This window comes from Streptomyces marokkonensis, assembly GCF_008312835.1.
Taxonomy (GTDB): domain Bacteria; phylum Actinomycetota; class Actinomycetes; order Streptomycetales; family Streptomycetaceae; genus Streptomyces; species Streptomyces marokkonensis_A.
The window spans coordinates 223,467-264,573 of record NZ_VSKS01000011.1 but is presented as its reverse complement, the minus strand read 5'-3'; the positions used below and the strand labels follow the sequence as shown (position 1 = coordinate 264,573).

The window sequence follows — 41,107 nt, the reverse complement described above, 5'->3', positions numbered from 1 at the left end:
GGTGGTCATAGCGTAGGGGAAACGCCCGGTTACATTCCGAACCCGGAAGCTAAGCCTTACAGCGCCGATGGTACTGCAGGGGGGACCCTGTGGGAGAGTAGGACGCCGCCGAACAAATAGTGAGCTCTGGCTCTCGGGCATACAGCCCGAGAGCCAGAGCTTTTTTGCGTTGAGGTAAGGTCAGGGAGCATCGTCGACACGTTTCCCACAGGAGGATCCCGGGTGGAGGTCCAGGAGACGCGGGTCCAGACAGACCGCGTCCTCACCATCCCGAACATGCTCAGCATGGCGCGGCTCGTTGGCGTACCCCTGTTCCTGTGGCTGATCCTCAGGCCGGAGTTCGGCGGTCCGAAGAGCGACGGGTGGGCGCTCCTGGTCCTGGCGTTCAGCGGGGTCAGCGACTACCTGGACGGCAAGCTCGCGCGGCGATGGAACCAGATCAGCAGCCTGGGCCGGCTGCTCGACCCCGCCGCCGACCGGCTCTACATCCTCTCGACTCTCGTCGGCCTCACCTGGCGCGAGATTCTCCCGCTCTGGCTCACCGCGATACTGCTGGCCCGTGAGCTTGTCCTGCTCGTGATGGTGGGCATCCTCAGGCGGCACGGCTATCCGCCGCCGCAGGTGAACTTCCTGGGGAAGGCCGCCACGTTCAACCTGATGTATGCCTTCCCACTGCTCCTGCTCAGTGACGGAACTGGCTGGATCTCGTCACTCGCTGCTATTTTCGGCTGGGCGTTCGCCGGATGGGGTACAACCCTGTATTGGTGGGCAGGAGTGCTTTACGTGGTCCAAGTCCGCCGCCTTGTCCGTGCGGACGCCGTGGCCGATTGACCTCGCTGATTGTGCGCGCATTGTGGCGCGCTGGCTCGCAGTGGAAAAGTGCGGGACAACTCTGGCGGGGGAAGTCGGCCCGACCGTCGTCTCTTCGAGGAGGACGCTTCCGACATGAAGGCCGTCGTGATGGCCGGAGGCGAAGGCACCCGCCTTCGCCCCATGACCTCTAGCATGCCCAAGCCGCTCCTGCCGGTGGCCAACCGGCCGATCATGGAGCACGTTCTGAGGCTGCTCAAAAGGCATGGGCTCAACGAAACCGTTGTGACTGTCCAGTTCCTTGCGTCACTCGTCAAGAACTACTTCGGTGACGGCGAAGAGCTCGGCATGGAGCTCACCTATGCCAACGAGGAGAAGCCGCTCGGTACCGCCGGGAGCGTCAAGAACGCCGAGGAGGCGCTCAAGGACGATGCCTTTCTCGTCATCTCCGGCGATGCCCTTACCGACTTCGACCTCACCGAGCTGATCAATTTCCACAAGGAAAAGGGAGCCCTGGTCACGGTCTGCCTGACCCGCGTGCCCAATCCGCTGGAATTCGGCATCACCATCGTGGACGAGGAAGGCAAGGTCGAGCGCTTCCTTGAGAAGCCGACCTGGGGGCAGGTCTTCTCCGACACGGTGAACACCGGTATCTACGTCATGGAGCCCGAGGTCTTCGACTACGTCGAGGCCGACGTTCCCGTCGACTGGTCCGGTGACGTCTTCCCGCAGCTGATGAAGGAGGGCAAGCCCGTCTACGGCTATGTCGCCGAGGGCTACTGGGAGGACGTCGGCACGCACGAGAGCTATGTGAAGGCGCAGGCCGACGTCCTGGAGGGCAAGGTCGACGTCGACATCGACGGCTTCGAGATCTCCCCGGGCGTGTGGGTCGCCGAGGGCGCCGAGGTCCACCCCGATGCCGTGCTGCGCGGGCCGCTGTACATCGGCGACTACGCCAAGGTCGAGGCCGGCGCGGAGATCCGTGAGCACACGGTCGTCGGGTCCAACGTCGTCGTGAAGAGCGGCGCCTTCCTGCACAAGGCCGTCGTCCACGACAACGTGTACGTCGGGCCGCACAGCAACCTGCGGGGCTGCGTCGTCGGCAAGAACACCGACATCATGCGGGCCGCGCGGATCGAGGACGGCGCCGTCATCGGTGACGAGTGCCTGATCGGTGAGGAATCGATCGTCCAGGGCAATGTGCGGGTGTACCCGTTCAAGACCATCGAGGCCGGTGCCTTCGTCAACACCTCGGTCATCTGGGAGTCCAGGGGACAGGCCCATCTCTTCGGGGCCCGTGGCGTGTCCGGCATCCTGAACGTCGAGATCACGCCGGAACTGGCGGTGCGGCTGGCCGGCGCGTACGCGACCACGCTGAAGAAGGGCTCGACCGTCACCACGGCCCGCGACCACTCCCGAGGTGCCCGTGCGCTGAAGCGGGCGGTCATCTCCGCGCTGCAGGCCAGCGCCATCGACGTCCGGGACCTGGAGAACGTACCGCTGCCCGTGGCGCGGCAGCAGACCGCACGGGGCAGCGCGGGCGGCATCATGATCCGTACCACGCCCGGAGTGCCGGACTCCGTCGACATCATGTTCTTCGACGGTCAGGGCGCCGACCTGTCGCAGGGCAGTCAGCGGAAGCTGGACCGGGTGTTCGCGCGGCAGGAGTACCGGCGTGCCTTCCCGGGTGAGATCGGAGATCTGCACTTCCCGTCGAGCGTCTTCGACTCGTACACGGGGTCCCTGCTGCGCAACGTCGACATCACCGGCATCGCGGAGTCCGGTCTCAAGGTGGTCGTGGACGCGTCCAACGGCAGCGCCGGCCTGGTGCTGCCGAGCCTGCTCGGCAAGCTGGGCGTCGACTCGCTGACCATCAATCCCGGTCTCGACGAGTCCAGGCCGACGGAGACGGCCGACGTGCGGCGCGCGGGGCTGGTCCGGCTCGGGGAGATCGTGGCGTCCTCCGGTGCCGCGTTCGGCGTGCGGTTCGACCCCGTCGGTGAGCGGCTGTCCCTGGTCGACGAGAAGGGGCGGATCGTCGAGGACGACCGGGCGCTGCTCGTGATGCTCGACCTCATCGCCTCCGAACGGCGCAGTGGCAGGGTCGCGCTGCCGGTGACCACCACGAGGATCGCCGAACAGGTGGCGGCCTACCACGGCACGCAGGTCGAGTGGACGACCACGTCGCCCGACGACCTCACCCGCGTGGGCGGCGAGGAAGGGACGATCTTCGGCGGAGACGGCAAGGGCGGCTTCATCGTCCCCGAGTTCAGCAGTGTCTACGACGGCACCGCGGCCTTCGTGCGGCTCATCGGACTGGTGGCGCGCACCCAGCTCACGCTCAGCCAGATCGACGCGCGCATTCCGCGGGCGCACGTGCTCAAGCGGGACCTGGCGACCCCGTGGGCCGTCAAGGGCCTGGTGATGCGGCGGGTCGTCGAGGCGGCCGGAGACCGCTTCGTGGACACCACCGACGGCGTGCGTGTGGTGGAGACCGACGGCCGCTGGGTGATGGTCCTGCCCGACCCCGCCGAGGCGGTCACCCATCTGTGGGCCGAGGGCCCCGACGACGCCTCCGCGCAGGCGCTGCTCGACGAGTGGTCGGCCGTCGTGGACAGCGCGGGACGGTAGAACGAGCGGTACGTGTGCGTGCCGGACAAGTGTCCCCAACGGGGCCTGTCCGGCACGCCGGTAGGGCCGTTCGGAGGTAGTGGCCGCGGCGTGCGACGATGTGCGGCATGCCGCAGCAACCCCCCGTTCGGAGCACACCCGCGCGGCCCGCGCGCCCGGACGCCTCCATGTCGTTGATCACCAACGTCATGGACCACAGCCTCGACGACGGATACGCCGAGGCCGCCGCGCGCAAGAAGGCCGACGGGAGCGGTGGCCTGCCGAAGACCCTCAGGGCGAAACTGGGTCTCGCCGTCGGCCTGGTGCTGGCCGCGCTGATCGTGACCGTCGGTGCCGCGCAGGCGCGGGTCGCGGCTCCCGTCGTCGCCAAGGAGCGCGAAGAGCTGATCGACCGGATCGATCAGGAGACCGAGGCCGCGGACCGGCTTGAGGACAGTGTCGACGAGCTGCGCGCGGACGTGGGCGCACGGCAGCGCGAGGCGCTCCGCAACAGTGGCGGGAACGACCGGTCCGCGCTGATGGGCATTCTGTCGGGCGCCACCGCGGTGCACGGGCCCGGTGTGCGGCTCGTGGTCGACGACGCCAAGGACGCGACCGCGGGCGGTGACGGCGACGCCCGGTCGACCTCGGGGTTCTCCGACACCGGGCGGGTCCGCGACCGTGACATGCAGCGGGTGGTCAACGGTCTGTGGGAGTCGGGGGCCGAGGCCGTCTCGATCAACGGACAGCGGCTCACCGCCCTGTCGGCGATCAGGGCCGCGGGAGACGCGATACTGGTCGACAACAGACCTCTGGTGCCGCCGTACACGGTGCTGGCGGTGGGGGACGGCGGCCGGCTGAGCGACCGCTTCCAGAACAGCGCGGACGGGCTGTATCTGCACGCCCTTCAGGAGAACTACGGCATCCGGACGGCCATCTCCGTGGAGGAGGACGTCCGGCTGCCCGCCGCACCGAGCGTGATCGTACGTACCGCACAGCCGATAACCGAGAAGGGCACATCGTGATCGCCGTACTGGGCCTCGTCGTGGGAGTCGTGGCCGGACTGTTGGTCCGGCCCGAGGTTCCGGCGGTCGTCGAGCCTTACCTGCCGATCGCCGTCGTCGCGGCGCTCGACGCCGTGTTCGGAGGGCTCCGGGCCATGCTCGACGGCATCTTCGACGACAAGGTCTTCGTGGTGTCGTTCCTGTCGAACGTCGTCGTCGCCGCACTGATCGTGTTCCTCGGCGACAAGCTCGGCGTGGGGGCCCAGCTGTCCACGGGTGTCGTGGTCGTCCTCGGTATCCGCATCTTCTCCAACGCCGCGGCGATCCGCCGGCATGTGTTCCGGGCGTGAGGCCGATGAGTCAGCACGAGCACGACGAGTCGACGCGCCCGGCGGTGTCCCCGCCCAGGACCGCTCCCGAGTCTCCGACACCGGCCGGCCTGCGCCGGGAACTGCCCGCGGAGGTGCCCGCCCCCGCGACGTCGCGGGAGGACGCTCCGCAGGAGCCGGGCAGTCCGGCGCTGACCGGACGGCAGCGGCTGGTGAAGGGGCTGTGGCCGCCGCGGGTGACCCGGGCGCAACTCATCGTCGCCCTGCTGCTGTTCGGTCTCGGCTTCGGCCTGGCCGTGCAGGTGGCCTCCACCAGCGACACCGACAGCGCGCTGCGCGGGGCACGCCAGGAAGATCTTGTGCGCATCCTCGATGAACTCGACAACCGCACAGAACGTCTTGAGGACGAGAAGCAGGGACTCGAGAAGCAGCGCGACGAGCTGGAGAACAGCTCCGACCAGGCGGAAGAGGCCCGGAAACAGACGATCGAGAAGGAACGGCAGCTCGGCGTCCTGGCGGGCACCGTGGCCGCGCAGGGGCCCGGGATCACGATGACCATCGAGGACACGAAGGGGACGGTCGAGGCGAACATGCTGCTCGACGCCGTCCAGGAGCTGCGCGCGGCCGGTGCCGAGGCGATCCAGGTGAACGGTGTGCGGGTGGTGGCGGGCACCTATCTGACGGATTCGGGGAACGGGGTCGGCGTGGACGGGAACAAGATCACCGCGCCCTATCGTTTCAAGGTCATCGGCAAGCCGCAGGATCTCGAGCCGGCGCTCAACATCCCCGGAGGCGTGGTGCAGACTCTCGAGAAGGAACAGGCCACCGTTACCGTGGAGCGGTCGACCAAGATCGTCGTGGATGCCTTGCGGGCGGCGAAGCGGCCTGACTACGCTCGGTCGTCCTCCCAGTGAACCGGGGGTGCATGGGGGGAGTCCGGCGAGGGCATGAGGTTGCGGGGGGTCGGCGCACCGAATGGGTGGTGCGTGGTGGAAACTGTCTGGCGGAGGCGGACGTTGTGAAGATGTCCGGGTCGGCCAATGTGTTCAGTCAGGGTTCGTCCTGCCCCACGGGCGGGTCTGTTTCGGTCAAGGGGAATCGCCCGTGAAGTTGTTTGCGAAGTTGTTCGGCAAGAGCGCGCGGCGAGAGGGCAGCGACAACGCGACCGCTCGTCACCGCGCACAGCCTGACGCGGAAGGTCAGCGTCCGCTGTTCCGGGACCAGGTGGGTCAGGGCGCGCCGTCCGTTGACCCCGCGCAGTCGGGCGGCATAGGTTTCGGGCAGCCGTCGACCTCAGGTACGGGTGGTGGGTACTCCGACCCGTACGCGTCCCAAGCCCCCGGTGGGCAGCCGCGGCAGGAGGATCCGTCCATGTCGGCCCTGATCTGTACGAGGTGCGGTAACCGCAACGCGGAGAACAGCCGCTTCTGCTCCAACTGCGGCGCTCCGCTCAGGCCCGGAGTGGCCCCGGAGCGCCCCTCGGAGACGACGTCCACGATTTCGATCTCCGGTCTCGAGGCCTACGACGCCGAGGCCACCGGCCAGACGCCGATGCCGACGCTCTCGCCCGAGGCGCAGGCGGCGGTCGACGCGCTGCCGATGGGCTCCGCGCTCCTGGTCGTGCGCCGCGGGCCGAACTCGGGCAGCCGCTTCCTGCTGGACGGCGACCTGACCACGGCCGGGCGTCACCCGCAGAGCGACATCTTCCTGGACGACGTGACGGTCTCCCGTCGGCACGTGGAGTTCCGCCGCAGCCCGGACGGTTCGTTCACCGTGGCCGACGTCGGCAGCCTGAACGGCACCTATGTCAACCGTGAGCGGATCGACCAGGTCGCCCTGTCCAACGGCGACGAGGTGCAGATCGGCAAGTACCGGCTGGTCTTCTACGCGAGCCAGCGGGGCTACTGACCTGCCCGGGTCCGTCCGGGGAACTTCAGGGAAGGTCCATGCTTCAGACACCGAGCGGCGGTGCCGGTAACGGCGCCGCCGCGGCGGACACCGGGCTGATGAGCATCGGCGCGGTGCTGAACGTGCTGCGCGAGGAGTTTCCCGAGGTCACCATTTCCAAGATCCGCTTCCTGGAGTCGGAGGGGCTGATCGAACCGCAGCGGACCCCGTCCGGGTACCGCAAGTTCAGCGCCGGGGACGTCGAGCGTCTCGGTCATGTGCTGAGGATGCAGCGGGACCACTACCTGCCGCTCAAGGTGATCCGTGAGCACTTGGCGGCCATGGAGCGCGGAGAGGCCGTCCAGCTGCCGGCGCTGAGCCGTCCGGGTGACGGTGAGGTCGCTCGGGAATTGGCCGCCGACGGGCCCACGGCGGCCCGCGTCGGGCGCGCTCAGCTGCTCGCGGCCGCGGGCGTCGAGGAAGCCGAGCTCGCCGAGTGGGAGTCGTACGGGCTGCTCTCCCCGGTCGAGGACGGGGTGTACGACGCCGAGGCGGTGACCGTCGCCGGGCTCATCACCGAGCTGGGGCGCTTCGGGATCGAGCCACGTCATCTGAGGGCGATGAAGGCCGCCGCCGACCGGGAGGCCGGCCTGGTGGACCAGGTCGTCGCCCCGTTGCGGCGCCACCGCAACCCGCAGACCAGGGCGCACGCCGCGGCCCGTACGAAGGAGCTGGCCGGGCTCACGGCGGGACTGCACGCGGCGCTGGTGCGGTCGGCGCTAGGTGTTCGGCTGCCCTGAGGGGAGGGGCGGCGGGCCGGATCGGCCACCCGTTCCCTGCCCGACTACCCAAACGTCCCGGGCACGGCCTAGGGTTGCTGTGTGAACGAGCTCGATGTCGTAGGTGTCCGGGTCGAAATGCCCTCCAACCAACCGATCGTGCTGTTGCGTGAAGTGGGCGGCGACCGCTACCTCCCCATCTGGATCGGACCGGGGGAGGCGACGGCCATCGCCTTCGCCCAGCAGGGCATGGCACCCGCACGGCCGCTGACCCACGACCTGTTCAAGGACGTGCTGGAAGCCGTCGGACAGGAGCTCACGGAAGTCCGCATCACCGACCTGCGCGAGGGCGTCTTCTACGCGGAGCTGGTCTTCGCCAGCGGGGTTGAGGTGAGTGCCCGTCCCTCCGACGCCATAGCGCTGGCACTGCGCACGGGTACGCCGATCTACGGCAGCGACACGGTGCTCGACGACGCCGGAATCGCCATCCCGGACGAGCAGGAGGACGAGGTGGAGAAGTTCCGCGAGTTCCTCGACCAGATCTCGCCGGAGGACTTCGGAACCAGCAACCAGTGAGTGCCTGCGGTCGCCACCGCGTCAGTCGGCCGCAACGGTCCCGGCGGAAGGCATTCGGCTAGCCTTTCCCCGAGATTGGGCACGGTAAACCACTCTTAGGGTGATTATCACTCGGCGTGCCGAGTGTGGCGATCGTTGACGCACCCTTGGTGACTGCCTACCGTCGAGGAGGCAGGTCAAGGACGGAGGTCGGCGTGAGAAGCAGCGGCGACGGTACGGCTGGGGGTGCCCCCGAACCCGGTTTCGGGGCGAGCGGGCCGTATCCTCCCCAGAGCTCGCGGCTCCGCGCGGGAGGGGCGTATCCGGTGCAGGGCAGCGCGATCGATCACGTTCCGCAGCGGCCGACGGCCGTGGCGAGCGGTGGAGGAGCGGCGGCCATGGCGTCCGAGGAGATCGGTTACCGGGGGCCCACGGCCTGCGCCGCCGCCGGCATCACCTACCGGCAGCTCGACTACTGGGCCCGTACCGGGCTGGTCGAGCCCAGCGTGCGACCGGCCCACGGGTCGGGGACGCAGCGGCTGTACAGCTTCCGCGACGTCGTCGTACTGAAGATCGTGAAGCGGTTCCTGGACACGGGCGTCTCCCTGCAGAACATCCGCACCGCCGTGCAGCATCTGCGCGAGCGCGGCTTCAGCGACCTGGAGCGCATGACGCTGATGAGCGACGGAGCCATGGTCTACGAGTGCACCTCGCCCGACGAGGTGCACGCCCTGCTCCAGGGCGGCCAGGGAGTCTTCGGCATCGCGGTGGGCGTGGTGTGGCGGGACGTCGAGAGCGCGCTGTCGCAGTTGCACGGGGAGCGCGTCGAGACCGGGGAGACCCTGGTCGGCCACAACCCGATGGACGAGCTGGCGCGTCGGCGCAACAGGGCCGTCTGAGGCCTGCCAGGCGGTTCCGGGCCCTCTGAGGAGGGCGTTGTCAGTGGCGTAGGGCAGCATCGGACATGTGAGATCCGCGCCCACGATCCTGCATCTCGACATGGATGCCTTCTTCGCCTCGGTGGAGCAGGCGTCGAAGCCGAGTCTGCGCGGGAAGGCCGTCGTCGTGGGCGGGCTCGGGCCGCGCGGTGTGGTCGCCACCGCCTCGTACGAGGCCCGGGTGTTCGGCGTCCACTCGGCGATGCCCATGGCCCAGGCCCGGCGGCTGGCGCCGAACGCCGCGTATCTGGTGCCGCGGTTCGCTCTCTACCGGTCGATCAGCGAGCAGGTGATGGGGCTGCTGCGGGCCCTGTCGCCCCTGGTGGAGCCGCTCAGCCTGGACGAGGCGTTCGTGGACCTGGAGGCCGGCGGCACCGCCTGGGACGAGCGGTCGGCCCGCCTGGCCGGGACGAAGCTCCGCGCGGACATACGGGCGGTCACGGGGCTCACCGGATCGGTGGGACTGGCGGCCTCCAAGATGCTGGCGAAGATCGCGTCGGAGCAGGCGAAACCGGACGGGCTGGTGCTGATCGAGCCGGGGACGGAGCGGGCGCTGCTGGGACCGCTGACGGTCCGGACCCTGCCGGGCGTGGGCCCGGCGACCGGGGACCACCTGCGCCGGGCCGGGATCCACACGGTCGGCGAGCTCGCCGAGGCGGGGGAGGACGAGCTCGTACGGCTGCTGGGCCGGGCCCACGGGCACGCGCTGTTCGCGATGGCGCTGGCGCGCGACGAGCGGCCGGTGGTGGCCGAGCGGGAGACCAAGTCGGTGTCGGTCGAGGACACGTACGACGTGGACATCCACGACCGGGGGCGGGTCGGGACGGAGGTGCAGCGGCTCGCCGACCGGTGTGTGCGCAGACTGCGCGGGGCGGGGCTGTCCGGGCGGACCATCGTGCTGAAGGTACGGCGGTACGACTTCTCCACGCTGACCCGGTCGGAGACCCTGCGCGGGCCCACCGACGATCCGGCCGTGGTGCGGGAGGCCGCGGCACGGCTGCTGGACTCGGTCGACACCACGGGCGGGGTGCGGCTGCTCGGGGTGGGCGTCAGCGGACTGGCCGACTACACGCAGGAGGACCTGTTCGCGCAGGCGGCGGGCGGTGGCACGGAGGAACCGGCCGGTGAGGAGCCCGAGGCCGTGCCCGCGGCGGAGAGCCCGGCGCCCGCCGAGCGGCGCTGGCCGGCGGGACACGACGTACGGCACGCCGTACACGGACACGGGTGGGTGCAGGGCAGCGGACTGGGCCGGGTCACGGTGCGCTTCGAGACCCCCGGCTCGGAGCCCGGCCGGGTGAAGACCTTCCGCGTCGACGACCCGGCCCTGGAACCGGCGGAGCCGCTGCCGCTGGTGTCACGGGGACCGGAGGAGAGCGAGGGCGTGCGGGCCGGCGGAGGGACGGGGCCGCAGAGCGGGTGAGAAGGGCGGGTCAGACCTGCTTGTCCTTCCCCGCGAGCCTGCCGAAGTCGCGGTCCGGCAGGGCAGGAGGGGCGGCGATGTCCAGACCGTAGTGGTGGTAGAGCTGGAGCTCCTGCTCGGGGGAGAGGTGGCGGCCCACGCCGAAGTCGGGGGCGTCCTTGATCAGGGCGCGTTCGAACGGCACGTGGAGGGCGCCGTCGATCAGTTCGCTGGGCTCCAGGGGGACGAAGGCGTCCCTGCTGAACAGACCGGTGCGTATCGCCGCCCATTCCGGTACGCCGGTGGCGTCGTCGAGGTACACCTCGTCGATCGTGCCGATCCGGGTTCCGTTGCGGTCGAAGGCCTTGCGGCCGATCAGGTGGCGCGGATCGATGTCGGTCTGCACGGGCCCTCCACTGGTCGCAAACTCATCCGTAAGCACTACAAAACGGCACAATCGACCGTGCGGCCACTCGAGGCCCCGGCGTGGTGCTCGCTGGTACGCTGGCAATCGGCCGCTGACCCCGTGCGGGAGAGTCCTCCAGGCACCATCGGAGGCGCCGAAGGAGCAAATCCTCCCCGGAATCTCTCAGGCACACGTACCGCACGGACGAGGTCACTCTGGAAAGCAGGGCGGGTGTCGACGGCTTCCGCTCTCACCGACGGTGAAAGCCGGATCCCCTCGGGCGGTCCGGTGAAGCTCTCAGGTTGAGATGACAGAGGGGGAGGCCGTCCGGGCACCTGCGCCGTGGTGCCCCTCGAAGGTCGTCGGACCAGGAGGCCTCCTCAATGACCGCCCCTCGCACTCCGCTCTCCGAGCTCGAACAGGGAATCCCCTTCGAACAGCGCCACATAGGCCCCGACCACGAGGCCCGGGCCAAGATGCTCGCCCAGGTGGGGTACGGCTCGCTGGACGAGCTGACGGCCGCCGCCGTGCCGGATGTCATCAAGAACGCCGACGCGCTGGACCTTCCGGGTGCGCGGAGCGAGGCCGAGGTACTGGCCGAGCTGCGGTCGCTGGCCGACCGCAACAAGGTGCTCGGCTCCATGATCGGGCTCGGGTACTACGGCACCTTCACCCCGCCGGTCATCCTGCGCAATGTGATGGAGAACCCCGCCTGGTACACGGCCTACACGCCGTATCAGCCGGAGATCTCCCAGGGCCGGCTCGAGGCGCTGCTGAACTTCCAGACCGTGGTCGCCGAGCTCACCGGCCTGCCGACCTCCGGCGCCTCCCTGCTCGACGAGGGCACCGCCGCCGCCGAGGCGATGGCGCTGTCGCGGCGCATGGGCAAGAACAAGAAGGGCCTGTTCCTGGTCGACGCGGACGCCCTTCCGCAGACGATCGCCGTGATCGAGACCCGCGCCGAGCCGACCGGCGTCGAGGTCGTCGTCGCCGACCTGAGCGACGGCATCCCCGCCGAGCTCGCCGAGCGCGAGATCAACGGCGTACTGATTCAGTACCCGGGCGCCTCCGGCGCCGTACGCGACATCAAGCCGGTGATCGACCAGGCGCACGGGCTCGGCGCGCTCGTCACCGTCGCCGCCGACCTGCTCGCCCTCACCCTGCTGAGGTCGCCCGGGGAGCTGGGCGCGGACATCGCGGTCGGCACCACGCAGCGCTTCGGTGTGCCGATGGGCTTCGGCGGACCGCACGCCGGATACATGGCCGTGCAGGAGAAGATGGCGCGCAGCCTGCCCGGGCGCCTCGTCGGCGTCTCCGTCGACGCGGACGGGCACAAGGCCTACCGCCTCGCCCTCCAGACCCGTGAGCAGCACATCCGCCGCGAGAAGGCCACCAGCAACATCTGCACCGCCCAGGTGCTGCTCGCCGTCATGGCCGGCATGTACGCCGTCCACCACGGACCGGAGGGGCTGAGGATCATCGCCCGGCGCACCCACCGGTACGCCACGATCCTCGCCGAGGGTCTGCGGGCCGGCGGAGCGGAGATCGTGCACGGCTCGTACTTCGACACGCTGACCGTGCGCGTCGCCGGGCGGGCCGCCGAGGTCGTCGCCGCCGCCCGCGACAACGGCGTCAACCTGCGTCTCGTCGACGCCGACCACGTCTCGGTCGCCTGTGACGAGACCACCACCAGGGCGCACCTCGCCGCCGTGTGGAGCGCCTTCGGCGTCGAGGGCGACATCGAGGCCCTGGACACGGCGGCGCGGGACACGCTGCCGGACGCCCTGCTGCGCAACGACGAGTACCTGACGCACCCCGTCTTCCAGCAGCACCGCTCCGAGACCGCGATGCTGCGCTACCTGCGCCGGCTCGCCGACCGCGACTACGCGCTGGACCGCGGCATGATCCCGCTGGGCTCCTGCACCATGAAGCTCAACGCGACCACCGAGATGGAGCCGGTCACCTGGCCCGAGTTCGGGCAGCTGCACCCCTTCGTGCCCGCCGAGCAGGCGCAGGGCTACCTCACGCTCATCCACGAGCTGGAGGAACGTCTCGCCGAGGTCACCGGCTACGACAAGGTGTCGCTGCAGCCCAACGCCGGTTCCCAGGGCGAGTTGGCCGGTCTGCTCGCCGTGCGCGGCTACCACCGCGCCAACGGCGACGAGCAGCGCACCGTCTGCCTGATCCCGTCCTCCGCGCACGGCACCAACGCCGCCAGCGCCGTGATGGCCGGAATGAAGGTCGTCGTGGTCAAGACGTCGGACGACGGCGAGATCGACGTCGCGGACCTGCGGGCGAAGATCGGGCAGTACCGCGACGAGCTCGCGGTGCTGATGATCACGTACCCCTCGACGCACGGTGTGTTCGAGGAGCACGTCGCCGACATCTGCGCGGAGGTGCACGAGGCCGGCGGCCAGGTGTACGTGGACGGCGCCAACCTCAACGCCCTGGTCGGTCTGGCCAAGCCGGGCCACTTCGGCGGCGACGTCTCCCACCTGAACCTGCACAAGACCTTCTGCATCCCGCACGGCGGCGGCGGCCCCGGCGTCGGACCGGTCGGCGTGCGGGCGCATCTCGCCCCGTACCTGCCGAACCACCCGCTCCAGCCCGAGGCCGGGCCGGAGACGGGCGTGGGGCCCATCTCGGCGGCGCCCTGGGGCTCCGCGGGCATCCTGCCCATCTCCTGGGCGTACGTCCGCCTCATGGGCGGTGAGGGGCTCAAGCGGGCCACGCAGGTGGCCGTGCTCAGCGCCAACTACATCGCCAAGCGCCTCGAGCCGCACTACCCCGTCCTCTACACCGGTCCCGGCGGGCTGGTCGCGCACGAGTGCATCATCGACCTGCGCCCGCTGACCAAGGCGACCGGCGTGAGCGTGGACGACGTGGCCAAGCGCCTGATCGACTACGGCTTCCACGCGCCGACGATGTCGTTCCCGGTGGCCGGCACGCTGATGATCGAGCCCACCGAGTCCGAGGACCTGGCCGAGCTCGACCGGTTCTGCGACACGATGATCGCGATCCGTGCGGAGATTGAGAAGGTCGGCTCCGGCGAGTGGCCCGCGGACGACAACCCGCTGCGCAACGCCCCGCACACCGCCGCCGCCCTCGGCGGGGAGTGGGACCACGCGTACGCCCGCGAGGAGGCGGTCTTCCCGGCGGGGGTGAGCGCCGCCGACAAGTACTGGCCGCCGGTGCGCCGCATCGACCAGGCCTTCGGCGACCGGAACCTGGTCTGCTCCTGCCCGCCGCTGGACGCGTACGAGGACTGACGCACCGAGGAGGGCTCCGCTCGGCTGGAGCGGGGCCCTCCGGCGTGCCTGGACCGGCCCTCAGGCCGGGTACGCGTGCGTCTGCGTCGCCTTGACCGCCGCCCAGACCGGTGCGCCCGGACGCAGGTCGAGTTCGGCCGCGGCGACCGTGGTCAGGTCGGCGGCGAGGGACAGTTCGCCGGTGAGCTCCGCGCGGATCTGGTCCCCGTGGGTCTCGAGGCCGGCGACCGCGCAGCGCCAGAGGTTGCGGGCGCTGGAGCCCGTGGGCCGGTCCCGGTACAGGGTGACGGCGCCGGGCGGGAAGGCCACGAACGCCGGCCCGGAGAGGTCCTCCGTGGTGCTGACGGCGGGACCCGCGTCGAGCCGCACCGTGTGGCCGTCGGCCTGCCCGCGGTAGAGGTTGAGGCCGACCAGCTGGGCGATGTACCCGGTGCGCGGGTGGCGGGCGATGTCGGACGGCGTGCCCTCCTGCACGATCCGGCCCCGCTCCACGACCACCAGGCGGTCGGCCAGCACCATGGCGTCCAGCGGGTCGTGCGTGACCAGGACCGCCACGGCCTCGAAGGCGGCCAGATGACGGCGCAGCTGTGCCCGCACCTCCAGCCTGGTACGGGCGTCCAGGGCGGCGAGCGGTTCGTCCAGGAGCAGCAGCCGGGGGTGGGTGGCCAGGGCGCGGGCGAGTGCCACTCGCTGGGCCTGACCGCCGGACAGGTGCCGGGGCCTGGTGCCGGCGTGCTCGGCCAGCCCCATGCGGTCCAGCCACGCGGCGGCCCGGGCCCGTGCCTCCGCCTTCCCGGCGCCCCGGCAGCGGGGCCCGAAGGCCACGTTGTCCAGGGCGGTCAGATGCGGGAAGAGCAGGTAGTCCTGGAAGACGACACCCACAGGACGGGACTCCGGCGGCGTGCGGTGCAGTTCCGCGCCGTCCAGGCGCAGATGGCCCGCGGTGAGGGGGGCCAGGCCCGCCAGGGCACGCAGGGCGGTGGTCTTGCCGGCCCCGTTCGGCCCGAGCAGGGCGACGACGTCGCCGGGCGCGGCGGTCAGCGCGACGTCCAGGCGGAAGGTGCCGCGGTCCACGACGAGCCGGGCGTCCAGTCCCTCGGGGGCGGGCCCGGGCACGGCGCCCGCCGGGCCGGGCAGGGTCTCGGGAATCTTCGGCATGGGTCAGACGGTCCTCATCCAGTGGTCCCGGAGCCCCGCGAGTACGGCGATGGACACCGCCAGCAGGACGAGGCTGAGCGCGATCGCGGCCGCCGGGTCGTTCTGCAGGGCCAGGTAGACCGCCAGCGGCATGGTCTGGGTGCGGCCGGGGAAGTTGCCGGCGAAGGTGATCGTCGCGCCGAACTCGCCGAGGGCCCTGGCCCAGGCCAGGACGGCACCGGCGGCGATTCCCGGGGCGATCAGGGGCAGGGTGACGCGGCGGAACGCGGTGAACCGGGACGCGCCCAGCGTGGCGGCCGCCTCCTCGAAGCGCGGGTCCGCGGCCCGCAGCGTGCCCTCGACGCTGATGACGAGGAACGGCATCGCCACGAACGTCTCCGCGAGGACGACGCCCGCGGTGGTGAACGGCAGGGTGACGCCGAACCACGCGTCCAGCCACTGGCCCACGACGCCGTTGCGCCCCAGCGCGAGCAACAGGGCGACACCGCCCACCACCGGGGGCAGCACCAGCGGGAGCGTCACCAGGGCGCGGACCAGGCCCCGGCCGGGGAAGTCCGTCCGGGCCAGCAGCCAGGCCAGCGGGACGCCGACGACCAGGCTCAGGGCGGTCGCCGCCGTGGCGCAGAACAGTGACAGGCGCAGCGCCTGCCACACCTCGGGGCTGGCCAGCTGTTCGGGGAGGCTGCGCCAGGGAGCCCGGAGGAGGAGGGCCAGCAGAGGTACCAGGAGGAACGCCAGGCCCACGAGGGCGGGCACGAGGAGGGCGAGCGGGACACCGCGGCCCGGCGAGCGGGGGCGGGCCTTCGGGGGAGCTTCCCGGCCGGTGGTCATGGCTTCAGGAACCCCGCCTCGCCCAGCACCTTCCGGCCCTCCTCCGACCTCACCAGCTCCACGAACGCCTTCGCCGCCGAGGGGTTCGGGGCGTTCTCGAGCCGGGCGATCGGATAGTCGTTGACGGCCTCGGCGGACTCCGGGAACTCCACGCCCTCCACCTTGTCACCGGCCGCGCGCACATCCGTGCGGTACACGACGGCGGCGTCCGCCTCCTTGAGTTCGACCTTCGTCAGCGCGCTCCTGACGTCCTGCTCGTAGGAGGCGGGTGTCAGCCCGACGCCCGCGGCCGTGAGCGCGGTCCGCGCGGCGGCGCCGCAGGGCACCGTCCTGTCGCACAGCACGACTTTCAGGCCCGGGGCGGTCAGGTCCCGCAGGGAGTCGATCCGGTGCGGGTTGCCCGGCTCGGTGGCGATCTGCAGCCGGTTGCGGACGAAGGTGCCCGGACTGCCCGCCGTGTGACCCTCGTCCGTGACGAGCCGCATCGTCCTGGCGCTGGCCGCCGCGAACACGTCGGCGGGGGCGCCGTTGTTGATGCCGGCCGCCAGGGAGTCGCTGCCGCTGAAGTTGAAGGTGACCCGGGCCCCCGGGTGCTTCCTCTCGAACCGCTCGCCCAGCTCCGTGAAGCCCTCCTTCAGCGAGGCGGCCGCGAAGACGGTGACCGTGCCGCTCACGTCCTCTCCGCCCGAGCCGGAGGAGGAGCCGGAGCCGGACGGCGAACAGGCGCTCAGCGTGAGCAGCGCGATGGCCCCGAGGCCTGCGGCCCGGTGTGACCGGTGGGCGGAACGGGGCATCGCTGACTCCCTCGACAGGTCGGCGGAAGCGCCCGCACGGCCCTTCCGGTACGCCGATCATACTGACGCGTCTGCGAGGCAGTTGTCCCCTGTCTCATCGCACAAGCGAGGAAAAGCGGCGTGCAGGCACGCATGTGCGTTCTCGCAGGCGCGCCCTTCCGCTCAGGTGCGGTCGATATGCACGTTTGTCGACTTCACCCGTGCGGTGGCCTCCACGCCGACTTCCAGGCCCAGTTCCTCGACGGCCTCGCGGGTGAGCAGGGAGACGAGGCGGTGCGGGCCGGCCTGGATCTCGACCTGGGCGGCGACGTCGCCGAGCTTGATCGCCGTGACGATGCCGGGGAAGGCGTTGCGCGCGGAGGTGTACGGGGTGTCCTCCTCGGTGGTGCCCGCCCTGGCGAGTTCGACGGAGAAGGCGGCGAGGTCCCGCCCGTCGACGAGCCGCCGTCCGCCCTCGTCGCGGTGCGTGGTGAGGCGCCCCGCGTCCGCCCAGCGGCGGGCGGTGTCCGGGCTCACGCCGAGCAGCCTCGCTGCCTGGCCGATCGTGTAGGACTCCATGACCGTCACGATAGGGCGCGGTCCGGCGAGCGGCGGGCCGGCGCCGAGGCGGGAGGCGCCGGTCACCCCGCTCCGTGTCCGGGACTACGGTGAGTGATGTGCCCCGGACACGCGTCGGGGCCGGCTCGCGGGGAGTCCCGCGGTCCGGCCCCTGTCCGCCCGGTGGCGCCAGGCCCCGCTCAGGCGGTGGTCAGGCTGGCGCCCCGGGGACGCTGCGGGGCGATGATCCTGCCGTCGGGCAGGAGCTCGCCGGTGTCCTCGAAGAGCACGACACCGTTGCACAGCAGGCTCCAGCCCTGCTCCGGGTGGTGCGCCACGAGACGGGCGGATTCCCGGTCGGCGGAGTCGGCTGAGGGGCACGGTGGCTGGTGCTGGCACATGGGTGGGTTCTCTCGCTCTGTGGTGACCTGTGAGTCGGCTGTCGATTCAGTTCCGCGGCGTGAAGCCTCGTTCATGACCGCCCCCCGTTGTGATAAGTCGGTCGGAAACCAGTGTTGCCCCACGGACGACGATCCGCAGGGATTTCGCGGCACCGCTCCTCACAGGTTGATGACGCATCACCCGCGCGGACGGTTCATCCCAACTGCACTGTCACTTCGGGTGGTTCGCCGTGGCCGAATGGGGCTAGTCCGCATGCGCGCACCCCGTCGTCCGGAGTGGCCGGACGACGGGGTACGCGATGCCGGAACGTCAGGCGGGTGAGCCGAGCAGCCGGGTCGGGGTCACCCGGTGCGTCAGCACCGGAAGCAGTTCGGTGACCCGGTGCGGGCGGTGGGCCGCGATGCCGGGCGGTGCCGGCGCGAGCGGGACGAGCAGGTCGGTGGCGGCGGGCCGGCCGCCGGCCCCGTCCGCGGTGGGATCGCCGTGCAGCCACAGCGCCAGCATGTAGAGGCCGGGCACCGACAGCAGCCGCGGCTGGTACGGCTGGGTCATGGCCTCGGCCTGGCGCAGGGCGAGCTCGGTGGACGGGATGTACGGGCCCTCGAAGAAGCGGGAGAAGGTCCATCCGTCCGCGGTGAGCACGGTGTCCGCGGCGGCCACCGCGCGGTCGCCGGTGCGGATCAGGAAACGCCACCCGGCCAGCCGTGTCGCGGTTCCGCCCTCGGCGGTGACCCGGTCCAGGACGTGCACGGGGAGGGGAAGCTCGGGCGAGGCGGGTCCCCGCGCGCCGAGCAGGGAGGGAGTTCGCGCCTCACGCACCGCGGTCGGTGAGGAGAGCGCGGTCAGGACGGAACGCAGTGCGGGCGCGGGAGCCGGGGGGACATGCAGCGGCATGGTGGGTCGCCTCTCATTCGAAGGCACAGTGGCGCGAGGGCGGGGCAGGGCGTGGCGGACGGCGCTGTCAGCTCGCGAAGGTCAGAGAGGCAGGGACCGGGGTCCGAACGCGGGAGACGGGGATGAGGACTGCCGCACGCCGTCTTCCGGCTGGATCGATCGACCGTGGGCGCCCACCTTCTGCCTTGTGGGCAAAGTTTATACGACGCGTGTTCAGGCTTTGTTTCGGCTAGCTGTTTTCGGCCGCGCGAGCAAGGGTACTTCTGGCCGGAGAAACGCGAAAATCATCCCGATTCCAGACAGGGTGCACGCCGGTGACCTCGGATAACGACCGTCAAGCGGTCGGCCCATTCGCGTCGGCGTTTTTCACGAGTTCGTATCCGACCCGCACCATGCGTTCTGTGCCATGCCCCGTGAATGTGCCACTGGTCTTCATCGACCAGACTAGCGGCCGACAGTCGGGTCCGGGGCGTTATCGATCGCATCCGCGGGGCATCCTCCTGTGTGGACCGGGACCCCGGCGGCCGTTCTTCGGTCCGCCCATCCGAGGAGGGACGCTTCGATGGGGGAGAAGGTCGTGGCAGGTCAGTTCGACCTGTCCGATCGCCAGCGCTACCGCGAGAAGCTCCGCAGCTGCCTGACGGGCTTGGAGCGACTCCTGGCGGAGAAGCGGTTCGACCGCCCCAAGAACCTGATGGGGCTGGAGATCGAATTGAATCTCGCGGGCGCCGACGGCATGCCGAAAATGTTGAATGCGCAAGTCCTCGAACGGATCGCCAGCAGGGACTTCCAGACGGAACTCGCGATGTTCAATCTGGAAGTGAACATCGCGCCCCACCGATTGAGCGGGCGGGTATTCGACCGGCTCGACGAGGAGCTGCGCACCTCGCTCGCGTATGCCGACCGGAAAGCCGCCGAGGTGGACGCGGGCATCGTGATGATCGGCATCCTGCCGACTCTGGACCGGGACGACCTCGTCTCCTCGAACCTTTCCGATGTCGACCGCTACGCATTGCTCAACGACCAGATCGTGGCCGCGCGCGGTGAGGACTTCACCCTCGACATCGACGGTGTGGAGCGGCTCAGCTGCACCTCGAAGTCGATCGCCCCCGAGGCCGCCTGCACCTCGGTGCAGCTGCACCTCCAGGTCACCCCGGAACGCTTCGCGGGAGTGTGGAACGCGGCCCAGGCCGTCGCCGCGGCGCAGATCGCCGTCGGCGCCAACTCGCCGTTCCTGTTCGGGCGTGAACTGTGGCGCGAGTCGCGGCCCCCGCTGTTCCAGCAGTCCACCGACACCCGACCGCCCGAGCTGCAGGCCCAGGGCGTGCGGCCGCGCACCTGGTTCGGGGAGCGGTGGGTGACCTCGGCGTTCGACCTCTTCGAGGAGAACCTGCGCTACTACCCGGCCCTGCTGCCGATCTGCGACGACGAGGACCCGCTCGAGGTCCTTGACCGGGGCGGCATCCCCACGCTCGCCGAACTCGTCCTGCACAACGGCACCGTCTACCGCTGGAACCGGCCCGTGTACGGCATCGCCGACGGCGTCCCCCACCTGCGGGTGGAGAACCGCGTGCTGCCCGCCGGCCCCACCATCACGGACGTCATCGCCAACGCGGCCTTCTACTACGGAGTGGTCCGCGCCCTCGCGGAGGACAGCCGACCGGTGTGGACCCGCCTGCCCTTCGAGGCCGCCGCCGCGAACTTCGACGCCGCCTGCAGGCACGGCATCGACGCCCGCCTCACCTGGCCCCGGCGCGGTCGCCTGGGCGGTCTCGGAGAGGTGGACGCGGTCACCCTCGTACGGGACGAGCTGCTGCCGCTCGCCGAGGCCGGGCTGGACGCGTGGGGGATCGAGCCCGCCGACCGCGACCTGTACCTCGGGGTGATCGAGGAGCGGTGCCGGCGCCGGGTGAACGGCGCGACGTGGCAGGCCGCGACCTTCCACCGCGCCCTCGACCTCGGCCTGGGCCGGGAAGCCGCCCTGGCCGCCACCACCCGCCGCTACCGCGAGCTGACGGAACAGGGAGAACCCGTGCACACCTGGCCGGTGGGCCTGCCGGAGCCGGTGCCCACGGCCTGACCGCGGCACGGCCCCCCCCGGCCGGGCGCGCGGCCGCTGCCCTCATACTGATCGGACCGATCGGTGATGTGGAGGCAGGTGTGCAGGCGGAGGCGGGCCCGGGGGCCGATTCCCTTCCTGAGCGGAGACTGTCACGGAGGACGCTGCGCAACGAGACGCTGCTCGTGCTCGCGCTGTCGCTCGGCGCGAGCGGCGTGTCCGCGCTGATCAGCTTCGTCGGCTCGGTCACCGAACCGGGCGGGCTGGAGGACCAGGCGGCCACCCTGAACGCGTCGGCCGCGCCGGGCCGCCCGTGGCTGGACCTGGCCTGGCAGCTCTTCGGGATCACCACGGCGCTCGTACCGGTCGCGCTGGTCGCGCACTTCCTGCTGCGCGAGGGCGTCGGGCTGCGCGTCCTCGGCTTCGACCGCACCCGGCCCTGGTTCGACCTCGGTCGCGGAGCCGCGGTCGCGGCGGTCATCGGCAGCAGCGGCATCGCCTTCTACCTGGCCATGCGAGGCCTCGGCTTCAACCTCACCGTGGTGCCGGAGGCGCTGCCCGAGGTGTGGTGGAAGTACCCCGTGCTGATCCTGTCGGCGCTGCAGAACTCGATCGTCGAAGAGGTCATCGTCCTCGGCTATCTGCTGCGCCGGCTCAACCAGCTGGGCTGGAGCCCGGGCGCCGCGATGGCGGGCAGTTCGGTGCTGCGCGGCTCGTACCACCTCTACCAGGGCATCGGCGGCTTCATCGGGAACATGGTCATGGGTGTGGTGTTCGTCCACCTCTACCGGCGCTGGGGGCGCGTGGGGCCGCTGGTGGTCGCGCACACGCTGCTCGACATCGGGGCGTTCGTGGGGTACGCGCTGCTGGCCGGCAAGGTGGACTGGCTGCCGACCGCGTGAGACGGCGGGTGGAGGGGCGTGCGGCCTGCCGCACGCCCCTCCCGTTTGCCAAGGTCAGACCAGCAGGTCACCCTCGATGACCGTCACGGCGCGTCCGCTCAGCAGCGTGCGCTCGCCGCGCACCTCGGTGCGGACGCGGCCGGAGCGCGGTGAGGCCTGGAGACCGGTGAGGGCGGGACGGCCGAGCCGCTCGGACCAGTAGGGGGCCAGGGCGGTGTGCGCGCTGCCGGTGACCGGGTCCTCGTCGATGCCCACGTTCGGGAAGAAGCAGCGGGAGACGAAGTCGTAGCCGAGGGCGGGGTTCCCGGCGCGGGCGGTGGCGATCACGCCGCGCTCGGAGTGGGCGGCCAGGGCCTTGAGGTCGGGCCTCAGGGCGTGCACCGTCCGCTCGTCGGCGACCTCGACCAGCAGGTCCCCGATGTTCGGGCCGGTGTCGAACGCCGTCAGGGGCACGGTGCCCAGGGCCTCGGCGACGCCGTCGGGGACGTCGACCGCGGTGAGCGGGGCCGTGGGGAAGTCCAGGGTGACGGCGCCGTCCTCGCCCGTGGTGGCGACGAGGACCCCGCTGCGGGTGGCGAACCGCACCGGGCCCCGGTGCGCGCCGGTGCTGTGCAGGACGTGCGCGGTGGCCAGTGTCGCGTGGCCGCACATCGCGACCTCGACGGCGGGGGTGAACCAGCGCAGCGCCCAGTCGGCCTCGCCGCCGTCGGCAAGCGGGTGGGCGAAGGCCGTCTCGGCGTGGTTGACCTCCAGGGCGACGTTCTGAAGCCAGCCGTCGTCCGGGAAGGCGTCCAGGAGCAGCACTCCGGCTGGGTTGCCGGCGAAGGGCCGGTCGGTGAAGGCGTCGACGATTCGGATCCGCATGTCCCGACGGTACGGGCCGCGTGAAGCCGCGGACCAAGGCCAATCGGTGGGTGGTGGACCGATCACCGGGAGCGTTCGGTCCGCCGAGGGGGTGTGGGGTTGTCGGACGAAGCCTTCCGATATATCGTTGAAGCATCGCGACAGATCAACGATGGAATGGAGTGGTTGCGATGCGTAGCCATGGACACGAGCACGGACACGGTCACGGCGGCCCGCGGGGAGGCCGGGGCGACTTCGAGAGGCTGCGTGCGGCCTTCGGCCCCTTCGGCCCGGGTGGCCCGGGTGGTCCCGGCGGCCCCTTCGGCCCGGGTTTCGGGCACGGGGGCCCCTGGGGCGGACGAGGGCGCGGCGGGCCGAGGGGAAGGGCGCGGCGCGGCGACGTACGGGCCTCGATCCTGGCGCTGCTGAAGGACCGCCCCATGCACGGCTACGAGATGATCCAGGAGATCGCCGAGCGCAGCGGCGGGGCGTGGAAGCCCAGCCCCGGCTCGGTGTACCCGACCCTCCAGCTGCTGGAGGACGAGGGGCTCATCATCAGCGAGTCCGAGGGTGGCAAGAAGCTGTTCTCCCTCACCGAGGCCGGCCGTACGGCGGCCGGGGAGGGTCCCGAGGCTCCCTGGGAGGAGGCCTCGCGCGGGGTCGACTGGGAGGCGCTGAGCGAGATCCGGCAGGCCGGGTTCGGGCTGATGGAGGCCTTCGGGCAGGTCTGGAAGACCGGCAGCAAGGAGCAGCGCGAGAAGGCCCTCGCCGTCATCAACGAGGCCCGCAAGAAGCTGTACCTGATCCTTGCCGACGAGGACTGACCAGGACTGACGACGCGGACAGGGAGGGGTGAGGGCCGACCGAGGGGCGTGACGCAAACCGGCGCGCGCCCTTCGGTGTCGAACACCCTGATCTCCTTCGCAAGGAGGAAATTCCTGTCCGGGGCGTCCACTTTCCGTGGGACGCCAAGATGCTTCCCGCCGGGGATGTCCCGGCGGCACGGGACTGATGGGGTGGGGGATGTGCAACCCCGTATCCCCCGGCAGCAGGCCCGGGAGCTCCAGGAGCAGGGCGTCCAGCGCGCCGACAGCGATGATGCCAGGCTCAGCGCCGAGCTGGCGGCGGTGGTCGCCGGGGCCCGCCGCAGGGCCGTCAGGGACGGGGACGGCCAGATCGACACGGCCCATCTGCTGCACTCGCTCCTGGAGTCCGACCCCGAGGTGAGGGCCGTCCTCGGCGAGGGGCCCCGCATCGCGCGACTGTTCGGCTATCTGGTCCAGCGCAGCATCGGCTACGGCCTGCGCTGGCACGGCGCGGTGGAGGACTCGGGTGGCGTCCCGGTGGTGACCGGGACGGCGGGCTTCTCCCCGCTGGCCGCCGGCTGCATGGAGTACGCCCACGGGCGCGCCGCCCGCAACGGCGGAGGTCCGGCACGCGGTTCGGACCTGCTCGCCGCGCTCGTCGCGGACCCGCAGGCACGCGCCGCCGAGGTGCTCGAACGCGCCGGGATCGATCCCCGTGAACTGTTCGCCCGGCTCGAGGCGCCGTCCAGTCGGTGAGACAGGTGTCATGGGGGGTGACGCTCCTGTCGGCGCCTGTCATCATGTGCCGGTGCCTACCTCTGCCAGTACCCGGAACCACCGTGGAAGGGGCGTCGGGCTCAGTCTCGCGCTGCTGTCCGCCGTGGCCTTCGGAGGATCCGGTGTCGCGGCCAAGCCGCTGATCGAGGCGGGCCTCGACCCGCTCCACGTCGTGTGGCTGCGCGTGGCGGGCGCGGCGCTCGTCATGCTGCCGCTGGCGGTGCGGCACCGGGGTCTGCTGCGCAGCAGACCGGGGCTGCTCGTCGGGTTCGGCCTGCTCGCCGTGGCCGGAGTCCAGGCCTGCTACTTCGCCGCCATTTCCCGCATCCCCGTCGGTGTCGCGCTCCTGGTCGAGTATCTCGCGCCGGCGCTCGTGCTCGGCTGGGTGCGGTTCGTGCAGCGGCGGCCGGTGACCCGCGCCGCCGCGGTCGGCGTGGTCCTCGCGGTCGGTGGGCTCGCCTGTGTCGTGGAGGTGTGGTCCGGACTCGGATTCGACGCCCTCGGACTGCTGCTGGCGCTCGGCGCAGCCTGCTGCCAGGTCGGCTACTTCGTCCTGTCCGACCAGGGCAGCGACGCCGACGAGGCCCCCGATCCGCTCGGTGTGATCTCCTACGGACTGCTGATCGGCGCCGCCGTGCTGACCCTCGTCGCCCGGCCCTGGTCCATGGACCGGTCCGTGCTCACCGGCAGCGCCGAGATGGACGGCACCCCGGTCGCCGCCCTCGTGCTGCTGGGCTGGATCGTCCTCGTCGCCACGGTGGCCGCGTACGTCACCGGAGTGGTGTCGGTGCGCCGGCTCTCGCCGCAGGTCGCGGGTGTGGTGGCCTGTCTCGAGGCGGTCATCGCCACCGTCCTCGCCTGGGTCCTGCTCGGGGAGCATCTGTCGGCACCGCAGATCGTGGGCGGCGCGGTCGTCCTGGCGGGCGCCTTCATCGCCCAGTCCTCGGCCCCGGCGAAGGGTTCCGCGAAGCCGGTGGCGGGCGGCGGCCCCGAACGGGAGTTGTCCACGCCGGGAACGACCGCATAAGGTGCCGATCATGCATGCGCGCGCACTCGTTCTTCCGCCTCCCGCCGCCTGAGGCGGGCCCTCCGGTACATCCGCCCCGGCATGTCGCCCGGGGCGTAACGGTGCTGCCCGCAGACGAAGTCCGATGATCCCGCCGCTCCGGCCCTCACCGGGCCCGGTCCGGGATCCCTTCCCGAACTTCCGCGCCCACGCCGACGCGCGTGGTGCGTGCATCTGCGGAGAGAACACGTGTCGAACGCCGTCTCCGGCCTGCCCGTCGGGCGAGGCCTCCTCTATCTGATCGTCGCCGGTGCCGCCTGGGGCACCGCGGGCGCGGCCGCGTCGCTGGTCTACCGGACCAGCGACATGGGCCCCGTCGCCCTCTCCTTCTGGCGCTGCGCCGTGGGCCTGGTCCTGCTGCTCGCCGTCCGGCCGCTGTCCCGTCGTCCCCGGTCCGCCGTCCCCGAGCCGTTCGGCCGCCGGGCGCTGCGGGCCGGAGTCACCGGCGTCGGGCTCGCGGTCTTCCAGACCGCCTACTTCGCGGCCGTCTCCGCCACGGGACTCGCCGTGGCCACCGTCGTCACCCTGGGCGCCGGACCCGTGCTGATCGCGCTCGGCGCCCGGCTGACCATGGACGAGCGGCTGGGGCGCGGCGGCCTGGCCGCCGTCGCGGGCGCGCTCGCCGGACTCGTGGTGCTCGTCCTCGGCGGCGGGGAGACGGCCGTGGACCCGTGGGGGGTCCTGCTCGCGCTGGTGTCCGCGGCCGGATACTCGGCGATGACCCTGCTCACCCGCTGGTGGGGGCGCGGCGGAGGTACGGACTCCGCCGGCACGACCGTGGGGGCGTTCGCCGTCACCAGCCTGGTGCTGCTGCCGTTCGCCGCGGTCGAGGGGCTGGTGCCGCAGACCGACGCCCCCGGCGTGCTGTTGTGCCTGCTCGCCTACGTCGCCTCCGTGCCGACGGCGCTCGCGTACGGCCTCTACTTCGCCGGGGCAGCCGTCGTACGGTCGGCCACCGTGTCCGTGATCATGCTGCTGGAGCCGGTGAGCGCGGCGGTGCTCGCGGTCGCCCTGCTCGGTGAGCGGCTCACGGCGGCCACCCTGGCCGGCACCCTGCTGATGCTGGGCTCGGTCGCGGGGCTCGCGGTGGGCGAGGCACGGGCTGCGCGGGCCCGCAAGGGCGAGCCGGAAACCGTCCCCGTGTGACAGCGGGTGCCCTCCCGGGCGGGAGGGCACCCGGTTCAGTCCGGCTGCCGGCGCAGGACGTGCGCGCGTGCCTCCGTGTCACGCGCGCCGTCCCGGTCCGCCAGCCCGGCCGCGATCCGGTCGCGCACCGCCTCGGACCGTTTGCCCGCGTACTTGAACTTGGCCCGTACGCCCGTCACTTCGAGTCGAAGGCCGCGGATCCCGGACAGCAGCCGCCCGTACGGGGCCTCGCCCGCCGCCGCCCGCGCGGAACCGCCCTCCGGCTGGAAATGGCCCGTCTGCCCGTTCAGCAGCGCGGCCTTCTCCGCCGGGTCGTCCACGACGTGGGCGCGGCAGCGCAGCTGGACGGCGGCGTAGAGGCTCGTCGGGACTCCGTGCTCCGGCGGGGTGCCGGGCTCGGCCTGCCAGGGGCCGGGGACGAAGACGTAGTCGTCGACCACGCTCAGCAGGACGTCCGGGTTCGCCTCGAGGGCGTGCCAGAGCGGGTTGGGCCGGGCCAGGTGGGTGAGTGCCTCGCCGCGCTCGGCGTCGTACGCGAAGTGCAGGGGCTGGACGTACGGCGGTTCGCCCGGGGGGCCGTTGACCGCGAGCTGGCCGAAGTCGTGCGCGGCCAGCCACCGCTGCCACTCGTCGTCGTCGCGGGGCGCGTCCCAGGGGTGGATCAGCATCACAGAGCCGTCAGGTAGCCGGGCAGTTCGGTGCCGGGCGCCAGGTCCGGGTCGGCGAGCGGGGTGTCGTAGCCCTTGCTCAGCGGGACGACGCCGGCCCAGTGGGGCAGGGCCAGGTCCTCGGGCTCGTCGTTGACGCCGCCGGTGCGGAGCTTGGCGGAGACCTCGTCGAGCTCGAGGCGGATCACCGCGGTGGCGGCCAGCTCCTTCTTGCTGGCCGGGCGGGAGTCGGCGGCCCGGCCAGGTACGACGTGGTCGACCAGGGCGTCGAGCGCCTGCCGCTTCTCCTCGGGGTCGGTCACGTCGTACGCCAGGCCGTGCACCACCACGGAGCGGTAGTTGACCGAGTGGTGGAAGGCCGAGCGGGCCAGCACCAGCCCGTCGACGTGGGTCACGGTCAGGCAGACCGGCAGGCCCTGGTCGGCCCGGCCCGCGGCGCGCAGCGGACGCGAGCCGGTCGAGCCGTGGACGTAGAGGACCTCGCCGACCCGGCAGTACAGCGTGGGCAGCACGACCGGTGCGCCGTCCCGGACGAAGCCGAGATGGCAGACGTAGCCCTCGTCGAGTATCGCGTGCACCAGTTCCCTGTCGTAGGCGGCACGGTCGGGGGAGCGGGTGGGGACGGTGCGCTCGGTGGGCGGGTAGGTGGCGGCGGGCCGCTGCCGCGGCTGGGGTCCCTGCATGGCGGTCTCCATTGCACTAGTGCATACTTGATTTTGTGCTAGGAGAGTATCGGATCAGTGGACGGCGTGCGGCGGACATTTCCGCCAGCATCGAGCGAGCGGTGGGGGACGGGACGCTGCGGCCGGGCGAACTGCTCCCCCCTATGAGGGAGTTGGCGGACCGGCTCGGGGTGAACCCGAACACCGTCGCGGCCGCGTACCGCACTCTGCGTGAGCGCGGGGTCATCGAGACCGCGGGCCGGCGGGGGAGCAGGGTGCGGCCCAAGCCGGCGACCACGGCACGCGAGCTCATCCGGGTGGAGGTCCCGCCGGGCGTGCGGAACCTGTCCGAGGGCAACCCGGACCCCGCGCTGCTGCCCCCGCTCGCCGGGGCCTTCGCGGCGGCGGCCGCCCAGGGCGACCGGGATCCGGTGCTCTACGGGCAGGCACCCGTCGAGCCCGGGCTGGCACGTCTGGCCCGGGCCGGGCTGGACGCCGACGGTGTCCCCGACGGGCCCGTCGCCGTCACCTCGGGCGCGCTGGACGCCATCGAGCGGGTGCTCACGGCCCACCTCAGACCCGGTGACGCGGTCGCGGTGGAGGACCCCGGGTGGGGGAGTCTGCTGGACCTGGTCCCGGCGCTCGGCCTGCGCACCGTCCCCGTCGGCGTCGACGGCGAGGGCCCGCTCCCCGACGACGTGCGTCAGGCGCTGGCGGGCGGGGCGCGAGCCCTCCTCGTCACCGACCGGGCGCAGAACCCGACCGGGGCCGCGCTGAGCGCCGCACGCGCGCGTGCCCTGCGGTCGGTGCTCGCGGAGCACCCCGAGACGCTGCTGATCGAGGACGACCACGGGCACCACATCGTCGACCTCCCGCTCCACCCCCTCGCGGGAACCACCCGGAGCTGGGCCTTCGTGCGCTCGGCGGCCAAGGCCTACGGGCCCGACCTGCGGCTCGCGGTGCTCACCGGGGACGCGGTGACCGTCGACCGGGTGCGCGGACGGCAGCGGCTCGGGCCGGGCTGGGTCAGCCGGATCGTCCAGCGTGCGGTGGTGCGGCTGTGGAGCGAGGGAGCGGTGGACCCGGCGGCCGTGGCCGCGCGCTACGGGCGGCGCCGCGACGCGCTGATCGGGGCGCTGGCCCGGCGCGGGGTCGCCGCCCACGGGCCCAGCGGCATGAACGTGTGGGTGCCCGTCCCCGACGAGACCGGCGCCGTCGCCCGGCTCCTGCACGCGGGCTGGGCGGTGGCCCCCGGCGCCCGCTTCCGGATGAGCGCGCCGCCGGCCATCCGGGTCACCGTCTCGACGCTCACCGAGGACGAGATCGAGCCCCTGTCCGAGGCGATCGCCGCGGCGATCGGCCCGGCCGGGGAGCCGGCGCGGACGTACGCGTAGGCGCGGGGCTCGGCCGTGTGCCGGGCCGGAGCGGGCGTGCTCGTGAAGCGCGGGTGCGGCGCTCGGTCGTCGTGGCCGGGGCGCACTGTCGCCGTGCTCGGGCGTGCGTGGGGCGTGGGCCGCCGTTCGGAGTGGAGAACGGTCGGCGGCAGCCGTACGCACGGGCCGCGTCCCTCAACAGGCCGGGGCAGGCGCGGTGTTCGAGCCCGGGAGCCCTGTCGTCCCGGCTGCAGCGCGGCGCCGGTGGCGCGGTCACGCCGGCCGCTTCGGCCTCGCCTGCGTCAGTGCCGCGCCCGCCAGCACGATCGCCGCGCCCACCGGTGTCGACCACGTCAGCGTCTCACCGAGCAGCACGATGCCGGCCGCGGCGGCGATCACGGGGACGAAGTAGGTGACCATCTGCCCGGTCGTCGGACCCACCTCGGCGACCAAGCCGTACTGGACGAGGACGGCCAGACCCGTGCCCAGCGTGCCCAGCGCGGCGATCGCCAGCAGCGGCCCGACGGCGAAGGTGGTCGGCAGGGTGGTGAACAGCGGTGTGACGACCGCCAGTTGGACGGTGGCGAGCAGCAGCTGGCCCCCGGTCAGGGACAGGTTCGAGTGACTGCTGCCCGCCAGGGTGCGGCGGACGTAGATCCAGCCGACCGGGTAGCTCAGCGAGGCCAGCAGGGCCAGCGCGGTGCCGCGGGCGTCCAGGCCCTGGAAGCCCTGCCATGCGCCCAGCACGGTCAGCACCCCGAGGAACCCCAGGCCGAGCCCCGCCACCCGCACCCGGGTCGGCCGGTCCTCGGACAGGGCCACCAGCGACAGCGCCATGCCCCACAGCGGCGAGGTCGCGTTGCAGATGCCGGCCAGCGTGGACGGGATGGTCAGCTCCGCGAAGGCGAACAGGGAGAATGGCAGGGCGTTCAGCAGGAATCCGGCGACCGCGAGATGCCCCCAGGTGCGCGCACCGCGCGGCAGCCGCTCCCGGCGCACCGCCATCGCGACGGCGAGGACGGCGGTCCCGAAGGCCAGCCGGCCGAAGGTGACCTGGAACGGGGCGTATCCCTGGGTGCCCACCTTGATGAGGAGGAAGCTGAAGCCCCAGATCAGGGACAGTGCGCCGAAACGCAGCCGCCAGTCCAGACGGGGGCGGGCGTTGTCCGGGGCGGGACCGACCGGGCCCGGCGTGGTGGTGGTCGCGGTGACGCTGCTCATGGACGTAACGATGCTGGACACCCATCTCGTAGCACAATCGAGATTTCGCACGCGGTATCTCGTAGCATCACTTACATGTTGAACCTGGAGCGCCTGCGCACCCTCGACGCCCTCGCCCGGCACGGCTCGGTCAGCGGCGCGGCGGAGGGGCTGCACATCACGACCTCGGCCGTCTCGCAGCAGATGTCCAAGCTGGAGCGGGAGGTCGGCCAGCGGCTGCTGGCCAAGAACGGGCGCGGTGTCCGGCTCACGGACGCGGGCCGGCTGCTCGCCGAGCACGCCGCGCGCATCCTGTCCCAGGTCGAGCTGGCCCAGTCCGATCTGGAGGCGCAGCGCGGGCAGGTCGCCGGTGAGCTGCGCGTCTCGGCGTTCCCGACCGCCGCCCGCGGGCTGTTCCCGGTCGCGCTCGCGGATCTGCGCGAACGGCACCCCGCGCTGCGCGTGCGCTCCCGCGAGCTGGAACCGGAGCAGGGCATCCGGGGGGTGGTCCGCGGGAACCTCGACCTCGCCGTGGTGCTCGACTGGTACAACAAGCCGATGCCGCTGCCCGACGGCCTGGTCAAGGCGCTCCTGCTGGACGACCCGGCCGATGTGGCGCTTCCGGCCGGTCACCCGCTGGCCGGGCGCGACGAGGTGGACCTCGCCGAGTTCGCCGAGGACGAGTGGATCACGTGGGGCGAGGGAGAGTTCTGCCACGAGTGGCTCATGTTCACCTTGCGCTCCAAGGGCATCGAGCCGATCGTCGGCCACCGTGCCGCCGAGAGCCACACCCAGCTCGGCCTGGTCGCGGCGGGGCTCGGCGTCTGCATCGCCCCCCTGCTGGGCCGCAACCCGCTGCCGGACGGGGTCGTGACCGTCCCCCTGCGGCAGCGGGTACGACGGCACGTCTTCGTGGTCTGGCGTGCGGACGCGGACCGCCGCCCGTCCATCCGCGCGGCGGTGGAGGCGCTGCGGGCGGCGGGGGAACGCGTCGGGCCGGCCGGGGAGAGCGACGGGCGTCCTAGGACGGCGTCGGCAGCTTCCTGAAGTCCCAGGACACGATCTTCTCCGGCGTCAGGCGCAGCCAGGCGTGCCGTCCGTCGTGGGGCATCTCGTCCAGGCCGAAGTTCTTGCGGGCGAACAGGGTCTCGGGGACGTCGAGTTCCGCGCACAGCTCGCCGGTGCGCGGGATCTCGCCCACGAACTCCGCCCGCCCGGACAGCTCCGCGCCGCGCAGCTCGTCGTACTCCTCGCCCGTGTCGACCACGACCGCCACCCGCGGGTCCCGCCGCAGATCCGCCCAGCGCCTGCTGCGCACCACGGAGTACAGCCAGAGCGAGGTGCCGTCCCAGGCGAACCAGAGGGTGCTGACGTGCGGTGCGCCGTCGGCGGACACCGTGGCGACCCGGCAGGTGCGCTGGACGGTGAGGAAATCGTCCAGCTCTCCGGGCGTCATCATGATCTTCCGGCCCCGGCGCTGCGTGGCGGTCATACGGCCTCTTCTTCTCTCATGTCGTGCATGGTGCCAGGTGCCGGCCGACGGCTCAGGCGAGGGTGATCGAGTCCCCGCTGACGGTGATCTCCACCGCGGGCAGCGGTTTGGTCGCAGGACCGCTCTTCACACTGCCGTCGGCGATGGAGAAGTTGCTGTTGTGGCAGGGGCAGTTGATGACCCCGTCGGCGATGCTCTTCACCGCGCACCCCTGGTGGGTGCAGGTGGCCGAGAAGGCCTTGAACTCGCCCGCCGTCGGCTGGGTGACGACCACCTCGCGGTCGGCGAAGACCTTTCCGCCGCCCTCGGGGATGTCCGCGGTCGAGGCGAGCGGCTCGGCACCGGCGGCGGCGCCACCGTCGGAGCCGGCGCCGCTCGGACCGTCGTCCGACGGGCCGCCGGTGGGTCCGGAGTCCACGGAGGAGCCCGACGCGTCGTCGTCGGAACCTCCGCACGCGGTCAGCGCGGCGGCGAGGCCCGCCGCTCCGGCCGCCGCCACGACGGCTCGACGGCCGGGTCCCGATGCGGGCTGAGGCGATGCGGTCATGCTGATGTCCCTTCCGGGGAGGGTGGGGGGTCGGGGAGAGGTACGGCCGACGGGGCCACGCTGTTCAGGGGATGCCGAGAGCTTGGCGTGCCCGCGGTCGGAGGGGCGTAAATCACAGCTGTCGTTTCGCTGTCGGGCGCGGGGCCCGTCCCGCCCGGGCCGCCTCCGGCGTGCGGTGCCGCGCCAGTAGCCTGGGGCGATGCTCAAGGAAGTCATCGCGACCCGTTTCATCGCGCCGCTGCGCGAGGGCGGCTCGCTGCCCGGACTGATCGAGGCCGACGACCTCGGGACCTATGTCCTGAAGTTCACCGGCGCCGGGCAGGGCCGCAAGACGCTGGTCGCCGAGGTCGTGTGCGGGGAACTGGCCCGCCGGCTCGGGCTGAGGGTGCCGCGGCTGGTCACCGTCGAACTCGACCCCGTGCTGGGGCTCGGTGAGCCCGACCAGGAGGTGCAGCAACTGCTGAAGTCCAGCGGCGGCACCAACCTGGGCATGGACTTTCTCTCCGGCGCCCTGGGCTTCGACCCGATCGCCTTCGAGGTGGACCCCGGGGAGGCCGGCCGGATCGTCTGGTTCGACGCGCTGGTGAACAACGTCGACCGCTCCTGGCGCAACCCCAACATGCTCCGCCGGAGCGACGGGCTGTGGCTCATCGACCACGGCGCGACCATGATCTGGCACCACAACTGGCCCGGCGCCGCCGCCTCCGCCGCCCGTCCCTACGACGCCTCCGACCATGCCCTCAGGACGTTCGCACCGGACGTGGCGTCGGCCGCGGCGGACCTCGCACCGCAGGTGACCGAGGACCTGCTGGCCGAGGTCACCGCCGAGATCCCCGACGTCTGGCTGGCCGGGGAGCAGGGCTTCGGCAGCCCCGACGAACTGCGGTCGGCCTACGCGCGGCCGCTGATCGCCCGCGCGGCCACCGTCCACCAGCGCATCCACGGCCTCGAGGGGGACCAGTGAGCGACCGGCACGTCTTCGAGTACGCGCTGCTGAGGGTCGTACCGCGCATCGAACGCGGTGAGTGCGTCAACGCGGGGGTGCTCGTGTACTGCCGCCCCAAGTCCTTCGTCGCCGCCCGCACCCATCTCGACGAGGCGCGGCTGCTCGCTCTCGACCCGTCGGCGGACCTGCCCGGCGTGCGGGCCGCGCTGCGGGCGGTCGAGGGCGTGTGCGCGGGCGGGGACGCGGCCGGACAGGCCGCGCACGACGACGCCGGGCGGCGCTTCCGCTGGCTGATCGCGCCCCGGTCCACCATCGTCCAGCCCGGTCCGGTGCACACCGGGCTCACCGCCGATCCGGCGGCGGAGGCGGAGCGGCTGCTCGATCTGCTCGTGCGCTGACCGCGGCCGCCCACGGACCGTCAGGCGCGGCGGCGTCTCACCAGGTGTCCGGCCGCGAGCACGGCACCTGTCACGAACGTCGCGCCGATGCCCAGGTCCCAGCCGCTCGGCCCGGACTCCGACGAGCCGCCCAGCCCGCCCCGCACACCACGCGTGGGTGAAGCGGAGCCGACCGGCGCCGACGGAGTGGTGGGCGCGGTGGTGGCGGGCGCCGACGCCGTGGTGGGCGCGGTGGTGGGGGTTGCGGTCCGGGTGGGCGGAGCGGTCGTCGGTGACGGTGACGGTGACGGCGACCGGGCCGGTGCGGACGTGGCGGGCGCGGGCCGGAAGGTGGACGAGGTGAGACCGCGCCGGGGAAGCGCCTCGCAGGCCACCCCGTCGTCCGGACCCGGGTCCTCGTCGAGCCGATGCGGATCGCTCCGGTCCAGGTCGAAGAAGGTCTGCGCGTCCTCCTGGTAGGTGAAGTCGCTGCAGTCCAGGTCCTGGGCGTGGGCGGTGTCGGCCAACGGCACGATCGCGGCGAGCGCGATCAGCGTGCCCATGGCACCGGTGCGACGGCGCATGGAGCGCCTCCTTTCCGGCCGCGGGTGGCTCGCGCTTCGACGCTAGGGGCCGCCCGGTGCGGGGGCGCGCCGCAGTGGGCCGATCGGGTGCTTCGCGCCGGCCGCGGGGCGGTGCCCGGCGGCCCGCGGCACGCACGGCCGGAAGGGGTGCCCGTGCGGGGAATGGATCACACACGCGCGGTGTGCCGTTGACACCGGGTGCCAGGGCTTCTAGCGTCACGTCTGCTGAAGGTACTAAGCGGTCGCTCACTGAACCGAGTCCGGCCGCGGAGCCGCATCCCAAGGGCGAGGAGAAGCAGCAATGTCCACCACTGAGCAGCGGGTCGCGGTCGTCACCGGCGCCGCGCGCGGCATCGGCGCCGCCACCGCCGTACGACTGGCCGCGGAGGGCCGCGCGGTCGCCGTGATCGACCTCGACGAGGCCGCCTGCAAGGACACCGTCGAGAAGATCACCGCCGCGGGCGGCAAGGCCCTCGCGGTCGGCTGCGACGTCTCCGACGAGGCGCAGGTCGAGGCCGCCGTCGCCCGGATCGCCGAGGAGCTCGGCGCGCCGACCATCCTGGTGAACAACGCGGGCGTGCTCCGCGACAACCTGCTGTTCAAGATGAGCGTCTCCGACTGGGACACCGTCATGAACGTGCACCTGCGCGGCGCGTTCCTGATGTCGAAGGCCTGTCAGAAGCACATGGTCGACGCCGGCTTCGGCCGGATCGTCAACCTGTCGTCCTCCTCCGCGCTCGGCAACCGCGGCCAGGTCAACTACTCGGCCGCCAAGGCCGGCCTCCAGGGCTTCACCAAGACCCTCGCCAAGGAACTCGGCAAGTTCGGCGTCACCGCCAACGCCGTCGCGCCCGGCTTCATCGCCACCGAGATGACCAAGGCCACCGCCGACCGCGTCGGCATGGGCTTCGAGGACTTCAAGGCCGCCGCCGCCACGCAGATCCCGGTCGCCCGCGTCGGCGAGCCCGAGGACATCGCCAACGCGATCGCCTTCTTCACCGGCGAGGCGGCCGGCTTCGTCTCCGGCCAGGTGCTGTACGTCGCCGGCGGACCGCTCGACTAGGAAGACCGGGAACATGACTGCTGTGGAACTCTCGGGCAAGGTCGCCCTGATCACCGGCGCCAGCCGCGGCATCGGCTACGGAGTCGCCGAGGCGCTCGTCGCGCGCGGCGACCGGGTCTGCATCACCGGCCGGGGCGAGGACGCCCTCAAGGAGGCCGTCGAAAAGCTCGGCACCGACCGGGCCGTGTACGTCGCCGGCAAGGCGCACGACGAGGCCCACCAGACCCTCGCCGTCGAGCGCGCGATGGAGGCCTTCGGCCGCGTCGACTACCTGGTCAACAACGCCGGCACCAACCCGGTGTTCGGGGCGATCGCCGACCTCGACCTGAACGTGGCGCGCAAGGTGTTCGAGACCAACGTGATCTCGGCGCTCGGCTTCGCGCAGAAGACCTGGCACGCCTGGCAGAAGGACAACGGCGGCGCGATCGTCAACATCGCCTCCGTCGCGGGCCTCGCGCCCTCCCCGTTCATCGCCGCCTACGGCGTCAGCAAGGCCGCGCTGATCAACCTGACCCAGCAGCTGGCGCACGAGTTCGCGCCCCGGGTGCGGGTCAACGCCATCGCCCCGGCGGTGGTCAAGACCAAGTTCGCGCAGGCGCTGTACGAGGGCCGGGAGGAGGAGGCCGCGGCGGGCTATCCGCTGGGCCGTCTCGGTGTGCCCTCCGACATCGGCGGTGCCGCCGCGTTCCTCACCTCGGACCAGTCGGACTGGGTCACCGGCCAGACCCTGGTCGTCGACGGCGGCATCTTCCTGAACGCCGGCGTGGCCTGACGCGAACGCCCGCGCGCGTGCGCCGAGCACACGCGCGGGCCCGTGCGGGACGGTCCCGGGACGGGCGATCCGTTGACGAAAACGGCGCCCGTGTCGGCGTAGCCGGTCCGCGACGGCGGGTGACAACGTAGTCATCCCGAATCGATCTCAAGAGCCGTACACGGGAGGGTCAGCAGGGGTGACACTGCGGTATGGTCTGCCGACCCTTGGCATGGCAGATCGAGGAGCGTGCGCGTGTTCAACCGGAAACGATGCCTGCGGCGGGTGGCGGCCATCGCGTCCATATCGTCCCTGTTGACCGGATGTGGCATCCTGTCGTCGGACAGCGCGGACGACGAGGGACCTATAGTCGTGGGCACCACCAGCTCGCCCAGCACGCTGGATCCTGCCGCCTCCTGGGACAGCTCCTGGGAGCTGTTCCGCAACATCTACCAGACCCTGCTGAGCTACCCGGTCGGTGCGACCACCCCGCAGCCGGACGCCGCGGAGAGCTGCGAGTTCTCCGACACCTCCAACCAGGTGTTCCGCTGCGAGCTGCGCGAGGGCCTGAAGTTCTCCGACGGCGGCACGCTCGACGCCAAGGCGGTCAAGCACTCCATCGACCGGATCCGGCAGATCAACGTCAACGGTGGTCCGGCCGGTCTGCTCGGCAGCCTGGAACGGGTGCAGGCGCCCAGCGAGAGCGAGGTCGTCTTCTACCTCAACAAGCCGGACGCCACCTTCCCGTTCGTGCTCGCCACCCCCGCCATGTCGATCGTCGACCCGGACGCCTACCCGGCCGACGCCCTGCGCGAGGACAGCGGGGTGGTCGGTTCGGGGCCCTACACCCTCCAGTCGTACGACGAGGGCGAGAAGGCCGAACTCGCCCGCAACGACCGCTACAAGGGTTACGCCGAGCGGAAGAACAACGCGGTCACCATCCGCTACTTCCAGGACTCCGGCACCATGGTCAAGGCGCTGCGCGACGACCAGATCGACCTGACCTACCGGGGTCTGGCCGCGGGCGACGTCGTCGACTTCCAGGGCAGGGCCTCCAAGGAGGAGGACATCCAGCTCATCGAGGGCAGCGGGACCGACATCAACTACCTGGTGTTCAACCCGAAGGACCCGTGGGCGGGCAAGAAGGAGGTGCGGCGGGCCGTCGCCCAGGTCGTCGACCGCGCCGCGATCGCGCACAAGGTCTACCGGGACACCGTCGACCCGCTGTACTCCATGGTCCCCAAGGGACTGACCGGGCACACCACCGGCTTCTTCGACGACTACGGCGACCCCAGCGTCGACAAGGCCCGGGAGATCCTCACCGACGCGGGAATCACCGAGCCGGTCCCGCTCACCCTCTGGTACACCACGGACCGCTACGGCTCCGAGACCGCGCTGGAGTTCAAGGAACTCGAGCGTCAGCTGGAGGCGTCGAAGCTGTTCGAGGTCACCCTCAAGAGCCGCCCCTGGAAGACGTACGTCGAGGGCTACCAGAAGGGCCAGTACCCGGTGTTCGGGCGTGGCTGGTTCCCCGACTTCCCGGACGCGGACAACTTCATCGCCCCGTTCGTCGGCAAGCAGAACGCGCTCGGTACGCCCTACGAGGCGACCAAGATCACGAACGATCTGCTGCCGAGCTCCCGGCGGGAGAGCGACCGCGGCAACGTGGTGAAGCAGTTCGAACAGGCTCAGCAGATCCTCCTCGACGACGTGCGGCTGCTGCCGCTGTGGCAGGGCCGGCAGTACGTGGCGGCGAGCCGGGACGTCTCGGGCGCGGAGCGGGCGCTGGACCCGTCCACGATCATGATGTTGTGGCAGCTCTCACGGAAGACCAGCTGGTAGAGCCCGGTACGACCGTCCGCGGGGCCGGTTGTCAGTGGTCGCCTGTAGGTTCTGTGGCCTGGAAGTGACCGCACACGTAAGGACATTGACGTGACCGACATCGCCATGCTGCCCGAGTCCTGGCGCGGGGTTCTGGGCGACGAACTGCAGCAGCCCTACTTCAAGGAGCTGGTCGAGTTCGTCGAGGAGGAGCGGGCGAACGGTCCCGTGTACCCGCCCCGCGAGGAGGTCTTCGCGGCGCTGGAGGCCACGCCGTACGACAAGGTGAAGGTCCTGGTCCTCGGCCAGGACCCGTACCACGGCGAGGGCCAGGGCCACGGCCTGTGCTTCTCGGTCCGGCCCGGCGTGAAGATCCCCCCGTCCCTGCGCAACATCTACAAGGAGATGCACGCCGAGCTGGGCACGCCCGTCCCGGACAACGGGTACCTGATGCCGTGGGCCCGGCAGGGCGTGCTGCTGCTCAACGCGGTGCTCACGGTCCGCGCCGGTGAGGCCAACTCGCACAAGGGGCGGGGCTGGGAGCTGTTCACCGACGCGGTGATCCGCGCGGTGGCGAACCGCCCCGACCCGGCGGTCTTCGTGCTGTGGGGCAACTACGCGCAGAAGAAGCTTCCGCTGATCGACGAGAGCCGCCACGTGGTGGTCAAGGGCGCGCACCCCTCGCCGCTGTCGGCGAAGAAGTTCTTCGGGTCCCGTCCGTTCACGCAGATCAACGAGGCGGTGGCCGCCCAGGGCCACGAGCCGATCGACTGGAGCATCCCGAGCGTGGGCTGACACACCGCCCGCCCCCGCTCGGCCGGGTGCGGACCGCCACGCCGGGCCCGCACCCGGCCGCCGTCCGGCCCGCTCGAGGGGCCACGGAGCGGCTTGTCCGGTATTGCCCCGGCGTGCGGTTAGCGTCGGGGGACGACAGCCGGCGAGGTGCGGAGGACGTGGTGGCGGAGCGACAGGGGCAGGCGGCGCCGGACGCCGTGCTGACGCGGATCGGTCAGGTCGTGATGCTGCACCACGCGGGGGACCGCGAGGAGGCCCGGCACCGGTTCCTGGGGCTGTGGGCCGAGATCGGCGAAAACGGCGACCCCCTGCACCGCTGCACACTCGCCCACTACCTCGCCGACACGCAGGACGACCCCGAGGACGAACTGGACTGGGACCTGCGGGCGCTGACGGCGGCCGAGGAGGCCGCGGACGACCGGCTCGCCGGGTACGAGGGGTCCCTCGCGGCGCGCGCCCTGTACCCCTCGCTGCACCTGAACCTGGCCGCGGACTATGCCCGCCTCGGCCGCACCGACGCCGCACGCTCGCACCTCCGCCGGGCCCGCGGCGCGGCCCTCACCCTCGCCGACGACCGCTACGGCGAGGGCGTACGGGCGGCCATTGGGCGGCTGGAGATCCTGCTGGGCGAGGGCGGGACGCCCGGCGGCCGGGTACCGCCGAGACAGCGCCCCTAGAGGTGTCGGCCGGTCACGCAGGCGTCTCGGGGTCCGGCCCGCCCCACCGGACCCCGTCCACCTCGGCCGCAGCGCGCCGCCCGTCCCCGCCGGCTCGATCCGCCGGACCGGCCCTGGCCGCGTCCGTGCCGCGCCGCCGTCGGCTCAGCGGCCGTAGGTCTCCCGGCAGATGGCCGCCTCCGGACTGTCCGCGCGCCAGCCGCCGTACTCCCGGCCCAGCGCACAGAGGTCCGGCTTGACCGAGGGGGCGGGGTTCATCGGCCCCCCGGCGCCCGGGAGGTCCACCGGCGGGCGCCGCGGGGGGACGTGACCGTCCGGCCGCGGCCGGACGGTCCGGCCGTCGGGGGGCGTGTTCCGCTCCGGCGCGGCCGGCGGCGCGGTGCGCTGCGACGGCGGCGCCGGCTTCTTCGGTGGCCGGGACGGGCCGACCATCTCCAGGGCCTCGCGCGCCGGTGCCTGCACGACCTGTGTTTCGTTCCGCCCGGCCGGGCCGGGCTCGGTCCGCTGGGACGGTGCCGCCGGGGGGCCGGGTGCGAGGGGCCGCTGGACCGTCACACAGCCCGAGAGGGCGGAGACCGCCACGGTCACCAGAAGCGTTGCTGTGGTCGTCGTTCGATGCACCCGCTCCACTCTGCTGGCTCCGCCCGCTCCGGAGCGGGCGGACAGGCGCAGCATGCCCCGCAAGGGTGATCTCCCGCCCCTAACGGAGGCCCCGGCGGCGCGGGGGTGACGTCACTCTCCGGTGACGCCGTCGAGCCGTTCGCGGATCAGATCGGCGTGGCCGTTGTGCCGCGCGTACTCCTCGATCATGTGCGTGTAGATCCAGCGCAGGGTGTACGGATCGGGGCTGAACCTGTGGCGGCCCCGGGACGGATCGCCCAGGGCGAAGCCGGCCGCGTGGCGCCGGGCGGCGTCGACCTCGGCCTGCCAGGCGGCGTACGCCTCCTGCCAGGTGTCCGCCTCGGTCACGTGGAACTCGCCGTCCGGGTCGGCCTCGCTGTAGTAGAGGGGGCCGGCGTCCTCGCCCGCGAGCACCCTGCGGAACCAGCCGCGCTCCACCTCGGCCATGTGCCGGACCAGGCCCAGCAGGGACAGCTCCGAGGGGGGCACCGACGCGGTGCGCAGCTGTTCCCCGGTCAGTCCTTCGCACTTCCGGGCGAGGGTGCCGCGGTGGTAGTCGAGCCACCCCTCCAGCATGGTGCGCTCGTCGGCGTCGACGGCGGGTTCACTGCGCTCGATCGTCATGCCGCCATCCTGCCCAGGGAAGATCCTCTTCACCAGGGCTTTTCGGTGCCGAGCATCCCGGCCAGCAGTTCCCGCAGGTCCGCGCGGACCTCCTCGAGGCCCGGCACGCGTGCGCTGAAGGAACCGGCCACGCAGGAGAACATCAGGCCGTCCGCCCAGGCGATCAGGGACAGCGAGTGGCGCTCGGGGTCCGTGGAGCCGAGTCCGGTGACCAGGGCGGTCAGCTGATCGCGGAAGCGGGCGCCGGCCGCGTCGAAGTACGCCCGCAGCTCCGGTCGGCGGGTGGCCTCCAGCGCCAGTTCGTAGCGGGCGAGGGTCAGCGCCCGGTTCCGGGTGAGCGCGCGGTGCGCGGCCACGGCCATGGCGTCCACCAGTGGGCCGGCACCGGCCCACGGGTCCGGCATCTCGTGCAGCCCGAGAACCCGAGCCTCCCGCTCGGCGAGCCGCCGCACCGCCAGCTCCAGCAGTGCCTGCCGCGTACGCGCCAGGTTCGACGTGGACCCCTGGGGGAGCCCGGCCGCCTCGTCGACCGCCCGGTGGGTCAGCCCGCGCATCCCGCGTTCGGCGAGCAGGGCCAGGGCGGTGTCGGCGACGAGATCGGCGCGGGAGGCGCCTGCGGCGTGTACGGACATGGAGGTCAAACTACCCGCTTCACTACGACTGTAGTACGTTGGAGCCCACGGTTCACTACAGATGTAGTCCACG

Annotated in this window: 42 protein-coding genes, 1 rRNA gene, 1 pseudogene and 1 riboswitch; of the genes and pseudogenes, 27 read left to right on the top strand and 17 right to left on the bottom strand. The window is 71.9% G+C overall.

The genetic code is table 11. The features are described from left to right. The 11 genes and pseudogenes from rrf to F1615_RS20955 all read left to right on the top strand — a co-directional run. Positions 1-114 (top strand): 5S ribosomal RNA (gene rrf, locus F1615_RS21005); the annotation flags it as partial. 108 nt (positions 115-222) lie between these two features. Beyond that, positions 223-831, top strand: coding sequence for a CDP-alcohol phosphatidyltransferase family protein (locus F1615_RS21000; protein ID WP_149550564.1), 609 nt, complete (start codon positions 223-225; stop codon positions 829-831). A 114-nt stretch (positions 832-945) separates the two neighbouring features. Beyond that, complete coding sequence (locus F1615_RS20995) at positions 946-3,441, top strand: mannose-1-phosphate guanyltransferase (protein ID WP_149550563.1); 2,496 nt, start codon at positions 946-948, stop codon at positions 3,439-3,441. A 107-nt stretch (positions 3,442-3,548) separates the two neighbouring features. Then, the gene (locus tag F1615_RS20990; protein WP_244328805.1) at positions 3,549-4,445 is read left to right on the top strand and encodes a DUF881 domain-containing protein; all 897 of its coding nucleotides are present in this window, start codon (positions 3,549-3,551) and stop codon (positions 4,443-4,445) included. Beyond that, positions 4,442-4,774 carry a small basic family protein gene (locus tag F1615_RS20985; RefSeq protein ID WP_003988855.1) on the top strand — a complete coding sequence of 111 codons (333 nt, stop codon included), beginning with the start codon at positions 4,442-4,444 and terminating at the stop codon, positions 4,772-4,774. The genes F1615_RS20990 and F1615_RS20985 overlap by 4 nt, the downstream gene beginning before the upstream one ends. 5 nt (positions 4,775-4,779) lie before the next feature. Then, positions 4,780-5,667 (top strand): DUF881 domain-containing protein, encoded by an 888-nt coding sequence (locus tag F1615_RS20980; protein ID WP_244328804.1) that lies wholly within the window; start codon positions 4,780-4,782, stop codon positions 5,665-5,667. A 61-nt stretch (positions 5,668-5,728) separates the two neighbouring features. Continuing rightward, positions 5,729-6,661 (top strand): FHA domain-containing protein, encoded by a 933-nt coding sequence (locus F1615_RS20975; RefSeq protein WP_167533810.1) that lies wholly within the window; start codon positions 5,729-5,731, stop codon positions 6,659-6,661. Between the two features lie 38 nt (positions 6,662-6,699). After that, on the top strand, positions 6,700-7,440 hold the full coding sequence (locus F1615_RS20970) for a MerR family transcriptional regulator (protein WP_149550560.1): 741 nt from the start codon (positions 6,700-6,702) through the stop codon (positions 7,438-7,440). Between the two features lie 81 nt (positions 7,441-7,521). Next, positions 7,522-7,995, top strand: a complete 474-nt coding sequence (locus F1615_RS20965; protein ID WP_004934251.1) for a bifunctional nuclease family protein — start codon at positions 7,522-7,524, stop codon at positions 7,993-7,995. 194 nt (positions 7,996-8,189) lie between these two features. Further along, positions 8,190-8,873: a MerR family transcriptional regulator gene (locus F1615_RS20960; RefSeq protein ID WP_149550559.1), complete on the top strand. Its 684-nt coding sequence runs from the start codon at positions 8,190-8,192 to the stop codon at positions 8,871-8,873. Positions 8,874-8,940: 67 nt separating this feature from the next. After that, a pseudogene (locus F1615_RS20955) lies at positions 8,941-10,424 on the top strand (DNA polymerase IV). Here the strand turns inward: F1615_RS20955 and F1615_RS20950 are convergent. Further along, complete coding sequence (locus F1615_RS20950; protein ID WP_149550557.1) at positions 10,343-10,717, bottom strand: PRC-barrel domain-containing protein; 375 nt, start codon at positions 10,715-10,717, stop codon at positions 10,343-10,345. The pseudogene F1615_RS20955 and the gene F1615_RS20950 sit on opposite strands and share 82 nt — an antisense overlap. 113 nt (positions 10,718-10,830) lie before the next feature. After that, positions 10,831-10,926: riboswitch (glycine riboswitch) on the top strand. 174 nt (positions 10,927-11,100) lie between these two features. Between F1615_RS20950 and gcvP the strand changes: the two genes are divergently transcribed. Beyond that, a complete protein-coding gene (gene gcvP, locus F1615_RS20945) occupies positions 11,101-13,986 on the top strand; it encodes an aminomethyl-transferring glycine dehydrogenase (RefSeq protein ID WP_149550556.1) in 2,886 nt (961 codons plus the stop codon). Between the two features lie 60 nt (positions 13,987-14,046). On the opposite strand, the gene F1615_RS20940 is transcribed toward gcvP, so the two are convergent. From F1615_RS20940 to F1615_RS20915, 6 genes are all read right to left on the bottom strand, one after another. Continuing rightward, on the bottom strand, positions 14,047-15,144 hold the full coding sequence (locus tag F1615_RS20940; RefSeq protein ID WP_149550555.1) for an ABC transporter ATP-binding protein: 1,098 nt from the start codon (positions 15,142-15,144) through the stop codon (positions 14,047-14,049). A 3-nt stretch (positions 15,145-15,147) separates the two neighbouring features. After that, positions 15,148-15,975, bottom strand: coding sequence for an ABC transporter permease (locus F1615_RS20935; RefSeq protein ID WP_149550554.1), 828 nt, complete (start codon positions 15,973-15,975; stop codon positions 15,148-15,150). Further along, positions 15,972-16,769, bottom strand: coding sequence for a molybdate ABC transporter substrate-binding protein (modA, locus tag F1615_RS20930; RefSeq protein WP_149550553.1), 798 nt, complete (start codon positions 16,767-16,769; stop codon positions 15,972-15,974). Before modA ends, F1615_RS20935 begins: the two co-directional genes overlap by 4 nt. 162 nt (positions 16,770-16,931) lie before the next feature. Further along, positions 16,932-17,327, bottom strand: a complete 396-nt coding sequence (locus F1615_RS20925; protein WP_149550552.1) for a TOBE domain-containing protein — start codon at positions 17,325-17,327, stop codon at positions 16,932-16,934. Positions 17,328-17,506: 179 nt separating this feature from the next. Then, the gene (locus F1615_RS20920) at positions 17,507-17,707 is read right to left on the bottom strand and encodes a DUF5999 family protein (RefSeq protein WP_037935139.1); all 201 of its coding nucleotides are present in this window, start codon (positions 17,705-17,707) and stop codon (positions 17,507-17,509) included. A gap of 310 nt (positions 17,708-18,017) precedes the next feature. Next, positions 18,018-18,602, bottom strand: a complete 585-nt coding sequence (locus tag F1615_RS20915) for a hypothetical protein (protein WP_149550551.1) — start codon at positions 18,600-18,602, stop codon at positions 18,018-18,020. 562 nt (positions 18,603-19,164) lie between these two features. Here F1615_RS20915 and F1615_RS20910 point away from each other — a divergent pair. Both F1615_RS20910 and F1615_RS20905 read left to right on the top strand, forming a co-directional pair. Further along, a complete protein-coding gene (locus F1615_RS20910; RefSeq protein WP_149550550.1) occupies positions 19,165-20,682 on the top strand; it encodes a glutamate-cysteine ligase family protein in 1,518 nt (505 codons plus the stop codon). 80 nt (positions 20,683-20,762) lie between these two features. Continuing rightward, the gene (locus tag F1615_RS20905; RefSeq protein ID WP_149550549.1) at positions 20,763-21,563 is read left to right on the top strand and encodes a CPBP family intramembrane glutamic endopeptidase; all 801 of its coding nucleotides are present in this window, start codon (positions 20,763-20,765) and stop codon (positions 21,561-21,563) included. 54 nt (positions 21,564-21,617) lie between these two features. Here F1615_RS20905 and F1615_RS20900 read toward each other — a convergent pair whose 3' ends face one another. Continuing rightward, entirely contained in the window at positions 21,618-22,427 is an 810-nt protein-coding gene (locus F1615_RS20900; RefSeq protein WP_149550548.1) for a PhzF family phenazine biosynthesis protein, read from the bottom strand. Between the two features lie 170 nt (positions 22,428-22,597). On the opposite strand from F1615_RS20900, the gene F1615_RS20895 reads away from it, so the two are divergent. The 4 genes from F1615_RS20895 (at position 22,598) to F1615_RS20880 (ending at position 26,201) form a co-directional block, all read left to right on the top strand. Next, positions 22,598-23,230 carry a PadR family transcriptional regulator gene (locus F1615_RS20895; protein ID WP_149550547.1) on the top strand — a complete coding sequence of 211 codons (633 nt, stop codon included), beginning with the start codon at positions 22,598-22,600 and terminating at the stop codon, positions 23,228-23,230. A 201-nt stretch (positions 23,231-23,431) separates the two neighbouring features. Beyond that, positions 23,432-23,968 carry a Clp protease N-terminal domain-containing protein gene (locus F1615_RS20890; RefSeq protein ID WP_149550546.1) on the top strand — a complete coding sequence of 179 codons (537 nt, stop codon included), beginning with the start codon at positions 23,432-23,434 and terminating at the stop codon, positions 23,966-23,968. A gap of 46 nt (positions 23,969-24,014) precedes the next feature. Further along, positions 24,015-25,016: an EamA family transporter gene (locus tag F1615_RS20885; RefSeq protein ID WP_149550545.1), complete on the top strand. Its 1,002-nt coding sequence runs from the start codon at positions 24,015-24,017 to the stop codon at positions 25,014-25,016. A gap of 228 nt (positions 25,017-25,244) precedes the next feature. Beyond that, positions 25,245-26,201: a DMT family transporter gene (locus F1615_RS20880; RefSeq protein WP_149550544.1), complete on the top strand. Its 957-nt coding sequence runs from the start codon at positions 25,245-25,247 to the stop codon at positions 26,199-26,201. A gap of 35 nt (positions 26,202-26,236) precedes the next feature. Here F1615_RS20880 and F1615_RS20875 read toward each other — a convergent pair whose 3' ends face one another. Continuing rightward, a complete protein-coding gene (locus F1615_RS20875) occupies positions 26,237-26,869 on the bottom strand; it encodes an FMN-binding negative transcriptional regulator (protein ID WP_149550543.1) in 633 nt (210 codons plus the stop codon). Continuing rightward, a complete protein-coding gene (locus tag F1615_RS20870) occupies positions 26,869-27,552 on the bottom strand; it encodes a pyridoxamine 5'-phosphate oxidase family protein (protein WP_149550542.1) in 684 nt (227 codons plus the stop codon). Before F1615_RS20870 ends, F1615_RS20875 begins: the two co-directional genes overlap by 1 nt. A 35-nt stretch (positions 27,553-27,587) precedes the next feature. Here F1615_RS20870 and F1615_RS20865 point away from each other — a divergent pair, with 35 nt between their 5' ends. After that, a complete protein-coding gene (locus tag F1615_RS20865; protein ID WP_149550541.1) occupies positions 27,588-28,925 on the top strand; it encodes an aminotransferase class I/II-fold pyridoxal phosphate-dependent enzyme in 1,338 nt (445 codons plus the stop codon). 252 nt (positions 28,926-29,177) lie between these two features. On the opposite strand, the gene F1615_RS20860 is transcribed toward F1615_RS20865, so the two are convergent. Next, complete coding sequence (locus F1615_RS20860) at positions 29,178-30,125, bottom strand: DMT family transporter (protein ID WP_149550540.1); 948 nt, start codon at positions 30,123-30,125, stop codon at positions 29,178-29,180. Between the two features lie 75 nt (positions 30,126-30,200). On the opposite strand from F1615_RS20860, the gene F1615_RS20855 reads away from it, so the two are divergent. Next, the gene (locus F1615_RS20855) at positions 30,201-31,151 is read left to right on the top strand and encodes a LysR family transcriptional regulator (protein ID WP_149550539.1); all 951 of its coding nucleotides are present in this window, start codon (positions 30,201-30,203) and stop codon (positions 31,149-31,151) included. On the opposite strand, the gene F1615_RS20850 is transcribed toward F1615_RS20855, so the two are convergent. Both F1615_RS20850 and F1615_RS20845 read right to left on the bottom strand, forming a co-directional pair. Beyond that, on the bottom strand, positions 31,126-31,596 hold the full coding sequence (locus F1615_RS20850) for a pyridoxamine 5'-phosphate oxidase family protein (RefSeq protein WP_149550538.1): 471 nt from the start codon (positions 31,594-31,596) through the stop codon (positions 31,126-31,128). The two genes, F1615_RS20855 and F1615_RS20850, sit on opposite strands and share 26 nt — an antisense overlap. Positions 31,597-31,648: 52 nt before the next feature. Then, the gene (locus tag F1615_RS20845) at positions 31,649-32,143 is read right to left on the bottom strand and encodes a Rieske (2Fe-2S) protein (protein WP_149550537.1); all 495 of its coding nucleotides are present in this window, start codon (positions 32,141-32,143) and stop codon (positions 31,649-31,651) included. A gap of 199 nt (positions 32,144-32,342) precedes the next feature. Here F1615_RS20845 and F1615_RS20840 point away from each other — a divergent pair, with 199 nt between their 5' ends. Together F1615_RS20840 and F1615_RS20835 are read left to right on the top strand one after the other, a co-directional pair. Next, complete coding sequence (locus F1615_RS20840; RefSeq protein WP_149550536.1) at positions 32,343-33,107, top strand: HipA family kinase; 765 nt, start codon at positions 32,343-32,345, stop codon at positions 33,105-33,107. Then, positions 33,104-33,487 carry a DUF3037 domain-containing protein gene (locus tag F1615_RS20835; protein WP_149550535.1) on the top strand — a complete coding sequence of 128 codons (384 nt, stop codon included), beginning with the start codon at positions 33,104-33,106 and terminating at the stop codon, positions 33,485-33,487. The genes F1615_RS20840 and F1615_RS20835 overlap by 4 nt, the downstream gene beginning before the upstream one ends. Positions 33,488-33,507: 20 nt before the next feature. Here F1615_RS20835 and F1615_RS20830 read toward each other — a convergent pair whose 3' ends face one another. Further along, positions 33,508-34,050 (bottom strand): excalibur calcium-binding protein, encoded by a 543-nt coding sequence (locus F1615_RS20830; RefSeq protein ID WP_149550534.1) that lies wholly within the window; start codon positions 34,048-34,050, stop codon positions 33,508-33,510. A gap of 301 nt (positions 34,051-34,351) precedes the next feature. On the opposite strand from F1615_RS20830, the gene fabG reads away from it, so the two are divergent. The 5 genes from fabG (at position 34,352) to F1615_RS20805 (ending at position 39,157) form a co-directional block, all read left to right on the top strand. After that, on the top strand, positions 34,352-35,113 hold the full coding sequence (gene fabG / locus F1615_RS20825) for a 3-oxoacyl-ACP reductase FabG (RefSeq protein ID WP_149550533.1): 762 nt from the start codon (positions 34,352-34,354) through the stop codon (positions 35,111-35,113). A gap of 13 nt (positions 35,114-35,126) precedes the next feature. After that, positions 35,127-35,885: an SDR family oxidoreductase gene (locus F1615_RS20820; RefSeq protein WP_149550532.1), complete on the top strand. Its 759-nt coding sequence runs from the start codon at positions 35,127-35,129 to the stop codon at positions 35,883-35,885. Between the two features lie 234 nt (positions 35,886-36,119). Next, entirely contained in the window at positions 36,120-37,706 is a 1,587-nt protein-coding gene (locus tag F1615_RS20815) for an ABC transporter substrate-binding protein (protein WP_167533811.1), read from the top strand. A 90-nt stretch (positions 37,707-37,796) separates the two neighbouring features. Beyond that, positions 37,797-38,480 (top strand): uracil-DNA glycosylase, encoded by a 684-nt coding sequence (ung, locus tag F1615_RS20810; protein ID WP_149550530.1) that lies wholly within the window; start codon positions 37,797-37,799, stop codon positions 38,478-38,480. A gap of 161 nt (positions 38,481-38,641) precedes the next feature. Then, positions 38,642-39,157 (top strand): hypothetical protein, encoded by a 516-nt coding sequence (locus F1615_RS20805; RefSeq protein WP_149550529.1) that lies wholly within the window; start codon positions 38,642-38,644, stop codon positions 39,155-39,157. 144 nt (positions 39,158-39,301) lie between these two features. Here F1615_RS20805 and F1615_RS20800 read toward each other — a convergent pair whose 3' ends face one another. Genes F1615_RS20800 through F1615_RS20790 form a run of 3 tightly spaced genes read right to left on the bottom strand, consistent with a single transcriptional unit; the run spans position 39,302 to position 41,034 of the window. After that, a complete protein-coding gene (locus F1615_RS20800) occupies positions 39,302-39,832 on the bottom strand; it encodes a hypothetical protein (protein ID WP_244328803.1) in 531 nt (176 codons plus the stop codon). A 57-nt stretch (positions 39,833-39,889) separates the two neighbouring features. Next, complete coding sequence (locus F1615_RS20795; RefSeq protein ID WP_149550528.1) at positions 39,890-40,402, bottom strand: DinB family protein; 513 nt, start codon at positions 40,400-40,402, stop codon at positions 39,890-39,892. Positions 40,403-40,431: 29 nt separating this feature from the next. Further along, positions 40,432-41,034, bottom strand: coding sequence for a TetR/AcrR family transcriptional regulator (locus F1615_RS20790; protein ID WP_149550527.1), 603 nt, complete (start codon positions 41,032-41,034; stop codon positions 40,432-40,434). Positions 41,035-41,107: the final 73 nt, after the last annotated feature.

Bases quoted from the DNA above. Each gene is read 5' to 3' on its own strand.
- gcvP (WP_149550556.1), top strand. From the start codon at position 11,101: ATGACCGCCCCTCGCACTCCGCTCTCCGAGCTCGAACAGGGAATCCCC.
- F1615_RS20820 (WP_149550532.1), top strand. From the start codon at position 35,127: ATGACTGCTGTGGAACTCTCGGGCAAGGTCGCCCTGATCACCGGCGCC.
- F1615_RS20845 (WP_149550537.1), bottom strand. From the start codon at position 32,143: ATGACCGCATCGCCTCAGCCCGCATCGGGACCCGGCCGTCGAGCCGTC.
- F1615_RS20910 (WP_149550550.1), top strand. From the start codon at position 19,165: ATGGGGGAGAAGGTCGTGGCAGGTCAGTTCGACCTGTCCGATCGCCAG.
- F1615_RS20790 (WP_149550527.1), bottom strand. From the start codon at position 41,034: ATGTCCGTACACGCCGCAGGCGCCTCCCGCGCCGATCTCGTCGCCGAC.
- F1615_RS20975 (WP_167533810.1), top strand. From the start codon at position 5,729: ATGGGTGGTGCGTGGTGGAAACTGTCTGGCGGAGGCGGACGTTGTGAA.
- modA (WP_149550553.1), bottom strand. From the start codon at position 16,769: ATGCCCCGTTCCGCCCACCGGTCACACCGGGCCGCAGGCCTCGGGGCC.
- F1615_RS20875 (WP_149550543.1), bottom strand. From the start codon at position 26,869: ATGCTGATCCACCCCTGGGACGCGCCCCGCGACGACGACGAGTGGCAG.
- F1615_RS20990 (WP_244328805.1), top strand. From the start codon at position 3,549: ATGCCGCAGCAACCCCCCGTTCGGAGCACACCCGCGCGGCCCGCGCGC.
- F1615_RS20795 (WP_149550528.1), bottom strand. From the start codon at position 40,402: ATGACGATCGAGCGCAGTGAACCCGCCGTCGACGCCGACGAGCGCACC.
- F1615_RS20850 (WP_149550538.1), bottom strand. From the start codon at position 31,596: ATGACCGCCACGCAGCGCCGGGGCCGGAAGATCATGATGACGCCCGGA.
- F1615_RS20970 (WP_149550560.1), top strand. From the start codon at position 6,700: ATGCTTCAGACACCGAGCGGCGGTGCCGGTAACGGCGCCGCCGCGGCG.
- F1615_RS20840 (WP_149550536.1), top strand. From the start codon at position 32,343: ATGCTCAAGGAAGTCATCGCGACCCGTTTCATCGCGCCGCTGCGCGAG.
- F1615_RS20995 (WP_149550563.1), top strand. From the start codon at position 946: ATGAAGGCCGTCGTGATGGCCGGAGGCGAAGGCACCCGCCTTCGCCCC.
- F1615_RS20830 (WP_149550534.1), bottom strand. From the start codon at position 34,050: ATGCGCCGTCGCACCGGTGCCATGGGCACGCTGATCGCGCTCGCCGCG.
- F1615_RS20860 (WP_149550540.1), bottom strand. From the start codon at position 30,125: ATGAGCAGCGTCACCGCGACCACCACCACGCCGGGCCCGGTCGGTCCC.
- F1615_RS20980 (WP_244328804.1), top strand. From the start codon at position 4,780: ATGAGTCAGCACGAGCACGACGAGTCGACGCGCCCGGCGGTGTCCCCG.
- F1615_RS20925 (WP_149550552.1), bottom strand. From the start codon at position 17,327: ATGGAGTCCTACACGATCGGCCAGGCAGCGAGGCTGCTCGGCGTGAGC.
- F1615_RS20900 (WP_149550548.1), bottom strand. From the start codon at position 22,427: ATGCGGATCCGAATCGTCGACGCCTTCACCGACCGGCCCTTCGCCGGC.
- F1615_RS20920 (WP_037935139.1), bottom strand. From the start codon at position 17,707: ATGTGCCAGCACCAGCCACCGTGCCCCTCAGCCGACTCCGCCGACCGG.
- F1615_RS20870 (WP_149550542.1), bottom strand. From the start codon at position 27,552: ATGCAGGGACCCCAGCCGCGGCAGCGGCCCGCCGCCACCTACCCGCCC.
- F1615_RS20915 (WP_149550551.1), bottom strand. From the start codon at position 18,602: ATGCCGCTGCATGTCCCCCCGGCTCCCGCGCCCGCACTGCGTTCCGTC.
- F1615_RS20935 (WP_149550554.1), bottom strand. From the start codon at position 15,975: ATGACCACCGGCCGGGAAGCTCCCCCGAAGGCCCGCCCCCGCTCGCCG.
- F1615_RS20940 (WP_149550555.1), bottom strand. From the start codon at position 15,144: ATGCCGAAGATTCCCGAGACCCTGCCCGGCCCGGCGGGCGCCGTGCCC.
- F1615_RS20855 (WP_149550539.1), top strand. From the start codon at position 30,201: ATGTTGAACCTGGAGCGCCTGCGCACCCTCGACGCCCTCGCCCGGCAC.
- F1615_RS20800 (WP_244328803.1), bottom strand. From the start codon at position 39,832: ATGCTGCGCCTGTCCGCCCGCTCCGGAGCGGGCGGAGCCAGCAGAGTG.
- F1615_RS20895 (WP_149550547.1), top strand. From the start codon at position 22,598: ATGCGTAGCCATGGACACGAGCACGGACACGGTCACGGCGGCCCGCGG.
- fabG (WP_149550533.1), top strand. From the start codon at position 34,352: ATGTCCACCACTGAGCAGCGGGTCGCGGTCGTCACCGGCGCCGCGCGC.